Source organism: Chitinophagales bacterium (assembly GCA_020636535.1).
Taxonomy (GTDB): Bacteria; Bacteroidota; Bacteroidia; order Chitinophagales; family JADIYW01; genus JADJSS01.
The window spans coordinates 1,095,757-1,153,427 of record JACJXT010000011.1; the positions used below are offsets into that span (position 1 = coordinate 1,095,757).

Annotated in this window: 51 protein-coding genes and 1 tRNA gene (1 of these 52 running past the window's edge); 29 read left to right on the forward strand and 23 right to left on the reverse strand. The window is 29.5% G+C overall.

Features of this window, described 5'->3' with window-relative positions; genetic code table 11:
• Positions 1-343: the 5' end (the start) of a bifunctional aspartate kinase/homoserine dehydrogenase I gene (gene thrA / locus H6553_05035; protein ID MCB9033180.1), read on the reverse strand. The gene continues 2,120 nt to the left of window position 1, outside the view; 343 of the gene's 2,463 nt are visible here — the first part of the coding sequence; its start codon is at positions 341-343; the stop codon falls past the left edge of the window.
• Positions 344-571: 228 nt separating this feature from the next.
• Here thrA and H6553_05040 point away from each other — a divergent pair, with 228 nt between their 5' ends.
• From H6553_05040 to H6553_05050, 3 genes are read left to right on the forward strand one after another with little or no spacing between them, the layout of a single operon-like run.
• Positions 572-1,348 (forward strand): 1-acyl-sn-glycerol-3-phosphate acyltransferase, encoded by a 777-nt coding sequence (locus H6553_05040; protein ID MCB9033181.1) that lies wholly within the window; start codon positions 572-574, stop codon positions 1,346-1,348.
• On the forward strand, positions 1,345-2,049 hold the full coding sequence (locus H6553_05045; protein MCB9033182.1) for a C40 family peptidase: 705 nt from the start codon (positions 1,345-1,347) through the stop codon (positions 2,047-2,049). Before H6553_05040 ends, H6553_05045 begins: the two co-directional genes overlap by 4 nt.
• Positions 2,042-3,532, forward strand: coding sequence for an NAD(P)H-hydrate dehydratase (locus H6553_05050; protein ID MCB9033183.1), 1,491 nt, complete (start codon positions 2,042-2,044; stop codon positions 3,530-3,532). The genes H6553_05045 and H6553_05050 overlap by 8 nt, the downstream gene beginning before the upstream one ends.
• Before the next feature lie 198 nt (positions 3,533-3,730).
• On the opposite strand, the gene H6553_05055 is transcribed toward H6553_05050, so the two are convergent.
• Complete coding sequence (locus H6553_05055; protein MCB9033184.1) at positions 3,731-4,153, reverse strand: hypothetical protein; 423 nt, start codon at positions 4,151-4,153, stop codon at positions 3,731-3,733.
• 206 nt (positions 4,154-4,359) lie between these two features.
• Here H6553_05055 and H6553_05060 point away from each other — a divergent pair, with 206 nt between their 5' ends.
• Genes H6553_05060 through H6553_05095 form a run of 8 tightly spaced genes read left to right on the forward strand, consistent with a single transcriptional unit; the run spans position 4,360 to position 11,439 of the window.
• A complete protein-coding gene (locus H6553_05060) occupies positions 4,360-4,926 on the forward strand; it encodes a thioredoxin family protein (GenBank protein MCB9033185.1) in 567 nt (188 codons plus the stop codon).
• Positions 4,927-5,829 (forward strand): hypothetical protein, encoded by a 903-nt coding sequence (locus H6553_05065; GenBank protein MCB9033186.1) that lies wholly within the window; start codon positions 4,927-4,929, stop codon positions 5,827-5,829.
• Between the two features lie 44 nt (positions 5,830-5,873).
• On the forward strand, positions 5,874-6,749 hold the full coding sequence (locus H6553_05070) for a hypothetical protein (protein ID MCB9033187.1): 876 nt from the start codon (positions 5,874-5,876) through the stop codon (positions 6,747-6,749).
• Between the two features lie 46 nt (positions 6,750-6,795).
• Positions 6,796-7,428 carry a DUF4294 domain-containing protein gene (locus H6553_05075; protein ID MCB9033188.1) on the forward strand — a complete coding sequence of 211 codons (633 nt, stop codon included), beginning with the start codon at positions 6,796-6,798 and terminating at the stop codon, positions 7,426-7,428.
• A complete protein-coding gene (locus H6553_05080; GenBank protein MCB9033189.1) occupies positions 7,364-7,855 on the forward strand; it encodes a glutathione peroxidase in 492 nt (163 codons plus the stop codon). The genes H6553_05075 and H6553_05080 overlap by 65 nt, the downstream gene beginning before the upstream one ends.
• Complete coding sequence (locus H6553_05085; GenBank protein MCB9033190.1) at positions 7,855-8,217, forward strand: hypothetical protein; 363 nt, start codon at positions 7,855-7,857, stop codon at positions 8,215-8,217. The genes H6553_05080 and H6553_05085 overlap by 1 nt, the downstream gene beginning before the upstream one ends.
• Positions 8,218-8,227: 10 nt before the next feature.
• A complete protein-coding gene (locus tag H6553_05090) occupies positions 8,228-9,967 on the forward strand; it encodes a ubiquinone-dependent pyruvate dehydrogenase (protein MCB9033191.1) in 1,740 nt (579 codons plus the stop codon).
• Entirely contained in the window at positions 9,964-11,439 is a 1,476-nt protein-coding gene (locus H6553_05095) for an FMN-binding glutamate synthase family protein (protein MCB9033192.1), read from the forward strand. Before H6553_05090 ends, H6553_05095 begins: the two co-directional genes overlap by 4 nt.
• Before the next feature lie 327 nt (positions 11,440-11,766).
• Here H6553_05095 and H6553_05100 read toward each other — a convergent pair whose 3' ends face one another.
• On the reverse strand, positions 11,767-14,190 hold the full coding sequence (locus H6553_05100) for a putative DNA binding domain-containing protein (protein ID MCB9033193.1): 2,424 nt from the start codon (positions 14,188-14,190) through the stop codon (positions 11,767-11,769).
• Between the two features lie 677 nt (positions 14,191-14,867).
• On the opposite strand from H6553_05100, the gene thrC reads away from it, so the two are divergent.
• Both thrC and H6553_05110 read left to right on the forward strand, forming a co-directional pair.
• The gene (thrC, locus tag H6553_05105; protein MCB9033194.1) at positions 14,868-16,169 is read left to right on the forward strand and encodes a threonine synthase; all 1,302 of its coding nucleotides are present in this window, start codon (positions 14,868-14,870) and stop codon (positions 16,167-16,169) included.
• 17 nt (positions 16,170-16,186) lie between these two features.
• Entirely contained in the window at positions 16,187-17,467 is a 1,281-nt protein-coding gene (locus H6553_05110; protein MCB9033195.1) for a carboxylesterase family protein, read from the forward strand.
• Here the strand turns inward: H6553_05110 and H6553_05115 are convergent, their stop codons facing one another.
• Positions 17,468-17,716: a GlsB/YeaQ/YmgE family stress response membrane protein gene (locus tag H6553_05115; protein MCB9033196.1), complete on the reverse strand. Its 249-nt coding sequence runs from the start codon at positions 17,714-17,716 to the stop codon at positions 17,468-17,470.
• A 341-nt stretch (positions 17,717-18,057) separates the two neighbouring features.
• Between H6553_05115 and H6553_05120 the strand changes: the two genes are divergently transcribed.
• The 6 genes from H6553_05120 to hisB are packed head-to-tail and all read left to right on the forward strand — an operon-like array spanning position 18,058 to position 22,932.
• Entirely contained in the window at positions 18,058-18,918 is an 861-nt protein-coding gene (locus H6553_05120) for an ATP phosphoribosyltransferase (protein MCB9033197.1), read from the forward strand.
• 1 nt (position 18,919) lies between these two features.
• Positions 18,920-20,215 (forward strand): histidinol dehydrogenase, encoded by a 1,296-nt coding sequence (gene hisD, locus H6553_05125; GenBank protein MCB9033198.1) that lies wholly within the window; start codon positions 18,920-18,922, stop codon positions 20,213-20,215.
• On the forward strand, positions 20,202-21,263 hold the full coding sequence (gene hisC, locus H6553_05130; GenBank protein ID MCB9033199.1) for a histidinol-phosphate transaminase: 1,062 nt from the start codon (positions 20,202-20,204) through the stop codon (positions 21,261-21,263). The genes hisD and hisC overlap by 14 nt, the downstream gene beginning before the upstream one ends.
• 24 nt (positions 21,264-21,287) lie before the next feature.
• On the forward strand, positions 21,288-21,512 hold the full coding sequence (locus H6553_05135) for a hypothetical protein (GenBank protein MCB9033200.1): 225 nt from the start codon (positions 21,288-21,290) through the stop codon (positions 21,510-21,512).
• Positions 21,497-21,796, forward strand: coding sequence for a type II toxin-antitoxin system RelE/ParE family toxin (locus H6553_05140; protein MCB9033201.1), 300 nt, complete (start codon positions 21,497-21,499; stop codon positions 21,794-21,796). The genes H6553_05135 and H6553_05140 overlap by 16 nt, the downstream gene beginning before the upstream one ends.
• A 2-nt stretch (positions 21,797-21,798) precedes the next feature.
• Positions 21,799-22,932, forward strand: coding sequence for a bifunctional histidinol-phosphatase/imidazoleglycerol-phosphate dehydratase HisB (gene hisB, locus H6553_05145; GenBank protein MCB9033202.1), 1,134 nt, complete (start codon positions 21,799-21,801; stop codon positions 22,930-22,932).
• A 125-nt stretch (positions 22,933-23,057) separates the two neighbouring features.
• Here hisB and H6553_05150 read toward each other — a convergent pair whose 3' ends face one another.
• Complete coding sequence (locus H6553_05150; protein ID MCB9033203.1) at positions 23,058-23,282, reverse strand: hypothetical protein; 225 nt, start codon at positions 23,280-23,282, stop codon at positions 23,058-23,060.
• Between the two features lie 150 nt (positions 23,283-23,432).
• A complete protein-coding gene (locus H6553_05155) occupies positions 23,433-23,927 on the reverse strand; it encodes a hypothetical protein (protein MCB9033204.1) in 495 nt (164 codons plus the stop codon).
• Between the two features lie 78 nt (positions 23,928-24,005).
• Here H6553_05155 and smc point away from each other — a divergent pair, with 78 nt between their 5' ends.
• From smc to H6553_05185, 6 genes are all read left to right on the forward strand, one after another.
• Positions 24,006-27,548: a chromosome segregation protein SMC gene (smc, locus tag H6553_05160; GenBank protein MCB9033205.1), complete on the forward strand. Its 3,543-nt coding sequence runs from the start codon at positions 24,006-24,008 to the stop codon at positions 27,546-27,548.
• Positions 27,549-27,682: 134 nt separating this feature from the next.
• Positions 27,683-28,063 carry a cytochrome c maturation protein CcmE gene (locus H6553_05165; protein MCB9033206.1) on the forward strand — a complete coding sequence of 127 codons (381 nt, stop codon included), beginning with the start codon at positions 27,683-27,685 and terminating at the stop codon, positions 28,061-28,063.
• A 3-nt stretch (positions 28,064-28,066) separates the two neighbouring features.
• Entirely contained in the window at positions 28,067-30,490 is a 2,424-nt protein-coding gene (gene ccsA / locus H6553_05170; protein MCB9033207.1) for a cytochrome c biogenesis protein CcsA, read from the forward strand.
• On the forward strand, positions 30,477-31,277 hold the full coding sequence (locus H6553_05175; GenBank protein ID MCB9033208.1) for a DUF2520 domain-containing protein: 801 nt from the start codon (positions 30,477-30,479) through the stop codon (positions 31,275-31,277). Before ccsA ends, H6553_05175 begins: the two co-directional genes overlap by 14 nt.
• Before the next feature lie 11 nt (positions 31,278-31,288).
• On the forward strand, positions 31,289-33,691 hold the full coding sequence (locus H6553_05180) for a Smr/MutS family protein (protein MCB9033209.1): 2,403 nt from the start codon (positions 31,289-31,291) through the stop codon (positions 33,689-33,691).
• 120 nt (positions 33,692-33,811) lie between these two features.
• Positions 33,812-34,408, forward strand: a complete 597-nt coding sequence (locus H6553_05185; protein ID MCB9033210.1) for a plasmid pRiA4b ORF-3 family protein — start codon at positions 33,812-33,814, stop codon at positions 34,406-34,408.
• Positions 34,409-34,527: 119 nt separating this feature from the next.
• Here the strand turns inward: H6553_05185 and H6553_05190 are convergent, their stop codons facing one another.
• The 3 genes from H6553_05190 to H6553_05200 all read right to left on the reverse strand — a co-directional run bounded on the left by H6553_05190 (position 34,528) and on the right by H6553_05200 (position 36,975).
• The gene (locus H6553_05190; GenBank protein ID MCB9033211.1) at positions 34,528-35,016 is read right to left on the reverse strand and encodes a dihydrofolate reductase; all 489 of its coding nucleotides are present in this window, start codon (positions 35,014-35,016) and stop codon (positions 34,528-34,530) included.
• A 129-nt stretch (positions 35,017-35,145) separates the two neighbouring features.
• Positions 35,146-36,027 (reverse strand): thymidylate synthase, encoded by an 882-nt coding sequence (gene thyA, locus H6553_05195; GenBank protein ID MCB9033212.1) that lies wholly within the window; start codon positions 36,025-36,027, stop codon positions 35,146-35,148.
• A gap of 117 nt (positions 36,028-36,144) precedes the next feature.
• Positions 36,145-36,975 carry a hypothetical protein gene (locus H6553_05200; GenBank protein MCB9033213.1) on the reverse strand — a complete coding sequence of 277 codons (831 nt, stop codon included), beginning with the start codon at positions 36,973-36,975 and terminating at the stop codon, positions 36,145-36,147.
• Positions 36,976-37,358: 383 nt separating this feature from the next.
• On the opposite strand from H6553_05200, the gene H6553_05205 reads away from it, so the two are divergent.
• Together H6553_05205 and H6553_05210 are read left to right on the forward strand one after the other, a co-directional pair.
• Complete coding sequence (locus H6553_05205) at positions 37,359-38,240, forward strand: hypothetical protein (protein ID MCB9033214.1); 882 nt, start codon at positions 37,359-37,361, stop codon at positions 38,238-38,240.
• Positions 38,231-39,001, forward strand: coding sequence for an aminotransferase class IV (locus H6553_05210; GenBank protein MCB9033215.1), 771 nt, complete (start codon positions 38,231-38,233; stop codon positions 38,999-39,001). The genes H6553_05205 and H6553_05210 overlap by 10 nt, the downstream gene beginning before the upstream one ends.
• Before the next feature lie 237 nt (positions 39,002-39,238).
• Here H6553_05210 and H6553_05215 read toward each other — a convergent pair whose 3' ends face one another.
• From H6553_05215 to ung, 6 genes are all read right to left on the reverse strand, one after another.
• Positions 39,239-42,436 (reverse strand): caspase family protein, encoded by a 3,198-nt coding sequence (locus tag H6553_05215; protein ID MCB9033216.1) that lies wholly within the window; start codon positions 42,434-42,436, stop codon positions 39,239-39,241.
• A 165-nt stretch (positions 42,437-42,601) separates the two neighbouring features.
• Positions 42,602-43,045, reverse strand: a complete 444-nt coding sequence (locus tag H6553_05220) for an ASCH domain-containing protein (GenBank protein MCB9033217.1) — start codon at positions 43,043-43,045, stop codon at positions 42,602-42,604.
• A gap of 24 nt (positions 43,046-43,069) precedes the next feature.
• On the reverse strand, positions 43,070-43,684 hold the full coding sequence (locus H6553_05225; protein MCB9033218.1) for a radical SAM protein: 615 nt from the start codon (positions 43,682-43,684) through the stop codon (positions 43,070-43,072).
• A 298-nt stretch (positions 43,685-43,982) separates the two neighbouring features.
• Positions 43,983-46,469: a TonB-dependent receptor gene (locus H6553_05230; protein ID MCB9033219.1), complete on the reverse strand. Its 2,487-nt coding sequence runs from the start codon at positions 46,467-46,469 to the stop codon at positions 43,983-43,985.
• Positions 46,470-46,482: 13 nt separating this feature from the next.
• Positions 46,483-46,869 carry a DUF423 domain-containing protein gene (locus H6553_05235; GenBank protein ID MCB9033220.1) on the reverse strand — a complete coding sequence of 129 codons (387 nt, stop codon included), beginning with the start codon at positions 46,867-46,869 and terminating at the stop codon, positions 46,483-46,485.
• A 55-nt stretch (positions 46,870-46,924) separates the two neighbouring features.
• Positions 46,925-47,626: a uracil-DNA glycosylase gene (gene ung / locus H6553_05240; GenBank protein MCB9033221.1), complete on the reverse strand. Its 702-nt coding sequence runs from the start codon at positions 47,624-47,626 to the stop codon at positions 46,925-46,927.
• Between the two features lie 138 nt (positions 47,627-47,764).
• Here ung and H6553_05245 point away from each other — a divergent pair, with 138 nt between their 5' ends.
• Positions 47,765-48,022 carry a GIY-YIG nuclease family protein gene (locus H6553_05245; GenBank protein MCB9033222.1) on the forward strand — a complete coding sequence of 86 codons (258 nt, stop codon included), beginning with the start codon at positions 47,765-47,767 and terminating at the stop codon, positions 48,020-48,022.
• Positions 48,000-48,073 (forward strand) — tRNA-Arg (locus H6553_05250). Before H6553_05245 ends, H6553_05250 begins: the two co-directional genes overlap by 23 nt.
• Before the next feature lie 72 nt (positions 48,074-48,145).
• Here H6553_05250 and H6553_05255 read toward each other — a convergent pair.
• From H6553_05255 to H6553_05290, 8 genes are all read right to left on the reverse strand, one after another.
• The gene (locus H6553_05255) at positions 48,146-49,210 is read right to left on the reverse strand and encodes a protein rep (protein ID MCB9033223.1); all 1,065 of its coding nucleotides are present in this window, start codon (positions 49,208-49,210) and stop codon (positions 48,146-48,148) included.
• Complete coding sequence (locus H6553_05260; protein MCB9033224.1) at positions 49,210-49,536, reverse strand: helix-turn-helix domain-containing protein; 327 nt, start codon at positions 49,534-49,536, stop codon at positions 49,210-49,212. The genes H6553_05255 and H6553_05260 overlap by 1 nt, the downstream gene beginning before the upstream one ends.
• Positions 49,537-50,153: 617 nt before the next feature.
• Positions 50,154-50,591, reverse strand: coding sequence for a hypothetical protein (locus H6553_05265; GenBank protein ID MCB9033225.1), 438 nt, complete (start codon positions 50,589-50,591; stop codon positions 50,154-50,156).
• 2 nt (positions 50,592-50,593) lie between these two features.
• Positions 50,594-51,988 carry a hypothetical protein gene (locus H6553_05270; GenBank protein ID MCB9033226.1) on the reverse strand — a complete coding sequence of 465 codons (1,395 nt, stop codon included), beginning with the start codon at positions 51,986-51,988 and terminating at the stop codon, positions 50,594-50,596.
• A complete protein-coding gene (locus H6553_05275; protein ID MCB9033227.1) occupies positions 51,988-53,271 on the reverse strand; it encodes a DNA methyltransferase in 1,284 nt (427 codons plus the stop codon). Before H6553_05275 ends, H6553_05270 begins: the two co-directional genes overlap by 1 nt.
• Before the next feature lie 8 nt (positions 53,272-53,279).
• A complete protein-coding gene (locus H6553_05280; GenBank protein MCB9033228.1) occupies positions 53,280-54,299 on the reverse strand; it encodes a DUF1016 domain-containing protein in 1,020 nt (339 codons plus the stop codon).
• Between the two features lie 136 nt (positions 54,300-54,435).
• Positions 54,436-56,187, reverse strand: a complete 1,752-nt coding sequence (locus tag H6553_05285) for an N-6 DNA methylase (protein MCB9033229.1) — start codon at positions 56,185-56,187, stop codon at positions 54,436-54,438.
• Positions 56,188-56,264: 77 nt separating this feature from the next.
• Entirely contained in the window at positions 56,265-57,518 is a 1,254-nt protein-coding gene (locus H6553_05290; GenBank protein ID MCB9033230.1) for a site-specific integrase, read from the reverse strand.
• Positions 57,519-57,671 lie beyond the last annotated feature (153 nt).

Genomic DNA, 57,671 nt, shown 5'->3' on the forward strand with positions numbered 1-57,671 from the left:
AAAGTTCGCCTAAAAGATGAATGCCACCTAAAATATTTTCAACTCTTTGTAAACCTTCTTCTAATTCGTCTAATAAATCTGGTTTAATCGTTTTTTTAGTAACTAAACTATGAATAGCATCTAAGTGTCGGTCTTTAATATTTCTTAGAATTTCTAAGTAAGTATCATCTCTTTTTTCAGCGAGTTTTCCTGCATTAATTAATTGGTCAGTAATTTTGCTAAATGCAGAACAAACCAATAATACATTATTTCCAGCTTTTTTTTCGTTAGAAACAATATCAATAATTCTCCTTATGTTTTCTATTGAACCAACAGATGTGCCACCAAACTTTAATACCTTCATACAATTGCTTTACAGTAGTGCTTACTTTTTTAAACAAACATCAAAAATAAAGAAACCAATAGGATTATTATACTATAACGCAAATAATTAAATTAATTTACAATTAAATGTTATTAGATTTTTTTCACTAGCAACAAAATATTTTTTTGTTCTATTACGATATTATCTTAGTACAATCTGTTTACTCAAAAAATTTCTTTAATTTGCTACAATAAACTTTTTAGATAAATGCTACTAAAATTTTTAAAATTAATATATAGTACATGGGTAATTATTACTTTTTTTTTATTGGTTATTCCAATGATGATTGCTTATGTATTTATTTATTTTTTACCTAAGCATAAAAAAATAGATGCTGTTTATCGTATTAATAGAACATTTTTGTTTGTTTGGTCGATATTTTCATTTTTTACCTATAAAGTAACTGGACTAAACCTATACAATACCAATCAAAGTTATGTTGTAGTTCTCAATCACAATAATGCAGCCGATATGTTTGCCGCAGCTTATGGTTTGAGAATTCCTGCTAAACCATTAATAAAGAAAGAATTATTAAGAATACCATTATTAGGTCAATTGTTTATGATGGCATGTACGCCTGTAGATAGAAGTAGTGCTGAAGGAAGAAAACAAAGCAAAGAATTGATTTATAGCGAATTAGCACAAGGCGTTTCTCCTTTAATTTTTCCAGAAGGTACTCGCAATAGAACTACATTTCCGTTAAAAGATTTTTATAATGGTGCTTTTGAAATTGCTATTGATACGCAAACGCCAATTTTACCTGTAGTTTTAACCAATATAAGAAAACTAAATAAAGTAGACACATGGTTAGCAGAACCTGGTGTTATAGAAATTAATCATTTGCAACCTATTGAAACTAAAGGAATGACGATTGATGATTTAGATAAACTAAAATTATATACACACGCAATTATGTGGAATTATTTAGTAAAACACGATGACGATTTTAAACACAACGAACTTAAATCTATATCTACTATATGAAATATGCTGTTTGTAGATTAAGTGCTATTCCTATGCGTGAAAAACCGAGCGATAAAGCAGAAATGACCAATCAGATGTTGTTTGGTGAAACAGCTATTGTATTAGAAACAGTAGAAAATTGGTCTAAAATTCAATTGACACATGATAATTATATTGCTTGGGTAGATGCGTTTCAATTAACTATGTTAGAAGAACTAACAGCATCGAAAAACTATACAATTAATAATTTATATGATACTTACTCTTATAATAATGATAGTTTAATTTTGACTTGTGGTGCGTTAATAGATGAAGATAGTACGCAAAATAATTTTACATTACTTGAAACAGCAAAACACTTTTTAAACACACCATATCTTTGGGGCGGAAGATCGTTTATGGGAATTGATTGCTCTGGTTTTACACAAATCGTTTTTCGTGTTCATGGCATTTCTTTACTACGAGATGCTTATCAACAAATAACTCAAGGAATAAATGTTGATTTTAATGAAGCACAAACAAACGACCTAGCTTTTTTTCATAATAAAGATGGAAGAATTACACATGTAGGTATTGTAATTAAGGAAGATAATCAACTAAAAATTATACATGCTTCTAAAAAAGTTCGCATCGATTTGTTAGATGAAAAAGGTATTTATAATGAAGAACGACAATGCTATACACATCAATTTCACAGTATAAAAAGAATTATCAATGATTAAAATATTAAGTTCAGAACAGATTAAAAAAGCAGATGAATATACTATTCAACACGAACCAATTGCTTCGATTGATTTAATGGAAAGAGCTGCTAACGCATTTGTTACACAGTTTGAAAAAGATTTTCCAGATTTTAAAAATATCATTCACATTTTTTGTGGCAATGGCAATAATGGTGGCGATGGTTTTGCTATCGCAAGAATTTTAAAAGAAAAAAATTATACTATTATTTGCTACGGATTTGAAGGTGATAAGTCTAATGATTGTAACATCAATTTCAATCTGATTGAAAATGTAATAACTATAAACAAAAGTACTATAATAAATATAGATAAAAAGGATATTGTTTTTGATGCCTTGTTTGGTATTGGATTAAATAAAGCTGTAGAAGGAATTTATTTAGAGACTATCAATACCATTAATCAAACCAATGCTACAACAATTTCAGTAGATGTTCCAAGTGGGATGATGGTTGATGTTGCTACGAATGGAACAATGATTAAAGCTAATAAAACCTATTCGTTTCAATCACCTAAGTTGGCTTTTTATTTGCCACATACTGCAAATCATGTTGGCGATTTAACAATATTAGATATTCAGTTAGATAAGAAATATATACAAGAACTTAAGTCAACCTATTTTGAAATTGATGATGACTTCATCTTTTCGCACTATAAAAAAAGAAATCGGTTTTCGCACAAAGGCACATACGGTCATGCATTAATATCTTGTGGCAGTTTCGGAAAAATTGGTGCTGCTATACTTTCAGCCAAAGCGTGTTTAAAAACAGGTGCTGGTTTGCTTACTGTTAATCTACCACAAAAAAGTATAAGTATTATACATAAAAGTATTCCAGAAGCGATGTGTTTAACACATAACGAATCAAAATATATCGAGTTTATTCCTTACGAAAACCAATATAATGCTTATGCAATTGGTTGTGGAATTGGCACACATCAAAAAACATATATTGCACTAAGTAAATTTTTAGAACATTGCAAACAAGCAATTGTGTTAGATGCAGATGCGTTGAATATTATAGCAGAACACCAGAGTTTACTAGAAAAAATTCCAGTAAGTTCTATACTTACACCACATCCTAAAGAATTTGAACGATTGGTTGGTGCTTGGCAAAACGATTTTGAACGCTTAGAAAAAGCAAAGCAATTTGCCAAACAATATCAACTCAATTTAATATTAAAAGATGCTATAACAGCAATTATCGATAAGAATGGAATGGTTTGTTTCAATACATTTGGCAATGCAGGAATGGCAACTGCAGGTAGTGGCGATGTGCTTACAGGTATTATTACAAGTCTGTTAGCACAAGAATATTCGCCATTAACTGCTGCAATTTTTGGTGTATATATACATGCTAAAGCAGGAGACTTTGCTAAAGAAAAATTAGGAGAGGAGAGTATGCTTGCTTCAGATATTATTGAAAATATTTACGAAGTATTTAAGTGTATAAATAGTAATATTTAATTTATATATTGTTATATTATGAAATTTTATAGTACAACAAAGAAATTTACATTCCTACCGTAGGCAGGTCAAGAATCTGTCATAAAAATCGTAAAAAAGATTCCCAATCAAACCTGCCTGTCAGCAGACAGGTTGCGAAGGACGAGTTTTTACTTTATTTTGTTTCTAAATGCACACAACAGGTATAACTATAAACAATTATTTTTTTGCATAATATTCTTTCTGTAAGCCCAAGTGTTCCCAACTTAAAATTAAAGTATCACCTTTTGTAGAAAAAGAATAATAGGCAGGTCGCTCGTCGTTAAACTGTATCGTATTCACATCAGCTTCATTTAATGCAGTTTTCTTTCCTAGTTTCACTGAGCCAACTCTAGGAACTTTATATTTATTAGCTGTTTCCTTAAAGCTCATATCTGGATTAATAGTTAAAGCAATCTCATCACCAAAAGTTTGAGGCGTAGTAATACCTTTCTGTGTACCACAACATTCTGTTTTTACCCAAATCCAATTACCTACAACAGTTTTGGGTTCAATCCAAGTATCAGTTTTTTTCTTCGGAGGTTTTCCAGTACTCCACAAAAAAAATATAGTTCCTAAAATTAGTAGTGTGCTTTTTTTCATTTTATGCTAAGTTAATTACTTTTATAAAATAATACTTACTTATAATCTATCAAAAAGTCTGCCAATTGCCAAATTTCGAATAGAAAGTAGTTCTATTCAAAACTAAAATCATCAATTCTTTAATTAATTGTAGCATAATTAACATTTTGTATAAATTTGTGTTTTAATCCTAGTACAATAAATATCAAATTTGTAAATAAAAGCATATGCCAGCAGTAGAAACAATCAATATTCCATTAGGATACCAAGCACCAAATTTTAATTTGTTAGATACTATTACCAATTCCTTTAAAACATTAGATGCTGTAAAAGGCGAAAAAGCAACAGTCGTTATGTTTATCTGTAATCACTGTCCATATGTAAAGCATATCAACGAACAATTAGTACAGTTGGCTAATGATTATATACCAAAAGGCGTAGCATTTGTAGCTATTAGTAGTAATGATGTAGAAAATTATCCAGACGATGCTCCAGATAAAATGACACAAGTAGCTAAAGAACAAAATTATCCATTTCCTTATTTGTATGATGAAACTCAAGATGTAGCCAAAGCATATCAAGCAGCGTGTACACCAGATTTTAGCATTTTTAATAAAGATATGCGTTGTGTTTATCGTGGACAACTAGATAATTCTAGACCAAAAAGCGATATTCCAGTTACAGGAAACGACATAAGAAAAGCACTAGACAATATTTTACAAGAATTACCATTAAACGAAAAACAAATTCCAAGTTTAGGTTGTAGTATTAAATGGAAATTAGAAAACAATTAAATGGATATTTTTAAGTCAATTAGAGAAAATAAATTAGTCGAAGGAGTTGCTGCCATGCAAAATTTGGTAAAAACTACAGGCAATCTAATGTCTTTAATTTCAGACAATAAAGTATCTAATTCTGTAAGAGAAATGCTAAAAGGTTTACGAACTATTCTTACAGAAAAACCAAATATTACTTCAGTCAATCATTTTATCAATCACTTTTTACTACAAATCGATCCAGAAAATCAACCAATAGTAATAAAAGAGTTGCTAGAAGTTTTTCATGAAAGATGGAAAAATGTAGATAGAAAAACAGCAGAAATTGCTCAACTCAACTACGATTTCAACCAAAAGAAAATTGTACTTTTTGCTCAAGATGAAGCTGTAATTGCTATGATAGAAGCAATGCACATCAAACAAATGAATTTTAACTTAACTCAAATTCTATCAAAAGTAGATAAACTAGGTAAAGAACAAGCAAGAAAAATTGCCAACATTGGAGTTAAGTTAACTGCAATAGACGATAGCAATATGGCAAAATACATTAAAGAAGCAGATATTATTGTAATTGGTTGCGATATAGTAATGCACGATGTATTCATAGCAAAAATTGGTACACAATCATTATGTAGCATCGCTAATTTTTATCAAAAGCCAGTTTTCGTACTAGCAGATACTAGAAAGATACTCAACAAAAAATACTTTCCACAGTCAGTTGTCGATACTTTTATAGGAAGAAATAAAACAGCACAAACCACAATTTGGAAAGATGCACCAGATAATGTTATGGTTATTGATTCATTTTTAGAAGAAATACCCAATAATTTAATTACAAAATTCGTTTTTGAAAAAGAAGCTTATACACCAAATGAATTAACAGAACAAGTAGATAAAGTATTGGTCTCTAAGTTTTTTTAAGATTTAGGTATAGTTTTTGACTATATATTTGTAAAAACCAAAATATGAGTACAGCAACATTACAAAAAGAATCGTCAGCAAAAGGATATATTATATCTGGAACAATTCATATTGCACTATTTTTATTGTTGTTCTTTATAGTGTTAGACCGACCTGTAAGCGATGGTGGATTAAATGGTTTATTGATAGATTTTGGCGATAGCGAAACTGGTTTAGGTGATGATAATACACAGCTAACAGCGAATAATGAAACAACGCCAAATAACTATGTTCCACCAACAAGTGCTTATACACCAACTACTACAAAAACAACAGCAAGTCAAACTATTACTTCAGATAATGCAGAAGCCATTGCTATAGCAAAGTTGAAAAAACAACAAGAATTAGCTAAGCAAAAAGCATTAGAAGAACAAAAAAAGCAAGCAGAAGAGTTAGCTAAACAAAAAGCATTAGAAGAACAAACTAAAAATAGTGTTGCTAGTGCATTCAATAAAAATAAAACAAGTGGTGCTGGTGGTAGTGGTACTGGCGAAGGCAATAACGGAGCTGGTGGAAATCAAGGTGCGACTTGGGGAAAACAAGGTGGCGACAAAAGTGGTACAGGCACAGGAACTGGTGGTACAGGTACTGGTAGTGGTACAAGCGGAAAAAATAGCAATTATTCCTTGCAAGGCAGAACGCTAGTTGCCAATAATGTACCAATTAGTAAAGAAAGTAAAGTTGGTAAAGTTGTAGTACTAATAAAAGTAGATAAAAGTGGAAAAGTAATTTATGCGAAAGCACCTTATCAAGGTTCTACTATTTCAGACAGTTATTATGCTACCATTTCAGAGCAATCTGCTTATAAATTTAAGTTTAGTGCTAGTAGCGATGCAGCTGATGAACAACAAGGTACGATTACTTTTAATTACGGATTTTAAGTTTTGATATTTCGTGAAAAAAATATATTTTATACTAGTATTAGTATTGATTTCGATCAATATAAAAGCACAACAAAGTGAGTACGACACTATTGTTTTGCCAGAAATTATTTTAGCAGATGATACCATTCCATCTATAACGCTGCCACCAGTTTTAATTCAAGCAGATAGATATGGACCATTCAAAATTTCTCAAAGAGATAGAAATTACTTAGATAAAGTGTATCCATATGCATTGAGAATTGCTAGGTTAAGTCAGGTAATTGAAGACAACTTAGACAAGTGCAAAAACAAAAAACAGAAAAAACAATTTTTAAACGATGCCGAAAAACAGTTGCGTGCTGCTTACGAAGAGCAACTAAAAAATATGACGAGAACGCAAGGCAACTTTATGATTAAATTGGTACATCGAGAAACTGGAATAACAGTGTTTGATTTATTGCAAAAATATAGAGGCAACTTTAAAACTTTTTGGTGGAATATGGGTGCGAAGATGTTTAAACTTAACTTAAAAGGCACTTACGACGCAGAAGGTGAAGACAAAGAAATGGAGAAATATGTCAAAAAATTAGACGATATTTACAATAGAAACGGTTTAAAATTTATAATAAACAATGAAAAATTCAATTTATCAGTTCCAAGTTCAAAATCCAGCAAAAAAAACGATAAGTCTAAGTGATTATCAAGGAAAAGTACTATTAATAGTCAATACAGCATCTAAATGCGGACTTACTCCACAGTTCGAAGATTTAGAAAAACTATATCAAACATATAAAGACCAAGGATTTGAAATTATTGGCTTTCCATCAAACGATTTTGCAGGACAAGAACCAAATTCTGCCGAAAAAGCTCAAGAGTTTTGTCAAATCAATTATGGCGTTTCGTTTCCAATAATGGATAAAATTCATGTAAAAAAAGGAGCGGAGCAAAATGAGTTGTTTACATTTTTAGGTAATGAAGCACCAGGACTAAATATGTTAACACATCCAAAATGGAATTTTCAAAAATACCTAATCAATAAACAAGGAGAAGTAGTAGATTATTTTGCACCAACTACAAAGCCAATGTCTACTAAAATTCAAAATGAAATAAAAAAATTGCTTTAGTGAAAGCAATTGCACAAGTAAATGAAGACTGTTTTTCAATTGCAAATAGAGGGCAAGTTGTCTTTTTAAAACATCAACTAGATGGAATAAAAAGAGGTACTATATTAAGTTCTGAAATTAGAAATTTAAGTTGGGTTATAATATCTAGAGTACTTATGGAAATTATTACTAGTGAACATCATTTTTTTGAAAATGAGTCATTTGATTATATTTTATGTAATTTTAAAAATGATATTGAGAAAAAAAATGCAATTAAACGACTAAGAGAACAAGAAGATAATAATATTTATAGATATCTTGTTAAAGGACTAAATCATGATAGCGCAATAGGAAATAATGAAGTCCTAACAATAGAAATGTAAAACATAATCAATGAAAAAAAATGTAGCAGACAAATTAGTAGAAATGCTTGTTGCAGCAGGAGTAAAAAGAGTATATGCCGTTACTGGAGATAGTCTTAATCCTGTTAATGATGCAGTAAGAAGAGATGGTAGAATACAGTGGATACATGTGAGACATGAAGAAGCAGGTGCTTATGCAGCATCTATGGAAGCAGAACTAAATGGTATAGGTTGTTGTATGGGAAGTAGTGGACCAGGTCATGTACACTTAGTCAATGGTCTTTATGATGCCAATAGGTCAGAAAATCCAGTAATTGCTATTGCTTCTACTATTTTTACAGAAAAACTAGGACTCGATAATTTTCAAGAAACAAGACCAGAATATCTATTCCAAGATTGCTCAAAGTATGTTTTTATGGCAAATACAGCGAAACAAGCTCTCAACGGAATGCAAACAGCTATACAACATGCACTGAGTAAAAAAGGAGTAGCAGTGCTAGGACTTCCAGGTGATGTTGCAGCTGCCGAAATAGAAAATGTATATGCTGCCAATAAAAATTTTTATACCACGCCAAGAGTAATTCCAAATCAAACAGAAATACAAGAACTTAGCCAAATTATCAATGAAAAAGATAAAGTAATGCTTTACTGCGGACATGGTTGCAGAAATGCAGTAGAAGAAGTAATGCAATTAGCTGAAAAATTAAATGCACCTTTAGGATATAGTTTTAGAGGAAAAATATTTTTTGAAAAAAGTGATAATCCATATGCCGTTGGTCTAAACGGATTACTAGGCAATAAGTCTGGATTTGAAGCAATGCATAAAGCAGAGGTACTATTAATGTTGGGTACAGATTTTCCGTATAGCGAGTTTTTACCTGAAAATTGTACTATTGTTCAAATTGATACAAAACCTGAAAAATTAGGTAGAAGAGCCAAAGTAGATTTTGGTTATTGCGGAGATATAAAGTCTACCATACAAGAGTTATTGCCACAATTAAATACAAAAGAAAATAAAGATTATTTAAATCAAATGCGTCAGTTACATATAGAAGTCGAAGAAAACTACGATGCTTATGTAAAAAATAAAGGAACTGAAGATTTAATACATCCAGAGTATGTTGCTTATACAATAGACAGACTAGCAGATGACGATGCTATTTTTACAGTAGATACAGGAATGAGTGCTGTTTGGGCTGCACGATATCTAAAAGCAGGAAAAAACAGATATTTAACAGGTTCATTTAATCATGGCTCTATGGCAAATGCTATGCCAATGGCTATGGGTGCAGGTTTAGCCAATCCAAATCGCCAAGTAATAGCTTTTTGTGGCGATGGAGGAATCTCTATGTTGCTAGGAGATTTAATGACCATAAGTCAATATAAAGTTCCAGTAAAAATTATTGTATTTAATAATCGTGCATTAGGAATGGTTAAGCTTGAAATGCGTGTACAAGGATATATGGATTGGCAAACAGATATGGTTAATCCAGATTTTGTAAAACTTGCAGAAGCTATGAATATTGCGGCTTGGGAAGCAAGTCAACCAAGCGAAGTAGAACAAGCCATATCAAATGCACTAAAACACGACGGACCAGCTTTAGTTAATGTATTAACCGATCCAAATGCTTTAGCAATGCCACCTACTATAAAGTTCGATCAAGTAAAGGGTTTTGTAGAATCAATGTCTAAAATGATGATGAATGGCAATTTTGCAGAAATAGTAGATACAGGAAAAAGTGATATCAAATATTTAAGAGAATTATTATGAAAGAAGCAATTAAATTCACAGTCGTTATTTTAATAATTACTTTACTTATAATTGCTACAGTAATATGGACAGTGCCAGGACTTATTATTACTGCAGTACTATTGCTATTGATTGGATTTTATGATTTTTTTCAAACGAAACATACCATACTAAGAAATTTTCCAGTCATAGGTCACATGCGATATCTTTTAGAGTTATTAGCACCAGAAATACATCAATATTTTATAGAGTCAGGTACCGATGGAAAACCTATTGATAGAAATCACCGAGCTTATATTTATGAGCGAGCTAAAGAGCAAAACCAAACACATCCTTTTGGTACAGAGTTAGATGTAACCAAAGAAAACTATAGATGGATGCAACACAGCATTTATCCAGCAAAAAAGCTAGAAATAGCTCCTAGAGTAACTGTAGGTGGAAAAGAGTGTAAACAACCATATAGTGCTAGTATATTTAATATCTCTGCAATGAGTTTTGGTGCTTTAAGTAAAAATGCAATTGAAGCATTAAATATTGGAGCAAGAGAAGGTAATTTTTTTCATGATACAGGCGAAGGCGGTATTTCTAAATATCACTTACAAGGTGGCGATTTAGTTTGGGAAATAGGAACTGGATATTTTGGATGTAGAACTCAAGATGGTGGATTTGATGCTCAAAAATTTAAAGAAAAAGCCAATTGGGAAACAGTCAAGATGATTGAAATTAAAATTTCCCAAGGTGCAAAACCAGGACATGGTGGTGTATTACCAGCAGCTAAGAATGACGAAGAAATTGCAGCAATAAGAGGTGTGCAACCACATACTACCGTACTTTCTCCACCAGGACACGCTACTTTTCACAATGCAGAAGGACTGTTGAATTTTGTTCAACAATTACGAGAACTGGCTAATGGAAAACCAGTTGGGTTTAAGCTAGCAATTGGAAGTAAAAAAGAATTTATTGAAATTTGTGAAAAGATGAATGCAACAGGCATTAAACCAGATTTTATTACTGTAGATGGAGCAGAAGGAGGAACTGGTGCTGCACCAATAGATTTTTCTAACTATGTTGGCATGCCTTGGGAAGATGCTTTAATTTTTGTAGTAGATACATTAAATAAATACAATTTAAAAGAAGAAATTAAAGTAATTACAGCTACTAAAATTTTTACCGCTTTTGATATTTTTAAAGCAATGTGTATAGGAGCAGATATTTGTAATTCAGCTAGAGGAATGATGTTGGCTTTAGGTTGTATACAAGCATTAAAATGCAATACCAATGAATGTCCTACAGGCGTTGCAACTAATAATCCAAAGTTTGTAAGAGGATTAGTAGTTTCAGAAAAATGGAAACGAGTTAAAAATTATCATAAAAACACAGTAGAAGATTTTTTAGAGTTATTAGCAGCATCAGGTTGTAATTCTACTACAGCATTAAATAGGTCATTTATTTATAAAAAAATAGACGATAAATGGCATACTTATGAAGAATGATATTTTACTATACACTAATTGGGACAGTATGAGCCAACAAACATGTATTACTAGCAGCCATGACCTACAACTTACAGAAGTACTTAAAGTTTATTACCCAAACCAGAAAAACAGCCATAAAAGCATAGAAATAAACAAAAAAGGACTAAAAAACACTATAAAAAGCTTAATTTTTTACATTTTGACACCAGTAAGCTACTAAAAGTACCACACAAAAATATTAAACCCAAAATATAATTTATATAAATAAGTATATGTAATAGTGTATACTTATAGTTTTTAGCATTTTTTATCCAGTTGTGCAACGGTCACTGCTGTTATGCACAGTTATTTTTTTACCCATCCTTTTTCTTTGAGTTGTTGAATTGCATAATTAGAAGGGTCTATCTTGAATTCAAGCTCTCTTTTTAATTCTAGAAGCATATTATTGTCGGGTTCATATTCTAATCCTTTTTTACACCATTTGAGAGCATCATTGTCGTTTCTAATATTGTTTTTAAAGTTTAAAGCACAACCACAGGCGGATATTGCATTTGAATGCTTTTCTGTGTAAGTTAAACTGTCTCCGTTATAAAATGCTTTTTCAAAAAAGAAATTAGCCTTTACAGCAATTTCCTTTTTCATTTCTTTATTATGATAGTAGCTAATTCCTGAAGCCTTTTTTGAATATCCTTGTGCTAGTCCTAGACAAACCCTTTGGTCATTAGGTTCAATTTTGTAAGCTTTTTCGAAGTAACTAATACTTGATTGTATAAATTCTTTGGCTTTTTCCTTATTACCAACTCTACTTTTATATTCAATATATCCTAATTCAATTAATGCTTCTAAATAATTTTCATTGAGTTGAATTGCAAAAAGAAATTCTTTTTTAGCTCTTTCTAATGAATCTCGATAAAAACTATTTTCTTCAATTTTACCTTTAATCAAATAAAGAAAAGGAAATTTGTTGTTCTGAAGTATTAATTCATCAATTAATTTGATAGCCAGTTCATAATCATAAGATGCTATCGACAATATTTTAAGTGCCGTATCAGCAAGGACTTTTTCATTATGATTTTTTGCTTGAGATCTATAAAAAAGATTGATAACGGAATTGTCTGATGAGCTGAATTTTAGTTTTTCTTGAATAAAATTCTCATACTTAGCAATGATTTCTTCCTCATTGTCTAATGCAAGATATTGCTTTGAATAAATCTTTGCTAGATAAGGAATTGAGTACCCAATTATACCTGTATCGGATTTTTTCTTATAACACAATGAAATAGTGGTAAGTCTTGGTATGGCTTGAAGCCCAATTTCATCATTTGTAAAACCACTTATATAAATCAAATCATCTATTGTTAATAGTGATTCTTTTTCAGATAATGAAAAAATGAATAAAACTGTTTTTTCAATAATTGATAATTTTTCTATAGAGCCTTTAAAACAAAACGTCAAAATATCTTCATAAGCTTTGCCACTTTTTAAGTTTTCTAATACAATTTCTATTGGAGTGCCTTGTGATAATTGATGAGTAATCAATTGACCTGCTAATGGCATACCTTTGGTGTAGGCATACAAGTCATCGAGATTTTTTTCATATAATTCTAAAAAGTTACCTTCTCCATTAAAATTAGAATATTGTGATAATAAAAACTCAGGAAATTCTTTTTCACGATTAAAGCCATTCAAATTTATTCGCGACATATAAAAATCTCCAAGAGTTTCTCTTGTCGTTAATATAGCTTTCGATTTTAAAGGAAAGTGTTCTAAAAAACTAATCAAATCGGTATCGTTAAGTGTCTCAAGATTATCAACGATTAGCAATACTTTGTTTTCTGATAGAAATTTTAATACAAGTTCTATATTATCCTGTTCAACCTCATTTTCAATACTTAAAAGTTGATTTTTTACAATGAATTCATAAATTTCATTTATCAAATCAGAATAATTTGATATAAATTCAGTCAATACTTTAATTCCACCTGGTGTATACTTATTTCTTTTGGAGCTAGTCCATATTACAAAATCAAAATTGTTTTTATAGTCTTTATTATGAATTAATTGTGAAACAAAATAATGAACAAAACTTGTTTTGCCAATTCCGCCAATCCCATCAATTTGTATAATTCTGTTGTTTTGGTTAGCTAATTTCTTATTTAAATCAATTAAATACTCATTTCTTCCTATGAACTCGGAATACATAATTGGTTGCTGTGAAACATTTTCAATAATTCCAAAATTATTGCTTTTGAGTTTGTAAAAAAGATTATCAGCTTTAATTGAACGACTACCTCTTCTGCAATAAACATCCCCACTTTTAAAAACTACGACATTGGTGTTTTTACCATTTTTCCAATTATTTTTTTGATACTGACCATCTTTTTTAAATGGTATTATTGGGATTGATGGAAAAATATAAATCACAAAAAAATAATTGCCTTCTAATTCGATAGTATTAGTGACATAATTTATTTCACCATCACAATAAGAGTCTAGGATGTTTGCAATGTTCGCTTCATCTACGTCTGAATCACTTCTATCATCTAAACCAATCCATTCATAAGATTTATTTACCCCAAAGACAATATGTCCGCCTTTAGAGTTTGCAAAAGCTAAAAAATCTTTAATAAATTCAACTTTACTTGATGTGTCAGATATTTTAAAGATTTCTTTAAAGTCAAGTTCTTCTGTTTCAGATTTTATATCAGAGTTTTTTAAACCTTCTAAAAAGTCCTTCGTAACAAATTTTACTTTTTCTAATGTATTCATTTTTCTAGTTCTTCAGGGTCTTTTATAATTGTGCATAACGGAGGGCGGATTTGCGAAGTCCTGAAGCGTGTAACGAAGTTACACAAAGCGAAAGGATTTTGCAAATCCGCTGATGTGTTGAAGGTCGTAGCGACAGCGAAGACCGTTCGACGCATCAGCGGATGTAATCCGCCCTCCGATGTGCAAAAGACGCAGCGGTAGCGGAGACTTTTGCACATCACCCAAATATACGCAATAAATTGAATTGCGTATATTTTTTTGCTAAAAATAATTTTTATTTATAATGGTTTTATTTTCAATACTATACAAAAGATATGTTTTTGCGTATTTTAAATATCCTTGTAATTTATAACTTGCGTATTTTTCATTAAAATACTTAAAATACGCAATATGCTTTGGTGAAAATATAGCATGAAGATGACTTCATACTATACTGAAGACTGCTTTATCATTTTAGATTCTGTATATTTTTTGTTCCTCAAAATTACGGAAGGATGGCAGTTTTTTTTATTTTTCGTCTTAGTAATGAAATATTTTGTTCGCACCTCACTCAGTATAGATGGAAAATTATAAGCATCTACTCTTAACTTATTTAATTACACATATCAACAATAAAATAACATCACAAACTTTTAACTATCCTAGTATTTTTTCATCTTTAAGCATTAATTATAAAAATGAAACTATACTCAACAAAACACCAATCGCAAGATGTAGATTTAAGTACAGCAGTACTTAAAGGTTTACCACCAGATAATGGTTTGTATATGCCATACAATATTCCAAAACTAAGTGATGATTTTTGGAAAAACTTAGATAGTTATACCTATAATGAAATGGCATTTCGTATTGCTAAGAATTTAATTGGTGATGTTGTTACAGATGTAGATTTATTGAAAATTATAGAACAAGCGTATAATTTTGATGCTCCTTTAGTGCATTTAAAAAATCAAGAGATACTAGAATTGTTTCATGGACCAACTTTAGCTTTTAAAGATTTTGGTGCAAGATTTATGGGACGACTAATGGGGCATTTCCTACGAAACGAAAATAATAAAGTCAATATTTTAGTAGCTACAAGTGGCGATACTGGAAGTGCAGTTGCTCATGGTTTTCTAAATGTTGAAGGAATTGATGTAACTATTTTGTATCCAAAAGGAAAGGTGAGTGATATACAAGAAAAACAATTTACTACACTTGGTGCCAATATTACCGCTATTGAAATTGATGGTGTTTTCGATGATTGTCAAGCTTTGGTAAAGCAAGCATTTTTAGATGAAGATTTAAATAATGCGATGACTTTATCTTCAGCTAACTCAATAAATATAGCACGATTAATTCCTCAATCATTTTATTATATTTATGCTTACAAACAATTGGAAAATAAAAATCTAGATTTATATTTTTCCGTTCCAAGTGGAAATTTTGGCAATCTTACTGCTGGTTTATTTGCAAAAAAAATGGGTTTGCCTATTAAAAAAATGATAGCTAGTACTAATGATAATGACATTTTTACGCAGTACTATAATAGTGGAAATTTTGAACCAAAACCAAGTGTGCAAACCATTTCTAATGCAATGGATGTTGGTAATCCTAGCAATTTTGTTAGAATGATGGATATCTATAACAATAATCTAAGTGAACTAAAACAAGATATTGTTGCGTATAGTTTTAATGATGAACAAACTAAAGCATGTATTAAAAAAATATATAAAACAGAAGATTATTTAATGTGTCCGCATACAGCAGTTGCATATTTAGGCATGCAACAATTTCAACAAGAAAATGATATTCAAAATGCTAACAGTATTGCATTGTCAACAGCACATCCTGTGAAATTTGGCGAAGTCATTACACCAATTATAGAAGAAGTCGTAGCAGTTCCAGAAAGATTACAACATATCATCGATGGAAAAAAACAAAGCATTTCACTAAACAAAGACTTTGCTGGTTTTAAATCTTGGTTGTTAAATAAATAGTGTGTAACTTTATTTGTATGAATAAAATCTTTACATTATTTACTTTGTTATTTGTTTTTGTGTCTTATATTTTTGCTGATTGTGGCAATCGATATATAGATACTACTTTTCCAGTTAAAAAGTACACTGATATTCAGTACGGTTTCAATTTCGATAGTAAAAATAACCCAACCAATTTATTGTTAGATGTATATACGCCAGATCCAACAATAGATAACGAAAATAAAAAACCACTCATTATTTTTGTTCATGGTGGTTCTTTTATTGGTGGCGATAGAAATGACCAAGGCATCAATCAAACAGCAGCTTATTTTGCAAGTTTAGGTTATGCTACGGCAAACATAGAATATAGAGTTCAACAAACTACCATTTTTAATCCAATTTTAGATTTTGCCGATTATAACAATTTCTATCAAGCAATAATTCGTGGTATGCACGATGTAAAAGCAGCTATTCGTTTTTTCAAAAAAGATGTAGTAGAAAATGGAAATTCGTATGGAATTGATACGAATAATATTATTTTATATGGATCTTCTGCTGGAGCTATTATTTCTTTACATACTATTTTTTTAGATGATACTTCAGAAATGGATTTTCGTTTTAAACCAAATTTTGATGTATTAGGTGGATTAGAAGGCAATAGTGGTAATGCTGGTTATTCATCTAATAATGTAAAAACAGTTATAAGTTGTAGTGGAGCATTACACGATCCTAATTATTTGAATAATAATGCTGATATTAATTATATCGGATTTCATAATACAATAGATTTTACTGTACCATACGAATTAGGTTGTTTTGTTACCGCAGCTTGTTTCCTTGGATATTTTTATGGCGATAAACCAATTTATAATAATACAGTAAGATTAAATATGAATTCCGAGTTCTATCCAGTAGAAGGTTACGGACATCCAGTGGATCAATATGCAGACACAGCTACTTTTAGAATGATAAGAGAAAAATCTAAACAGTTTTTGTATAATATATTTTGTGAAGAAGCTATAAATGATACAACAACAGTTACTGCAATTAATAAGAATACAATAAAACCACTATCGGTTTATCCAAACCCAATAGTAGATAAGGTAAATATTCAGCTACCTAATGAGTTGTTGCAAAAAGAAGTAACACTATCATATACAGATATAACAGGACGAGTATTAAATACAACAACTCGAACAATTAATAGTAATATTATAGCACTGAATGTAGATTTTCTAGCAAAAGGAATGTACTTATTACAAGTATCTACTCAAGATGACAATACTATCTATACAACAAAATTGCTTAAGCAGTAATTAACCTTTTAGCTTTCTATAGCCAACTAAAATAATTAAAGCACCACCAATTGCCATTAAGAATGATTTGATGTCAAACGAGTTAACATCTCCAAAACCTAGTAAACTACCAATAAAACCACCTACAAAAGCACCAGCAATTCCTAGTAAAATAGTGATAATCCAACCACCTGGATCTTTGCCTGGCATAATCATTTTAGCTATTGCACCTGCAATCAATCCGAATAAAATCCATGATAAAATTCCCATGTTAATTAATTTTTAACAAGTTTAATTAAATTACTTGTAAAAGTCAAAAAAAATGTCCACCAAATTAATGATGGACACTTGAACTAAACTGTTATTGTATAAATCAACTTTTGAATTATACTACAAGTTGTGCTATTTTTTTTATAATGTCAATATTTTTATTGTTTATTATCAAAAATTAATATCTTTGCACCACAATGAAAACATTGTCTTTCATACTACAACATCATTTTCATCACGCTTAGGCGTGATATTTTACATTTCATTGATATACGATATCGTATTTTTACTTTTTCAATTATTAATTTCAAAATCTTAATCCAAAATAGGATAAATTTAAAATCATGCAAAGAATAAAATTAGCTATTCAAAAAAAAGGGCGACTCAGCGAAAAATCAATACAACTGATTAATGAATGTGATATTTCTTTTCCAAATAGTTCTGGTAAGTTAACTACAGCTTGCTACGATTTCCCAATGGATATTCTCTTTTTAAGAGATGATGATATTCCAGGTTATGTAGAAGATGGTGTAGCAGACATTGGCATCGTAGGAGAAAATGTGATAGCAGAATTAGGCAGTCAAGTAGATAATAGATTAGATATGGGCTTTGGTAAATGCAGATTGTCATTAGCCATTCCAAAAAATGATGCTTATAATGGTGTACAGTCTTTTCATGGTAAATCAATAGCTACTTCTTATCCAAATATATTGAACAATTATTTGTCTAAAAATAATGTTACTGCCGATATTCACGAAATAAGTGGTTCGGTAGAAATTGCACCAAGTATTGGATTAGCAAGTGCTATATGTGATATTGTAAGTACTGGTTCTACTTTATTGAGTAATGGATTAAAAGAAGTAGAAACAGTGTTTAAATCGCAAGCAGTATTAATTGCTAATAAAAATTTATCTGTAGAAAAAAATAAAATATTAGAACAATTAATATTTAGATTTGTAGCAGTTCAAAAAGCAAAGAATAACAAATACATTTTATTAAATGCACCAAATGAATGTGTAGATAAAATTGTAGCTATTCTTCCAGGTATGAATAGTCCAACGGTTTTACCATTAGCAAAATCTGGTTGGAGTTCTGTACATTCTGTAATTACCGTTAAAGATTTTTGGACGATTATTCAGCAATTAAAGGATGCTGGAGCAGAAGGAATTTTAGTTACACCTATTGAAAAATTAATTTATTAAAATGAATATTGTTAAGTATCCAGAAAAAGGTTTAGAGTGGATGAGCTTAATGCAAAGACCATTTTCAGATGATGAAGATATATATAGAATTGTGAATGATATTTTATATGATGTTTCTTCTAATGGAGATGAAGCTTTAAAAGCATATGCACTTAAATTCGATAAGGTAGAGTTAGATGACTTTTTAGTAACTAAAGAAGAAATTGAAACTGCAATAACATTAGTCGATGATGAATTAAAACAAGCCATTCAACAAGCAAAATCAAACATAGAAAAATATCATCAAGCTCAAGTAAAAATAGAAGATAAAATTACTACAATGCAAGGTGTTGAATGTTGGCGTAAATCGTTGCCAATAGAAAGAGTAGGTTTATACATTCCTGGTGGCACAGCTCCTTTATTCTCTACAGTATTGATGTTGGCAATTCCTGCAAACATTGCACAATGTAAGTCTATTATTTTGTGTTCGCCACCAAATCAACAAGGCAAAATTCATCCTGCAATTTTATACACAGCACAGCTTTGTGGTGTACATCAAATTTATAAAGTTGGTGGAGCTCAAGCTATTGCTGCTATGGCTTTTGGTACAGAAACTATTCCAAATGTCTATAAAATTTTTGGTCCTGGAAATGCTTTTGTTACTAAAGCTAAAGAATTAATTAGCACACATGGTATTGCAATTGATATGCCAGCTGGACCAAGTGAAGTTTTAGTGATTGGTGATAAAAATGCCAATGCTAATTTTATTGCAGCCGATTTATTATCTCAAGCAGAACATGGTATAGACAGTCAAGTTATTTTTTTAACCGATGATGAAGAGAAGTTGTTCGCAGTAGAACAAGCCGTTAATCAACAATTACAACAATTGCCACGAAAAGAAATTGCTACACAAGCATTAGAAAATAGTCAGTTGATTTTATTGCATTCTTTAGATGAAGCAATGCAATTTAGCAATGCTTATGCACCAGAACATTTGATTTTACAAACCGAAAATGCAACTGAATTAGCAGAAAAAGTGAGCAATGCTGGTTCTGTATTTATTGGTGCTTATACACCAGAAAGTGCTGGCGATTATGCAAGTGGTACTAACCATACTTTACCTACACATGGTTATGCTTTGTCTTATAGTGGTGTTTCGGTTGATAGCTTTATGAAAAAAATATCTTTTCAACATATATCTGAAATTGGATTACAAAATATAGGTAACACCATAGAAATAATGGCAGCAAATGAACAATTACAAGCACATAAAAATGCAGTGAGCATTCGTTTAAAATCTATTTATGAAAAAAATTAACCTTAATAATATTATTAGAAATCACATTCTACAAATGCAAGCTTATTCTGCTGCACGATTAGAATTTGATGGTAGCAACGCTATTTTTATTGATGCTAATGAAAATCCTTTCGGCTCTGTTTCCGACTATTCTTGTAATCGTTATCCAGATCCTTTGCAAACAGATATTAAAAATGCATTAGCTATTTTAGAAGATATATCACCAAAACAAATATTTATTGGAAATGGAAGTGATGAATGTATTGATTTATTGATTAGAGCTTATTGTGAGCCAAAGCAAGATGCTATACTATATTTTCCACCAGTTTTTTCAATGTATCAACACTGTGCAGATGTTCATCATATTCACAAACAAGAAATTTTATTGTTAGAAGGCAGCTATCAATTAGATATTGATAAAATATTAAATAGAATAAGTAATGATGATAGTATAAAAATAATATTTATTTGTAATCCAAATAATCCTACAGGAAATTTAATTCACACCGATGATATCCTATCTATTTTAGATGCCTTTAATGGACTAGTTGTTATTGATGAAGCTTATATTGATTTTTCTGATGCTACTTCATTTGTAAGTCATTTGCATCAGTTTAATAATTTAGTAGTACTCAAAACATTTTCAAAATCTTGGGGAATGGCAAGTATTCGTCTAGGTTATCTAATGGCAGATGAACAAATTATACAAGCATTAAATACCATTAAAATGCCATATAATATTGGTCAGCATACACAAGAAACGGTTTTAAATGCACTACAACATCATCAAACAAAAACAGATTATATCAACGAAATTATAGAACAAAAAAATATATTATTAGAAGCACTCAAACAATTTTCTTTTATCGAGAAAATTTATCCAACAGCTGCCAATTATGTATTGATAAAGGTAGATGATGCCAATAAACTCTATCAACATCTAATTAAAGATAATATTGTAGTCCGAAACAGATCTAAATTACCTTTGTGCGAAAATTCATTGAGAATCACTTTTGGCACTGCAAATGAGAATCAACAATTATTGACAAGTTTGAAAAATTATCAATAACTTTATTAAACTAAATATTTTAGGATGACTTTAGAACAGAGAAAACAAGCAGTAAAAAAAATGATTGATGATGCAGATGAAGATAGTTTTGCTAATTTTGAAGAATTAGTTAATTTAAAAGGACACTTATTTGTTTTGACTGAAGAACAAATTGCAGAAATAGATAAAGGCATAGAAGAAGCTAAAAATAATCAATTTGTTAGTAAGGAAGTAGTACAACAAAAGTTTGGTTCATGGCTTATACTATAGAGTTTACACCTACAGCTGTTAATTCATTAGAACAGATTTTAAATTTTATTGAGAAAACTTGGACTAAAAAAAGTATTGATGAACTTAAGAAGAATATCAATAAGACTATTAAAATGTTGAAAAAATTTCCCAAAGCATCTCCAATTTATCATATAGATAATACGGTTAGAATGAGTGTGGTTAAAAATTATATTCTATTACTTTATATTATAGATGAAATAAATAAAAAAGTTATTATATCAGCTTTTATTGATGCAAGACAACAATACAAACAACTAAAATAAACATGAAAAAAATATTATTTATAGATAGAGATGGTACACTAATTACTGAACCAAAAGATGATTTTCAAGTAGATAGTTTTGAAAAATTAAACTTCTTACCAAATGTATTGTATTATCTCAAAAAAATTGTAGAAGAAACCAATTACGATTTAGTCATGGTTACCAATCAAGATGGATTAGGTACTGCTAGTTTTCCTGAAGATACATTTTGGAAGGTACACAACTTAATGCTTCGTGTGTTTGAAAGTGAAGGCGTACATTTTAAAGAAGTATTAATAGATAGAACTTTTGCTAAAGACAATGCTCCAACAAGAAAACCAAATACTGGATTGCTTACACAATATATGAATAATTCAAATGTTGATTTATTAAATTCATTTGTAATTGGCGATCGATTAACAGACATTCAATTAGCTAAAAATTTAAATAGCAAAGGTATTTTAATTGGTAGAAGTGCCGATACTTCAGATGATGATTTACTCAATCAAACAGCACTAAAAGAAACTATCGTTTTGCAAACCGAAAATTGGAAAGAGATATATCAATTTTTAACGCAACCAAAACGAATAGCACACATAGAACGCAATACCAACGAAACTAAAATAAAAATAGATTTGGCTTTAGATGGTACTGGGAAATATAACATCAACACTGGATTAGAGTTTTTTAATCACATGTTAGAGCAATTAGCTAAGCACTCTAATTGCGATATTAATATAGATGTAAAAGGAGATTTGCAAATAGACGAACACCATACTATCGAAGATACAGCAATTGCATTAGGTGAAGCATTTAAACAAGCACTAGGTAATAAAAAAGGTATCAATAGATATGGTTTCTTATTACCAATGGACGATGTTCTAGCACAAGCAGCTATAGATTTTTCTGGAAGACCTTGGCTCGTTTGGAATGCTAAATTTAAAAGAGAAAAAGTAGGAGATATGCCTACCGAAATGTTTTATCATTTTTGGAAATCATTTAGCGATGCAGCTCAATGTAATTTAAACATCAAAGCCAAAGGCAATAACGAACATCATAAAATAGAAGCTATTTTTAAAGCTGTCGCCAAATCAATCAAAATGGCAATAGCAGATAATGGCAGCAACGAAATTCCAAGTACCAAAGGTGTGTTGTAAGAACAAGTATACTAAAGTATATTGCTAGTAGAAAAGATTAGATGTTACAGTTTCTTGTAATTATTATTATAAAAAAAGCTCCAACGATATCGTTGGAGCTTTTAATTTCACTGATTTGCTCAGAATTACTCAGCGTGAGTTTCTTCAGCAACTTGCTCAGTAGCATCAGTAGCAGCGTCAGCAACTTCGTCAGTAGCTTCAGATACATCTTCAGCAACTTCTTCAACTACATCACCAGCATCATCTGCTGTTACTTCAACATCAACATCGCTAGTTTCTTGTTTTTCTTTACATGCTTCCATACCTACAAATAATGTAGCAGCAGCGAATAATACAAATAATTTTTTCATTTTAATTTGATTTGGTTGATACAAATGTAGTATTAATTTTTATTTGTTATTTAAAATTATCGTTAAAAAATACTAACATGTTTTTCACACTTGGTGATAAAAAGGATGCTAATTATCAAATTTTCTTTCAATTAAAATGGAAATTGTCTTCTAATACTTCCTATCAAAAATTAAACTGTACACAAAAGCATCTTTTGCTTTTATTTTCTTGCCATTAATAGCTAGTACTTTAGTTTTTTTACGATGCTTATCACTGTGTCCACTATCATAGTCATCTATTTCTTCAAAATCATAAATATTATCACTATCAGTAGTATCCATAATCGACTCATACTTATCTTCTAGCTTAACAATCTTAGATTCATCTGCAAAAACATCGTCATAATTAAGTGTATCAATTTCACTAACTGGTTCGTTAACCACTTTCTTTTTTGGTTGAACCATTTGCTTTGGCTTAGGAGGTTCTTGTTGTGGATTTGATTTCTGTTCTAATTCTTTCAACAAATCTTCAATAGACTGCATTGCGGTCTTTTTCTTAGGTTTATTCGTATTAGTAGGCGTAGATTGCTGATTGCGTTTCTGCGTTTCCTGATATACTTTGTAGATATAATAAGCAATTGCTCCAAGGACAAATAAAAATTCCATCAACCAAATGTAAAAAATGAGCATAACTTAAACAAATTAATTAGAGCAAATATTTCATTTTAGCTATATTTGTGGGCTATGCGATTGAGAAGTATTGAGATAAAAGGATTTAAGAGTTTCGCGGATAAGACACTCATTAATTTTGATCAAAATATTACAGGTATTGTCGGACCAAATGGTTGTGGCAAATCTAATGTAGTAGATTCTATTCGTTGGGTTTTGGGTGAACAGAAAAACAAAGCACTTCGTTTAGAAAAAATGGAGAATATTATTTTTAATGGTTCTGCCGATAAAGCTCAAGCTAATGTTTGTGAAGTTTCTATTACACTAGATAATACTAAAAATATATTACCGACTGAATTTCAAAGCGTTACCATTACCAGAACTTTAACAAGAGATGGCGATAGCAATTATAAACTCAATGGTGTTAATTGTAGATTGAAAGATATTCGTACGCTGTTCATGGATACAGGAATTAGTACAGATTCTTATGCTATTATTGAGTTAAAGATGATTGACCAAATTCTGAATGATGTTGATGGTGCAAGAAGAACACTAATAGAACAAGCTGCTGGTGTTTCTAAATTTAAAACTAGAAAAAGAGAAACCATTCTTAAATTAAATGCTACCGAAGCAGATTTAGATAGAGTAAAAGATTTATTATACGAGATAGAAAAAAATCTAAAAACACTAGAAACACAAGCTAAAAAAGCACAACAATACAAAGCATTTAAAGAAGAATACAAAGTTTTAAGTATCGATTTAGCCAAGCATGAATTATTTGCTATTAACGAAGATTTTGCTAAAGCCAAAAAAGTTATTCAAGATAGTGAAGATGAGAAATTAGCTGTAATTACCAAGCTAGAATCGTTTGAAGCAGAATTAGAGAAACAAAAATTAGTTGTTTTAGAGAAAGAGAAACACCTTTCTGAACAGCAAAAAGAACTCAACTCGTTTTTAGCAACCATTCAACAAAAAGAAAGTGACAAAAAAATTGCTGAACAAAAAGTAAGTTTTCTAAACGATAAAATCAATCAATTACAAAAACAAACTACGCAAACCAAAGAAATTATTGATAATTTGTTTACTGCAATTGAAGATTTAGAAAAACTACACATTCAAGATCAATCTAAACTAGATACGATTAAGGTTGATTACGACAGTGCTAAAGAAAAGTTAGAAACTCAAAGAGAACAAAATTTAGCTATGCGTACCAATGTAGAAGCTGCGAAAGAACGATCTTCTGTTGCTCAACAAAAAATTACTTCGCTCGAAAAAAATATTGCAATTAAAGAAACAGAATTGTTGACTTTAGAAAAAAATGCACAACAATCAGTTTTTGAAAACGAAGAAAGACAAAAGCAAATTGCTACGATAGAAGACAATTTAAAGCAAACGCAACAAAAAGTAGACAAACAAAAAGATTTAGTCGATAAATTAATAGCTAAGGAAGAACAAAACGATTTGGCGATTCAAGAGAAAGAAGCACTTACAGAGCAAACCAGACAAGACTTAACGCTTAAGAATAGAACACTTGATGCAAAAAACAACGAGTTTAAGTTAACCAAAAACATGGTTGATAACTTAGAAGGTTTTCCAGAATCTATTAAGTTTTTAAAGAAAAATGTCAATTGGTTAAAAGACACACCATTGTTATCTGATATTATTTATACAGATGAAAATAATCGTGTTGCTATTGAAGCAGTTTTAGCACCATATCTCAGTAATTTCATAGTACAAAACGAAACCGAAGCATATAATGCCATCGATATTTTGTCTAAAAGTTCTTCAGGTAAAGCAAGTTTCTTAGTATTAGATTATTTTAATAATTATAAAATTAATTCATCAGCTAAAAAAGTCGATGATGCCAACTTAGCAATAGATTTAATTAAGGTTGATGACCAATATAAGAATTTATTACAAATATTATTAGACAATATTTATATTGCTAACGAAAATGCGAATATCCAACAAGTATATAAAACATTAAATGATGAACAAGCTGTTGTTGTAAGTGCAAACGGACAAATACAAAAATCTGCACAACAATTAAGTGGTGGTGCTGTTGGTTTGTTTGAAGGAAAAAGATTAGGTCGTTTAAAAAACTTAGAAATTCTTGAAAAAGACATTAAAAAGTTAGATACAGAAACACTTAAACTAAAAGAAAAATTACAAACAGTTCAAAACGAACTCAATCACCTAAAAGTCAATTCGTATAAAAATACCATTCAAAGAGAAAACTTTACGCTACAAAATTTAGAAAAAGAATTAGTTGGTTTAAAAAGTAAACTAGATAGCGAATTAAATTCGGTAGAAAAATATACGAATACAGCTCAATTGTTGGCAGAAAGTATTACGCAAATTAAGACAGAAATTGAGCCATTAAAAACCGATTTAGAACAAAGTATTGCTGTTGCTAGTTCAGAACAAGAAAGTTATACAAGTTTAGATAACGATTTTAAGAAAGCCAATGAATTGTATTCAGAATTATCACAACAATATAATAATGTAAATATTTTATATATACAACAAGAAAATAAATTAAAATCTAATCAACAGAATTTACAGTACAAGCAAAATCAGCTAGAAGACAATAAAAATAGATTAGCAAGTGCAGACGAAGAAATTAATCAATCTAATCAAGAAGTTGAACAAATTACACAACAAGTAAAAGAACTAGAGAATCAGTTAATTACAGATTATAACAACAAAGAAGAAAAAATGGAATTGCTTTCATCACAAGAAGGTAATTACTACGAAATAAAAGAAGGCATTAGTACAACTGAAGACAATATCAGAAATCAACAAAAACAAAGACAACAAGTAGAACAAAACATTCAAAATAGAAAAGAAGAAATTAGCGATTTAAAATTAAATTTAAATCTATTAAAAGAAAGACTATCTATTGAGTTTAATATCGAAATGGCTTCTTTTGAAGAAAACTTAGAGTTACCAGAAGATTCTAAAGACGATATTAAAGATAGATTAGACAAAGTCAAAAGAAAAATAGATTATTTTGGAGATGTCAATCCAATGGCAGAAGAAGCATATAATGAAATGAAAGAACGATTTGATTTCATTACAGCACAAAGAGCAGACTTGGAACAAGCCAAAACCGATTTACTCGACACGATGGAAGAAATTGAAACTACTGCCAAAGAACAATTTTTACAAACATTTCATGCAGTAAGAGAAAATTTCATAGAAGTATTTAGAAGCATGTTTACACAAGATGACTCTTGCGATTTAGTACTCATCAATCCAGATGATCCATTAGAATCAGAAATTGATATTATGGCAAAACCCAAAGGCAAACGACCACAATCTATCAATCAATTGTCTGGTGGAGAAAAAACACTAACAGCTTTATCACTCTTATTCGGATTATACTTATATAAACCAGCACCATTTTGTATTTTAGATGAGGTTGATGCACCATTAGACGATGCTAACATCAAAAAATTCAATGATGCGATAAAGAATTTCTCTAATAATTCGCAGTTTATCATAGTAACACACAATAAAATGACTATGGCAGCTGTAGATGCAATCTATGGCGTTACAATGGTAAAAAAAGGAATCTCAAGAGTAGTTCCAGTAGATTTCAGTAGCTTGAATTAATTTTAACTAAACAGCAACAAAAATGCAAAAGAATAAAGCTGTTTTGAATACTAATTAGTATTAGCATTTCACTAATCATTGTTACATAATATTAATTTCACCAAACATGAATGCTTTTTTACTAATTTTGCATCATGAAAAAAACGCATATCATTGCTTTAGTACTTATAGCAGTAATGGTTGTAGTACTTATATCGCTTCTAGGCAATTTCAGTCGATACGAAACATTTGAATCTGCTTACGCTAAAAAAGGAAAAGAAATTAATGTAGTAGGTGTTTTAAACCTAAAGAAACCAATAGTCTATGAACCAACAGTTAATCCAAATGAGTTTTCTATGTATATCATCGACCAAAAAGGCGTAGAAAAGAAAGTAATAGTAAAAAAAGCAAAACCTAGAGATGTAGAACGAAGTGAAAAAATTGTAGTCATTGGAAATATGGAAAATGATGTTTTTGTAGCAAAAGACATACTCATGAAGTGTCCAAGTAAATATGTAGAAAAAACTCAAGGATAATTTATGAATATACACGCTCAAGGTGCAGAATTTTTCTATGGTAAATTAGGTCATTTCTTTATAATTCTTAGTTTTTGCTTTGCATTATTATCAGCAGTAAGTTATTTTTTAGCAGCTTCAACTAAAGATATTTTACAACAACAAAACTGGATAAAACTCGGACGCACAAGTTTCATCATTCATGTATTTGGTATTATCAGCGTATTTGTAGTGTTCTATTTTATATTACTACAACACCAATTTCAATATAAATATGTATGGCAACACTCATCAAAAGAATTGCCTTTTTATTTTGTGTTTTCGGCAATGTGGGCAGGACAAGAAGGTAGTACACTACTATGGATGTTTTGGCATGCTATCTTAGGATTAGTACTCATCTTTAAAGCCAAAGAATACGAATCGCCAGTGTTGAGTTTTATGGCTTTAGCACAAGTATTACTAGGTTCAATGTTGCTTGGAGTGTATATTTTCAACTACAAAATGGGTTCAAGTCCATTTGCTTTGTTAAAAGATACGATGGATATTCCAATCTTCAAAATGAATCCAAATTACATTCCAGAAGACGGAACAGGACTAAATCCATCACTACAAAATTATTGGATGGTCATACATCCACCAACACTATTTTTAGGATTTGCATCAACAGCAATTCCAGCAGCTTATGCCTTTGCTTCACTTTGGAAAAAAGATTTCAAAAATTGGTTAACAGCAGTATCGCCTTGGGCTTTATTTTCTTTAATGATTTTAGGTGCTGGAATTTTAATGGGAGGTGCTTGGGCTTACGAAGCACTTAATTTTGGTGGATTTTGGGCTTGGGATCCAGTCGAAAACGCATCATTAGTACCTTGGTTATTACTAGCAGCAGCAATTCATACATTAATGGCAGCTAAAAAAACAGGATATTCACTAACTGCTACCTATATTTTGTTTTTCGCTTCTTTTATATTGGTGATGTATTCTTCATTTCTAACAAAAAGTGGTGTTTTAGGCGATGCATCAGTACATTCTTTTACAGATATGGGAATGAGTGGACAATTACTATTGTGCATCTTTGCATTTTTATTTCCTTTATTTGGCTTGTTGATTTATAGATTGACAAAAAAAGAAATTCCTACACCAGAAAAAGAAGAAGCTACAAGCTCTAGAGAGTTTTGGTTGTTTATTGGTAGTTTAATTTTTGCATTGTCAGCGATGCATATTATAGTACTAACTTCATTTCCTGTAATTAATAAGTTGCCTTTTTTAACGAAAGATTTAGCACCACCATCAAACATAAAAGCACACTACAACAATGTACAAATTTGGTTAGCCATTTTTGTAGCAATAGGTTCTGCTGTAACACAATTCTTTAAATATAAACATAGTGATTATAAACAGATATTTAAAAAATTATTATTAAGTTTCATAATGGCTGTTGTAGTAAGTACTATATTTATAATTATCTATAAATTATATAAATTCGATTATATTTTATTGTTAGTTGCTGCTTGGTTTAGTGTAATTGCTAACGCAGATTACATCCTTAATGTACTAAAAAGAAAAATTAAATTTTCTGGTGGTTCAGTTACACATATTGGTTTTGCTTTGATGTTGATTGGTATATTAATTTCTAATGGCAAACAAGAAGTTATTTCTATTAATAAATATGGAATTGATTATGGTTCTGGTTTTTCTACGGATGAAATTGCAGAAAATGTGTTGCTCTACAAAGATGAACCAGAATTAATGGGAAAATATAGAGTTACTTATTTAGGTGATTCATCTGCTGATAACAATATATATTTTAATGTTAGATACGAAGAGTTAAACAAACAAGGAAAAGTAAAAAAATCTTTTGTACTACATCCTAATATTTTAATGAATTCAAAAATGGGTAACAATCCAGTACCATCTACAAGAAAAACATTGTTGAGCGATTTATATACACATGTTACAGCAGTTCCTTTAAAAGAAGATGGTTCACCAAGCGATTCTATCTCTAAAAAAACATATACAGTTGCAGTTGGCGATACTATTGCTTTGTCTAATGCAATGGCAGTTATTGCTGGTGTAAATCCACATGCTACAATAGATAGTTTTGAAATGCTTGCTGATGATATTGCACTAGGTTTAGACATTCAGTATGTACGATTAGATACAGTTGCTATGTTAGAACCAATCTATTTTATTAGAGATTTAATGGCGACTTCAATTGCTGATGAATATCCTAAAGATGACATTAAATTTGCAGTAACTAAACTATTACCAGAAACCAAACAGTTTGAGTTAGTAGTAGAACAAAAAATAAGAAAATATATTATTATGAAAGCTATTAAATTTCCACTAATTAATTTTTTGTGGTTTGGAATAGTTATTATGATGATAGGTATTTTTATTAGTTTGAGAAAAGCAATTCAGGATAGAAAATTACGCCATGCAAGGAATTAAAACAATTTCTTTTATTGGAAGTGGTAATGTGGCAACACATTTGGCAAAAGAACTCTATTTAAAAGGTTATACTATTCAACAAATTTGTAGCAGATATTTAGAAAATGCTAATATTTTAGCTAATCAAGTTGAAGCACAAGGAATTGACCATTTAGATGCATTAGATACTACTGTCGATTTAATTTTTTGTTGTACTAAAGATGATTTAATTAAAAAGATTATTAATCGAATTGTTGATACTAATAACATTCATGCTATTGTACATACTTCAGGAACAGTTGGTTTAGAAGTGTTTAATGATTTTGAAGATAAAATAATTAATAAAGGAATTTTTTATCCATTGCAATCGTTTTCTAAAACAGTGCCAGTTAATTTTAAAACTATTCCAATTGGTATTACAACGACCAATAATTTATTTGAAGCACAGTTACTACAAATTGCCAATACTATTTCAGAAAAAGCATTTGTTATTACAGATAACGACAGAAAACATTTGCATTTGTCTGCTGTTTTGGTCAATAATTTTACCAATCATTTGTTTGCATTAGGTCAACAATATTGCGAACAACATCAGTTAGATTTTAAATTGCTATTGCCATTAATTCAACAAACTATACAAAGAATTGAAACCATTGCTCCAATTAATGCACAAACTGGACCAGCTAAACGAAAAGATTTTGAAATTATTAATAATCATATCAATATGTTAAATAATAATGAGTTGGTTCAAGCTATTTATATTTCGCTAACTAATAGTATCTTAGATTTCTATAAAGATTCAGAATAAACTAACAAGCAATGAATGTTAAAGGAATACATATTTATCCAAATAAATTGTTAGAACAACTTAATTTCGATTTTATTCTACAACAACTAATGTCTAATTGTATAGGTAGTTTAGGACGAAGTTATTTAGCTACACAAGATTTCTTTACGAATGAAGATAAATTAAAAGAAGCACTACAAGCAACTCACGAAGTACAACAATTAATTATACTCAATAAAAAATTACCTTTTTCTGGTTTCGATGAATTGCCTTTTTTAAATCAAGCAACAATAGAAAACTATGTATTAGATATTGAACAAATTATTCAGTTGTATTATGCATCATTGAGTTTTCAACAGCTATATAAATTATTACATCAAAAAGAATTACAAACACAATGCGAAGTATTATATGATAGTATAAAAAATATTAATTTAGTTGATGATGTGATTTTGTCTATTCAAAAGACTATACACATCGACCAAAAAATTATTAATGAAAGTGTTTCACCAAAGCTCAATAGTATTAGAAGTGAAATTAGACAAACACAACATAAAATTCAGTCAGTTTTTAATAAAGCATTACTACATTACAAGCAACAAGATTTTTTGGCAGACACTCAAGAAACGGTACGAAATTCAAGACGAGTTTTAGCAGTGCGTAGTGAGTTTAAACGACAAATTAAAGGCATTATTGTTGATGAAAGTAATAACGGAACCATTACTTTTATTGAACCAGAACAAACTGTAGCACTGAATAATGAATTGTTAGTTTTATTTAGCGAAGAAAAAAGAGAAATCTATAAAATTTTAGCTACACTTACTAAAAATATTCAACCATTTATTAGTGATATTCATATACAATTAATTTTTTTAGCTTATTGGGATAGCTTGCAAGCCAAAGCAAATTATGCACTACAAAATCAACTGACAATTGCTAGTGTAAGTAAAGAAAAATCAATATATTTAAAAAACTTTATTCATCCAGTACTACAATATCATCATCAAAAAAATAAAAAACCTATTGTAGCCAACACGCTTTGGTTAGATAAAACAAATAATTTTTTGGTGATAAGTGGACCAAATGCTGGTGGAAAATCTATCGTATTAAAATCAGTAGGTTTAATTCAGTTGATGTTCCAATTCGGTATGGCAATTCCAGTAGAAGAAGGCAGTCATTTACCTTGTTTACAGCATTTTTTTATAGATATTGGCGACGAACAATCTATCGAAAATGATGTGAGTACTTATAGTGCACATCTACAAAAAATGAAATACTTTCTACAACATGCTAATGGTAAAACACTTATTTTGTTAGATGAATTAGGTGTAGGTACTGATCCAAGTTTAGGTGGTGCAATGGCCGAAGCAATTATTCAGTTGCTACAACAAAAACATTGCTTGGCTGTTATTACAACACATTTTAATAATATTAAATTGTTTGCAGCACAAACCAACGGATTTCAAAGTGCAGCTATGGCTTTCGATAAACAAAATCTAAAACCATTGTATCAATTGCAAATAGGACAACCAGGAAGTTCTTTTACTTTTGAAATTGCCAAACAATCTAATTTACCAAATGATGTGATTCAGTTAGCAAAAGAAAAAACAGGCATTAATAATAAAGTTTTAGATGAAACTTTGTCTGATGTTCAAATAGAAAAACAATATATAAAAGGTTTACGAAAGAATGTTCAAAAAAAAGAACAACAACTAACTGATTTAGTAGCTAACTACGAACAATTAAAAAAAGATTTAGAAAAAGAAAAAAAGAAATTGATTAAGAGTCATCAGCAGAAATTGTTAGAAGCATTTAACGAACAAAGCAGAGCTCTAGAAAAAATGATGCGTGATTGGAAAGAAAGCGAAAACAAAAAAGAACAGTTTACAAACATCAGACAGTTTATTGACGATAAACGAATAGATATTGAAAAGAATATCACTCAAGAAGAACAACAAGCGTTTAAAGCTACAAAAGGTACTATTGAAGTTGGTAATAAAGTAAAATTAGAAGATGGAATTGAAGTAGGTGAGGTGCTACAAATCAATGGTAAAAAAGCGACGGTTTTATTTGGACAAATGAAAACAACAGTTAAATTAAGTCAGTTGCAAAAAATAACAGAAACTACAAAAAAACAAAATAACAATACGAATACTTCATATACTTCTAAAAATATTACTGAAAAAAGTATCTTCGACTACGAATTAGACATTAGAGGTTTAATGAAAGACGAAGCATTTACAGCATTAGATAATTTCTTCGATAAAGCATTAATGTATGGCATTTCTAAAGTAAAAATTGTACACGGAAGAGGCAGTGGTGCATTGCGAACAGCAGTACAAAATTATCTTAAAAATTATCCATTTATAGCACAATACTACTACGAAAAAGAACAATTTGGTGGCAACGGAGCAACCATAGCAGAGTTAAAGTAGATTAACAATCAATTTTTATCAACTAATTTAAATTTATTGTTGATGTTTATTTTTTAATATTGTATCAAGATAAGTTGAATTATATTTAAATTTGATACAGTAGTTTTAAAATAATTTTATATGCCAAAACAAATTTATCAAATACAAATAGCATTAGTAGGTTTTAAACCTAAAATTTGGAGAAGAATTTTAGTGCCATCAGATTTACTATTATCAGATTTTCATTTAATTATACAAACTACTATGGGATGGTATAATTGTCACTTACATCATTTTATAAAAAATAAAACATTCTATTCTATAAAAGTGCCAGAAGATGATTTCTTTTGGAATGATTCAGAGGATATTGATTATAAAGCAAAAAAGCTTAAAATAGCTGATTTATTAAAAACTATAAAAGACAAAATTAAATACGAGTATGATTTTGGTGATAGTTGGGAACATGATATAATTTTAGAAAATATATTACCTTTTGATGATAAAGTAAAATATCCAGTCTGTATAAAAGGCAAAATGAATTGTCCACCAGAAGACTGTGGCGGTGTTTGGGGCTATTATGATTTTCTCGAAATTATAAAAAATCCAAAGCATCCAGATTATAAAGAAATAATGGAATGGATGGGAGATGAAGCATTTGATCCAGAATTTTTTAATATAGATGAAGTTAATGAATTATTGCAAGAGAAGGATTATGGCTCTTTTGAATTATTTGATTGATTTATAGTTAGATAAATAGTACCAAAAGTGTACTACGAAAAAGAACAATTTGGTGGCAACGGAGCAACCATAGCAGAGTTAAAGTAGTAACTGTAAGCATATAAATAATTTTCAAAAATTTACTTTCGTACTAAATGCAAATAAGTACTATCGTATTCATTTTTGGCATCTTTGGCTACAAATATTTTTTCCTGAACTATCCATTGTGCATCATCAAATTCAAAAAAAGCATCAGCTTCAATTTCGGTATGCACTAAGGTTAAATGCAAATCAGTACAATAGGGCATGGTTAAAGTATAAATTGTAGCACCACCAATTACATAAAGTGTTTCTTCTTTTTGTTCAACAGCGTAATACAGAGCTGCTTCTAAATCATTAAATAAAACGCAATCTTTAGGTGCTTCTTTTAAAGTATTAGATAAAATAATATTGGTTCTGTTAGGCAATGCTTTTCCAATCGACTCGTAAGTTTTTCGTCCCATTAAAATACAATGACCACTGGTTAATTGTTTAAATCGCTTTAAATCATCAGACAAATGCCATAACAACTGATTGTCTTTACCAATAGCTCCATTTTCTGCTGCTGCTACTATTAATGCAATTTTCATACAAATGCAAATTACACATTACTTGCTGTAATAAAAGAGATTTGTACAAAATTTTTCTAAAGCACTGCAATCTTCTGCGAATGTCTGCGTTGTCTGCGGGAAAATATTTGCAAACTATTCCGAATGTAATTATACAGCCACTACTGCTTTTATACTTGGATGATGAACATAGTTTTCTAATGTAAAATCATCATATGTAAAATCAAATATATTTTTTACTGCTGGATTGATTTTCATTTGTGGCAAATCGTAAGGTGTTCTACTCAATTGTAAATTAACTTGTTCTATATGATTGGTATATATATGAGCATCACCAAAAGAATGAACAAAATCACCTAATTGTAAATCACATACTTGAGCCAACATCATGGTTAATAAAGCATAAGAAGCAATATTAAACGGAACACCTAAAAAGGCATCAGCACTTCTTTGATACAATTGGCAACTTAGCTTACCATCAACTACATAAAACTGAAACAAAGAATGACAAGGTGGTAAAGTCATTTGTTCTATGTCGGCAACATTCCAAGCAGAAATAATATGTCTTCTAGAATCTGGATTATTTTTTAGTTGATGTACTAAATTAGCAATTTGGTCTATTTCACCACCATTACCATCAGGCCAATGTCGCCATTGATAACCATACACAGGACCTAATTCGCCAAATGCCAAAGCAAAATCATCATCTTCGGCAATTTTACTAGCAAATTCTTTCATGCTTTCGCCATTAAATGCCAAGCTTTTTTTATACTTTTCATAAGGCCAATCGTTCCAAATACCAACACCATGCTTACACAAATACTGAATATTGGTATCGCCAGCCAAAAACCACAACAATTCGTGAATGATAGATTTTAAATGCACTGACTTAGTGGTTAAAAGAGGAAATCCTTGGTTTAAATCAAATCGCATTTGATAGCCAAAAACGCTAATAGTGCCAGTGCCAGTTCTATCTTCTTTTTTCGTGCCATTATCTAAAATGTGTTGTAGAAAATTTTGATAAGTTTTCATGTGGTTAAAATAGACATTCTAGTTTGAAAAACTAAAAAGGAATAGAAAATATTATTAACAACTAGTAGTATTTGGGTTTTAAAGAAAATATTATTCTTTGATAAAGATTGATTGTATTTAATGAATTACCTCAAATGTTAAAATATCATCAGTAGTAACATATTGTTTAATTATATGAGTGAAGTCAAGCGGTGTATTGTTCTTTATTTCTGTCCAAAACTCAACAATGCTCCAATCTTTTACATAATTATCTTGTAGTTGAAACAGAATCTCTAATCGTTTGTCAATTCCTGCATCATTTCTAAATAATTGTAAATATATCAAATCTGGATGTACTATTTCAAATCGCAAAGTATCTGAAGTAATAGAATTTCCTAACAAAGTTTTAAGATTTTCTAAACTAATATTATATAAGTTTATAAATCTCAGATTTTTGTATAGAAAAGCTACTTTTTTATTTTCATCAATTTTAAGTAACTTTTCTTTATACTTCTGCGAAAGTTTAGGTGGAAAATCAATCATTAATGAATTTATTATTTTTGAATTAGAGCTTTCAGTATTAAAATAAATGTTTAATTCTACGGTGTCATTATCTCTTATAGAATCACTTAGTAATGTAAAATCTTGCCAAAAATTAGTAGTGTCAAAATTGTAAGAATGTTTATATATATTGAGTAATTGTCTATTAGCACTTCTAAGTTTAAAATCAGTAGTATCTAACCTATTTGTATATTTTAATATTGGGAATATAGGTATTTTTGCAATGTAATTTCCTTTACTATCTGTATGTACAAGGTTATATAAACTAGTATTGCTTATCACAAATGAATCATTAGACATAACATAACTATTGAAATAAACTTTTCCTTTTAAATAATAAGTATCTTTTCCAAAAGATGTCTTAAGGCATATTATTAATGGAATTAATATTAACAACAGTTTTTTCATCAAGGCGTCTTTTAAAGAAAACGACTATTTTCTAATATTTATTATCTATAACTAGTTTCGTATCATGTATAAATATAAAATATTGGCATTGATTCTTTTTAGCCAGAAATAACAGGAATTAAAACACCTACACTTCTTTACTTTCTTTAACTATAAAGCCATTAGCTTTGTATTCTTAATAAATAGCCATATGTTTGCCAACATTTTATGAGGAAAACCTTTATCATATTATTGTATTGTCTTTATCACTATTTGCTTGTAACAAGAGCTATCAACAAGCATTAAAATCCAATGCAGTAACTTACTCACTAGAAAGGAATACATACAAGCTACTAAACAATAACAATGTTTTACATAATCCATTATTTTTGGTATACTTGTAAGTGCTTATTTTAAGAGTACTCATACAAACCAACTTATTTATTGCTATTGCTGCAGTCTGTTTTTTATTGAGTAATGCTTACTTATTAGAATTGCCAATTAACCATTTAAAAGAAGTCATTCTACTCGTGTTTAGTTCTACTTGGCTAGTCTATCAATTTAGCAGATGGTTTTACTTCAAAAAAGATGCTTATACACATAAAAACGATAGTGTTTTTCACTACATGGAAAAATATCCAATTATCAATAATATACTACTTATTGTAGCAGCAATACTCGTATTTATTAGTGTATTTTTTATTCATAAAAATGTATTGTATTTTTTATTTATTGTAGGATGCATTTCGTTTTTATATCCAATTCCAATTATAAAATACCAAAGCAAATGGATAAAACTCAGAGAAATTCCATTTATAAAATTGTTTTTAATAGCAGGAGTGTGGTCGGTTGCTTGTATTATTTTACCAATTGTAGAGCTCAATATATGGCAAGATTTTCCTACGAGAAATGTATTGCTTTTTATAACGCAATTTGTATTTATTTTATTTATAACACTACCGTTTGATATGAACGATTTTCCATACGATAAAGCAGTTGGTGTTAAAACTATTCCTACAGTTTTCGGAATCAAAACAAGTCAAATGATATTATTGATACTTTGGCTAATTCAACTAGTGCTTTGGATACTTTTCTTTAGTACTTTTTCAAGTATCACTATACAACACATTACCATAGGAATAGCTTATATGTTGTTGAATACTTTTTTGCTAGTATATACCAAAAAGAAAATCACGACAATCAATAAAGAACAAGTAAAATACATTTACGATGGTTCTATGATAGTACAATTTTTAATCACTTTTTTAGTATTTCGATGGATGTAAACTATATTGGATTTATAGAAACGATGTTTGTGCAACACAATAAAATTCCTTTGCTTTCTTTGCATGCAAAACGACTACAAGAGAGTTTCTTGAAAATCAACTGTATTCTCTCTATTGATGATATTGTACTGAAAATCAATAAACTATTAGAAAGTACTTCAGGTATTAGTCAAGAAGCAAATAAATGTAGATTATTGGTAGAGTTTTTTCCATTAAAAGCCAATATTGAAGAAAAATGGACGATGGAATTAAGTACTGTTCCTTATAATATTTATACACTCAATGAAAAAGGCATTCGACTAACACATTATAGCGAAGAAAAAATTAGTACTAATATTTTTACCAATTGCAAAACCAACGACAGAAAAATATACGACAATGCACGCAATTTTGCTCAACAAAACAATTTTGATGATGCAATTATTGAAAACGAAAATGGATTTGTTGCAGATTGTAGTATTTATAATCTTTTCTTGATAAAAGGAGAGCAGTTGTTTACACCAAAACTCAGCGATAATATTGTAGCAGGTGTAGCACGACAATGCTTTTTACAGTACAATACAAAGTATACAATCATAGAAAAATCACTTAGTATTCAAAATTTTTACGATGCAGATGCTGTTTTTGTAAGCAATGCTTTGCGTGGCATTCAATCAGTACAACAATTTGGTAATCATATTTATAATGACAATATAGTTAAACTAATACATCAATACTGGAAAAATATTTTACGAGAACATTTTTCAATAGAAATGGTTTGAGATATGTAGTAAAACTTAGTACTGTTTATTTATATTGTCTATTTCGAAAATTTTGATGACATGTCTATTATACTAATTAGTATTAGACTACTTCTTAACAAGTAATGATATTATACCATGAGTTACACCACATGGTTACTTAAGTTAAAATTAGGTTAGTATAAAAAAGAGTGTATTTTTTAATACACTCTTTTTAGATTAAATGGTCATAGGTTTAAACTATGACTATGTTTTTTATTATGGTCTAAAGTAAAAATCGCCTGTAATTGATGAGCTATACCATGGCATTTGTCCTGGCATAGTTGTTTTTAATTCTAAGGCAATATTTTTTAGTACTTTTTCTATGGTTAAACCAGATTTTTGTAAGTTACCTAAGAATGCTGTTGTATATGGTGAGTTATAACCACTTCCATCTGATGCTACATTACCTGGATTAGTAGAATAGGCAATGATTGTTCCTTCCGGTGCATTCATACTTGCTAGTCCATTTCCGTTGGCATTTCTAGACCAAGATCTTTCAAATGGATTATTTCTACAAGCATCTAGTACTATGATGTTCATTTGGTTTTTGGCTGCATCCATTTTAGATAGGATTTTTCCAACATTCACACATTCGTACTCTAAGTCGCCTTCTACCATAAGTTGTGCATCTATAGGAATTAAATAATTTTCTCCTTTAGCTTGTATACCATGTCCTGCGTAAAATATCATTCCAATAGCATCTTTATTGCTAATAATAGATTGCCCAAATTGATTGATGGCTTCGTTAAGTTGTTTTTTTGATGTGTTGATTAGTAAAATAACTTCAAAACCACATGCTTTTAATGATTTTGCCATTTCTTCTGCATCGTGTACTGGATTTGGCAATTGACCTGCATATGCATAGTTTCCGTTTCCTACTACTAGTGCAAAGCGTTTGCCTTTGTCGCTTGTTTTATAGCTTTGTTCTTGTTTATAACTATTAGAATTGTTATAATTTACATTATTATTACTATTGTTAGTATAAGAACTTTGCTCTTTTGAAACTGTAAATATTGCTAAGTTCATAAAAGTTTCGTCTTCGTTATAAACAGAAACTTTATATTTTCCTGCATCTTTAAAGTTGTACTCAAAGTTAAAATTCTTTTGGTCTGGATTAAGCAACATGGTTTTTGTTTCTACTAAGTTGCTATAATTGTCACCATTAAAAATTTTAATAGTAGCTTTTATTGCTTTGCAAGCTTTGTCATCTTTATACTGAAAATACAATGTTTTTCCTGAACTTGGTATAGTAAAATCTGTAGCAATTCCACCAAGACTTCCGCTAGAATATTTGCTAGTACCAACTAATATATCAGAGCCATCGTAGTACCAAGTATCTACTTTGTCTGCATATTTATTTTCGGTTTTAGTACTAGTAGTTTTGTATTTAATAGTGGCTTCTGTAGTAGCTATTATTTTTCCATCTTTTGCAGCACTAATTTTATAATCTCCTGCATCTTTAAAGTTGTAATCGTATACCGACCAATTATTGCCTTTTCCATTAAAATATTTGGTATCAAAAATATCATACTTACCTGTAGATGTATTTTTTTTATCGATGTATAAAGCGTAGTCTTCATTGCCTACTTTTCCACTTCCATTATCAAATAAAATATATACCCAACCACCATCATTTGGAATAAGCCAAGTATTATTAATACCAACTGCGTTTCCGTAATCATCGTAAGATTCGCAAAGTGCTATGGTTTTCTTTTCTTCAACTTTAACACCATCTGTAAATTTTATAGTTGCTTCTACAGATGCTTGTTCTCCAAATGAGTTAACAGCAGAGATTTTATAATTGCCTGGTTCTTTGAAATTGTAGTCGTACATTGCCCATGACTTGCCATCTGTATTGTCGAAAGTTTTGGTATCGTATGCAATATAGTTTCCACTAGTATTTTCTTTATCTACATACAACCACAATTTATCGTTGATTTTTTTACCACCATTTTCATAGACTACATATACATAACCTCCATCTTCTTTTATATTCCAAGTGGTATAAATACCAGATGGTTTTCCTGTAGTTTTGTTATAATCTTCGCAAAGAGATATTGTTTTATCGCTGTTGTTTGATGAGTAGTTATTGTTGCTTCCTTTTTTAGAAACGGTAGCATAAGTTGTAGCCAAATATTTTAATTCTTTTACAGCAGAGATTTTGTAATCGCCAGCATCTTTAAAGTTAAAATCGTACACCGACCATGTATTTCCGTTTTCAAATTCTTCAGTTCCGTATGGTACATAATCTCCTTTTTCATTTTTTTTATCAATATACAACCAAGTAGTACCAGTCATTTTGCTTCCTGCATTATCATAGTAAACATAAATGTAAGATGCATCGTCTGTAATATTCCAAGCAGAAGCTTCGTCAGTATAATCGCCTGTATTGTTATTGTAAGTAGCCACTAATTTTATACTTTCTTTTCCGTTGTTGTTATAAGTATATTTAGTTTCATTATTTGAGTTGTTGTTAGAGCTAGTTTTATTCAGATCATTAATTTGTGCATAAGTAGTAGCTAAGTACTTTCCATCTTGATAGACCATAATTTTATAGATACCAGCTTCTTTGAATTCGTAGTCGTACATTGCCCAAGATTTTCCGCTTTTAACATCAAAAGATTCTGTGTCGTAAATTTTATATTCGCCAGAACCATCCTCTTTTGCTTTATCTATAAATAGAGAAAGATTGTTTTTTGTATCAATTGCAGCACTTCCATTATTATAAACGATATATACAAAACCTAAACTATTCCAATTATTACTAATATCATTATTATCTATTTCTCCAGTAGATTGGTTGTAATCGTTACATAAGTATACATTTTTTTTGTATTTTGAATACTTTAAATCTGCTTTTAGTAAATCGTTTGCTGCATCAGAGTTGCTAGTGTAATTATTATTACTAGAATAATTATTGCTTGCTGCATCTTCCCGTTTTCCTTCAACTGTAATTATAGTATATGTAGTTGCTAAGTATTTTCCATCTTGATAAACTGCTATTTTATAAAAACCAGCTTCTTTAAAGATGTAATTATATGTAGCAAAAGAACTACCACTTTTTACATCAAAATGTTCAGTATCGTAAATTTTATAGTTTTTAGTTCCATCATTTTTCAATTTATCAATAAATAATGAAAGTGTTTTATCGGTTTTTATTGCACTGCCTCCATTATTATACACCATATAAACAGAGCCACCACCTTGTTTAATATCCCAAGATTGAAATAATTTACTAGTAGGTTCTCCTGTACTTGAATTATAAGATGCACATAAGTAAACATTTTTCTTGTACTTACTATATGTAAAATCGGCTTTATCTAATTCTGCAGTTTCAATACTGTTTAGAGCAGTTTGGGCTTGAATATTACTGACTAAAAATAAACTAAACAATAAAAAAAGTAAGTTCTTCATAATTAATAATTTTTTTCTTGCTAAAATATAGTAAAAATTTCAGATATGTTGTTAAAAATTTTTAAAGCATACTATCATTTCTACTGTAAGTGTTAATTTTATTGATTACAGAATAGTTAAAATTATGCATTTTATTGCATTTGACTTTCAATCATAGTGGTTTATTTATTCAACTTTATAAATAGTTTTAAATGTTTCGCAGACCAATATCATATTTTCATCAAATGGTAAATCATAACTTTGCATTTCTCTTGTGAAAAATGCTTTGTGTACTCTTTTCCAATAAGCAAGAGATTTGTCTCCTTCGCCTTCTAATGCTGCAAATGTTGCAGTTATTTTATTATATGGTGTAAGTGTTACATTTGTTGTTTCAATAATTGCTTTAGCATTTCCATTCCAGTCGGTAACAATAAATTGTTCTCCAACTTTTGGTAATGCTTCATTATTAATTTCATAGGAAAATAAAGCACCAACAGTAGCTTGTTTTATTCCTTTTACAACTAATTCGGCACATTCATTCGCACTTTTTTCATTATCGCAGAAATAAAAAGCAGTAGGTAAGTCTTTGGTTTTATTACTAGGATTTTGCTTTAAGAAGTCATTCCATATTTGTGCTAAAGATAGTGTTGTATTTTATGGAATATTTAAATATTTATGTGTTTGTAATGATAGTTGCCACTTTGGATTTTCTTTGATGTAAGTAATAATACTAGGTAAAACTTTTTCTTGTTTACTTTCTTCTGGTTGAAGTAATAATTGACAATTAGAATTTATAAGTAATGCATTGTCTTCTGCAAATTTAAAATCAGATTGATTATACACAATGACTTTAAGTTCATTGGCAATTTCAAGCATTGATTTTAAACAAGGTTTGAATTTTTTTGGCGAGACGCAAATCCAATCAAAATTACCAGATAAAGCATAAGCACCAGAAGTTTCTAAATGAATACGATAATTTTGTAGATGTAATGCATTACACAATGCAGTTAAATTATACAGTAAAGGTTCGCCACCAGTAATAACTACAATTTGAGTTGGCGTTTGTCGTATTGTTTTAACTAAATCATCAATTTTTACAAGTTGATTTTTAGTTACCGTCCAAGAATCTTTTACATCACACCAATGACAACCAACATCACAACCAGCCAAACGAATAAAATAAGCAGCAGTACCACTATATTTTCCTTCGCCTTGCAAAGTGTAAAAATGTTCCATTACAGGAATTTGCGTATTGGTATTAAAATTCATTGCTCAAAAATAAAAAAACGCTTATAAATATTACAAGCGTTTTTAAGTAGTAGCATAAGTTTGGTTTAAAAATATAATAACTAATTGAGAGTCGTTTTTACTAGGAATGAAAGTAGCGAAATCTAACAGGTAATCTACTTTATAACAGTTCATAGTTTAAGATTGCCTGTCTCTACCTGTCGGCAGACATGGTATCGACAGGTAGACCACAATTTTATTTGTTTTTCTCAAAAATTCTACAATAGATATATTGATTATTCATTTTTAAACTAAAAATAAACCAAACCCAGCTTATTTCCTACATTCCACCAGCATCTGAATTGTCTTCATCTATGAAGTGGTCTTTTTTCTTCTTGTTATAGGTACTATTTGGCTTCTTTCCGAAGTTATAAGTAAAAGTTACATTTAATCTTAAACTTTCCCAATCTCTTTCTACAAAACCACTAAAGTTATCAGAAACACTACTTACTCTAAACTTCATGGTGTTAAATATATCAGAAATATTAAGAGCAATCGTCGCTTTATTGTCTTTTAAGAAATCTTTTTTGAATCCAATATTTACAAAAGTAAACGGTTTTAATTCGCCTTGTAAGAATTTTCGTTTGCCTCTATAAAACCACATTACTTGAATACTTGCTGTCTTTTTCCAAACAGTCATATTACTTATCATTCTTATATTCCACTGAAAACTATTGATGTTTTGATTAGAAACCTCGCCAGTGCTAGGAACAGAACCACTAATAATATTGCCAAACAAGTTAGCATTGGTCATAATATTCCACCATTTTGTAATTTGAGTTCTTAATATCAACTCTAAACCAACATCTTTACTATTGTCTAAGTTGCCAAAATCTAGTGTCGCCACACCATTGCTGTCTAGCGTTCTATACCTTGTATACGGATTTTTAGAATATTTAAAAAACACAGAACTTGTTAAAAACACATTTTTAAAATTTTTCACATAGCTAAATTCTAAAGATTCTGTAAAAACTGGTTTTAAGTTTGGATTTCCTACTCTTATATTGTATGGATCTGAATATTCTCCAAATGGATTTAACATTCTACTTCTGGGTCTATTGATGCTTCTTCTATATTGTAGTGAAATCTCATGACCTTTTTCAAACTTTTGAGCCAAATAAGCGGAAGGGAAAAAGCTAATATATTTATTGGTGAAGTTGACATTTCCAACCGACTGATTGCCTTTTATGATAGAATGCTCCATTCTTACACCACCTTTATAGGAAAAGTTTTTATACGAACCACCATAGATAACATATGATGCATTGATTATTTCTTTATATCTGAATTGATTGCTTAAACCATTATTTTGTTCAAAACTAAGCGTTGTTCTATTTAGACTGTCTGATGTAAAGTCGTTTAAAATATTTCTATAAGCACTTTTTGCACCAACTTCTAGTAAACCATTGGCTTTTTCAAATGGCTGAGCATAGTCAATTTGTCCGTAAGTAGTGTGATTAATATCTTTAGAAACATTGTGTTCTTGAGTAGCTAAAATAGTTTCATTAATTGATTGATCTAAAAAATAACTTGGTTGATAATATTCTGGATTTTCTTGTTGTTTAAAAAAAGAATAATTACCAGTTACAATTAAATTCTGACCTTTTTTATCGAATGTCTTAGTATAAGTTAGAGTATTATCTGTATTGTAGTCATTTTGATGATCAGTATAATTTCTTTTGTAATAGTTATACAATATTGCTGCCGAATCTAAAAACTCTGTTTCAACATCACCTTCATCATTACTAATACCTGTATTGAAAGTTGTATTAAAAGTTAATGCATTTTTATCATTAATTTGAATATCTAAGTTATTGGATAATGTATTATTTATTTTATGACTAGTAGAATAATCATTAGAATTTAAATAATTGGTTAAAGTTGGCAATGTGTTTTTTCTATCGTTAAAACCTTTCCAAAAAGTTTCAATAAAATTAAAACCATAATTAGCAGAATAATTTATTTTATCTTTCTTTACATTGATAAAAAAACCAGCATTAGCATCGTATTTAGTACCATAACCAATACTAAAATTACCATTAACACCTTTTTGCTTTACATCTTTTTTCAATATAATATTAATGATACCACCTTCGCCTTCTGCATCATATTTTGCAGATGGATTATTGATAATTTCTACACTTTCTATGGTATTAGCTGGAATAGATTGTAATATAGCTTGCGTATTTGCACCAGTAATTCCAGAAGGTCTACCATTAATAAATACTTGTAAATTAGAAGAACCTCTTATAGAAATACCACCATCATAATCTACATCTACAGTAGGAATTTGTTTTAGAACATCTGTAGCAGTTCCACCACTTGCTAAAGCACTTTTTTCTACATTAAATACTTTTTTATCAGCTTTTAATTCCATTACAGCTTTTTCAGCAGTAATTTGTACTTCTTGTAATACTTGTTCGTCTGGTTTCATTTCAATAGTACCTAAGTTTACTTCTACATTATCTGGCGGAATAATCATTAACTTTTCTACAATATAATCTTGATAACCTAAAAAACTAAGTACTGCTTTATAAGCACCAAGTTGTATTGCATCAATAGAAAAAACACCATTGTCGTCGGTAAGCGAACCATATTGTAGTGTACTATCTTTTAAGTTAGTTAGTACAACAGAAGCATAAGCCAATGGTTCTTTATTTTCATCTACCATTTTTCCTTTAGCAATGCCAATAGCAGGTATATTTTGAGCGTTTAATTGAATACTTGTAATACAAATACTCATTAGTAGAAATAAATATTTTTTCATTTAATTTGGGTTTTTACGATTTTAAGATGGTTAAAAATAACATAATCCAACCAATTATAAAAAGCAATCCACCGATTGGTGTAATTGGTCCAATAATTTTAGTCAGATTTCCTAGATGTAATAAATCTTTACAAGCTAATAAATATAAAGAACCAGAAAAGAATAAAATTCCGAAAGCAAAACAATATGCACTTATTTGTAAATATTGATTTTTTATATGTTGTGCTAACAAAAAAACAACTAGTAGAACCAATGCATGCACAAATTGATAAAATACAGCTTTTTCAAAAATAATATGCTGATAATCATTTAGCTTTTCCTTTAAAGCATGTGCTCCAAACGCACCTAAAGCAACACCTAGCATACCATAAGCAGATGCAATTAGTCCAAAAATTTTCATTGATGCAAAGTTACGCTTCTAGCATAAACTTATTATTAATTTTTTATAATGAATGTTAAAAAAGCGTTGGACTAGTATTTGTAATTTGCCAATTAATTATATTTTTATTTTGCTGTTTTAATAATTTATTAGTCGTAGAAAAGTGTTTGCAACCAAAAAATCCGTTGTGAGCCGAAAAAGGAGATGGATGTGCTGCTTGTAAAATATGGTGTTTGTTAGCATCAATTAACGAAGCTTTATTTTGAGCATGTTTTCCCCATAATAAAAATACTATGCCACTATTATGTGTAGATATTGCTTGAATAACTGCATCTATAAAATTTTCCCAACCTTTTTTTTGATGAGATGCTGGTTTACTTGCTTCTACGGTTAAAATAGTATTTAATAAGAACACACCTTGCTCAGCCCATTCTGTTAAATTACCATGATTAGGAATAGTGCAATGTAAATCTTGTTGTAACTCTTTATATATATTTACCAAAGATGGTGGTGGTTTAATGCCATGTTGTACTGAAAAACACAAACCATGTGCTTGATTTTTTCCATGATATGGATCTTGACCAAGAATAACGACTTTTACATTATTAAATGGTGTAAGTGCAAAAGCATTAAAAATATCGTTGCCTTTTGGATAGATGATTTTACCTTGTTGTTTTTCTGAAATTAAAAAGTTTTTGAGTGCTAAAAAGTAAGCTTGTTCAAATTCGTTATGCAGTATTTCTTTCCAGCTTTCTTCAATTTGAATGATATTTGACATTATTTTAAACTATTTTTTTTGAAATATAAGGAAATAAAAATATCTTTGCAATCGCTTTTAGCAAAATGGTCGCGTAGCTCAGCTGCCTGTCTACCGACAGGTAGAGATAGAGCAACAACCAAAGTTATTTGAAAAAATATGGGATATTATGTATATGTTTTGAAAAGTGTTAATTTTAATCGTTTTTATATTGGAATGAGCGGTGATGTAGAAAAAAGGTTAAAAGAACATAATGCTGGATATACAAAATCAACAAAAGCATATATACCTTGGATACTCTTTTTTAAAGAAGTTCATTCAGATAGAATTGAAGCAAGAAAGAGAGAAAAATACTTAAAAAGTGGTGTAGGAAGGGAATATATAAAAGCAAAATGGTCGCGTAGCTCAGCTGGATAGAGCAACTGCCTTCTAAGCAGTCGGTCACACGTTCGAATCGTGTCGCGATCACTTGAAAATCAAAGGGTTATGTGATATAAATGCATGACCCTTTTTTTATTTGCATACAATTTGCATTTAAAACTACTCTAAAACTAAATCGATGTTGTTATTGAGCAATTGCTTTAGCTCATTAGGTAAGCTATAATTTGATAGTATTATTCCATCGTGTATATCTATCCAATCATTACAATCTGCATTGTATCTTAATATATCGTAGTCTTTAATACATTGCATATTTTCTTCATTATGTTGTTTAGGTAAGTTAAAACCAAAGCGTTCAAATATTCTAAGTCCTTTCATAGCTCTTAAAATATTGTGTAGTGCATTGACATATATTTTAGCTGGAATCTCCTCATTATTTTTAGGTTTTGTAATAATTTTACTACCATATTTAATTACCTCCACTAAGCAAATTTCGTTATCAAAGATTTTCACCTTGTGTTGTGCTTTTTTACTTGCCCAAAATGTGCCTTTCTTTCTGTTGCAATAATATAGCCATTCTTTTATTAATATATCTGCTGTTAATTCGTTTGGTACTATGATGTGAAAATGTGGATTATATATTTTATCTTTTGGATTAAAATTGCATTCTAAAGATTTTATGCCTTGTAATTTTATATCATTGCCACGCAAGTTTCTTTTCTTGTATTTATTTATGATTAGTCGGAAACCACGCATTACTGCTTTCATCATAGCATTTAATTTTGTAGCAGAAACACTTTTTATAGTTAGCGTTACAAAGTAAGGCGTTTCCCATTTATTGATAACTGGTAGGTACTTATTAATTAGTTCTGCTTTTCTATTTCCACTACACACTGTACAAATTCTATTTTTGCAGTAATTACCATAAACTCGATTGCCATCACTTATTAATTCATTCAAACAATAATAGGTATTCCAATATTCTTTTAAGCAATCTTTATGTCCTTTTTTCGCAGCAACATCAATTAAGCAAAGTGCTAACTTTTGTGTGATTAACTTTCTTTTGTTTCTTGCAAAAACTAATTCATTGTTTGAAATATCTGAACCTTTACCATTTACTATAATCATTGGCTTTGTGGAGGTTTTTACAATTTTACTTGTCTTGCTTTGTGCTAATGTATGTACACCTCTACCCAAAAGCAATTTATTGTTGCTTTCGTTCATTACTTAGTATTTTTTACAAAATGATTTTCTGCTTTAGCTTTAATTTCTGCTTTCGTTTTTTTACGACCTGCTTTTAAGTATGCTACTAATTCTGTTTTATCGAAATAGCATCTTTTGCCTCGCTTCATTACTGGTAGTTCTTTTTTAGAAATTAAACCATAAATTGTAGGAATAGATAAAGACAAAAATTCGGCTGTTTGTTCTACAGTTAGAAATTCAGTAATATCATTTTGAGATTTACCATTAGTTGATTGATTGGTAAGTATTGCTAAAAAATTTTCTATTCTTTCTAACCTTTCGTCTATTACATCAAATGGATTATACATGACAAATTATTTTTGCCAAATATGAAAAGTGGATTTGGTGGATAAAAAGGTGAATTTGGTGGATTTGGTGGACACCCTTATTTTATTATAGTTTTGGTGCGTTATTTTTTGTAAAACTTAGCGAATAGATAACAATAAAAACAGAAATTATATCTTAAAATGAAAAAGGAGCTATTAAAATAATAACTCCAATAGGTGGTAATTGGTATTATAAATATCGCTTACACATTAAAAATAGGCGAATACTCAAAAAGATGCATCCACCTGTATAAAGGCGTCAACTTAATGGTACAACCCCTACATTACAAATATACGCAAACTTTAATTAAAAAGTTTACAAGAAATTTTTATAAAGATTTCCATAAATAAAAATGGAGGTAAAGACTATGCCGTACCTCCTAACCTTTGGGATTGTGCTTAACTGTTAGGTTTAGCATCTCGCTCCTAATACAAATATATGCAAAATTAATTAAAAAGTTTACAAGAAATTTTTATATAGATTTCCATAAATAAAAAATGAGGTAAGGTGCTATGTCCTTACCTCTTAGTCTCTGGGATTGTGCTTAACTGTTAAGCTTAGCGTCTCGCTCCACACTACAAATATATGCAAACTTTAATTAAAAAGTTTCATCATAATCATCGTTTATGTTTAATGCATCATAATCACAACTATCGCAACAAAAACCTAAATTATATTTTTGATATTCAAACTCATTAGCATTTATTGTTGGGCTTACATATTCTGTAAATAAATAATGATTGCCTATAAAATCATTACAGTTAGGACAAGTATTAGCATAATATGAATTATTAATTGAATTACTATAATTATCTTTAATAATAACACCTTTTGATTGTGCTAATTTTAATTCATTTTCTTTAAAAAAAGCTGGTGCAATAGCAGTAGATTGCTTTCTAATAATATCAAGTTCTACACCTTTAATAAAAGCAAGTTTCATACTTTCGTTACATTTCCAACATGGAGCAATAGCAATGTACAATTCTAATTCTTTCATTTCTAAGCCACACTTTTGACAAAAAATATTATTTTCCATATCTATTGTTTTGTAGTAAAATATTTATATAAAGTAGTTTTTTTATAATCTTTATTATTAAAGGAAACGGATTTGAATATAGATATATTGTTTTTTGCAAATAGCAAATATTCATAAGGCAAAGTGCCATTTTTTTCGCTACGATATAGTTGGTTTAAAGCCCAGCCAAATTTTTTAATATTTACTTTGCCTTTTATTTTTATTATTGAACATTTTGTAGGAAATTGTCCTGTTGTAAAATAAGTTTTTAATGACGATACTAATAAAGTATAATCTGTTTCTAACATTCGTTCTTTAAAGTCAAACAAATAATCTTCAATAGTAGATTCTAAAACATCATTTTCGGTTTCAGTTTCTTTTGGTGCTTCTGTATTTTTATCATTTTGTGGAGGCAAGTCGTTTAGTAGTGGTATTAATTCGCTAATAAATTGCTTTTCATCATTAAACCATGATTTTAGTATTTTCCTATATTGTTGTTCATCGTCTATTGGTTTGTTGATATATCCTTTTTTTATTTTAAGTTCTCTGCTTTGTAGTATAAGTTCTAATTTAATTTTGTTAGGTTCTGTTAGTTTACCTTGCTCATAAAGTGTTTTTGTATTTATATTAGTTAAAATTTGATTAGTTAAATTAAGTAAAAAATCTATCAATTCATTTTTCGTAAATGGTTTTATAGAAGTTGCCTCTAAATATTTGTTGTAATGAGGTTTGCCTATACCTATTGGAATTTTACTAAAATCTTGCTTTAAATGTTTAAAGAAACTCAATTCAAAAGGAAATATTTTATACCATTTTTCGTAAGTCTGTACTAATACATTTAAACTTACTTTTGGTCTGTCTTTATCAACTTTTCCATAATTATTTATAAAATGTAATATTCTTTTTTTTCGTTCTATAAGTTTTTTATCTACTTTAAGATTATTAATTATTTGTTTGATATAATGAAAAAAATGATTTGCATACGGAACACTTCCACATTCTACTGGAATACTACCAAAACTATGAACAACAAAGGTAAAATAGTCAGTTATTTCGTTGTACCAATCATCGGTTGGTAAACAATTCATATAGTGGTTTTTAGTAAAAATGACTTTGTCTGCTACTAAAGTAGAAGTATCTTCATAGAGTTTTCTATCAAAGCCATGCATCTTGTATAATAATTTATGCTTTTCACAACAATTAGGAAATTTATCATAAAATTTTAATGCGTCTAATTTAATTTTTTCATGATTAGATTGGCAACCTTTGCATTCTAAATAATTATGATATTCTCCTTTAGTTGGTATTATTGCAAAAGGTGGTTGGTAAATACCTCCAATAACTTCAAATCCAATATTTCTATCGCAAAAGTTTAATGCTTCTATATTGTTTGACTGAAAATAAAATTTACTTTCCATTATTCTGCATTTTCCATTTCATCAATTATTTTCATAGTTTTTACACTAACTGTACATACTCTTTTTAATAGTTCTATTACTTGTGTTTTATAGTCGGCAAATTTGTAGTTATTAAATTTTTCGGCAATAGTTGGGTCTTTTGGCTTTTTTTCTTTGTACTGGTCTAAAATCCATTCTAAAGCAGAGCGATTGCCTAATTTATATTGCCATGCTAAAGTTGGTATATTTTGTAGTGTAGTATTTTCATCTAAAATAATTAGGTTGTTTTCTTTGTCTGCTTTTAATTTGGCTTTTGGTTTTTCTTTGGTGTCTGTAATAATTTCTGTAAGATTGTAAAGTGCTATGGTTTCGTAGTTTAAGTGTAATTCCATTAATTGCTTTCCCCAATTGCTCCATTGCTGAAAGTTGCTATACAATGGTATGCGTGGAAACGCTCTTTTTAGATTGAGTTCGTATTTTTTGCGATATGCTGGACTGTGTAATACACCATATACATAATGAAAAATGCTTTCTTTGGTAATGCCTTTTTTGCCATATTGTTTAGTAAATTGGTTAAAACCCCAATCGGTTATATTTTCTATTTGGTTTCCGTTGGCATCGTAACGATAGAATGGTAAGCATTGCGTTTTTTCTATTAAATCATAACAGTAAGGTGTATCTGTAACCAATACTGAAAATGGCTTTGATGACGACCCTCCTGAAATGCTTATTACATAATTTTTATTTGAAAATAAAATAGGTAATTGATATTGCATCTCATTTAGTTCTTTGCTGAAATACAATTTCTTTTTAATAAAAGGTCTGTATAAACTATCAATAATTAGTTTGTCATCATAAAAATATTTCTTGCCTTTTGATAAATCATTTTTTACTGCTCTTGTCCATTTTATAGAGTAATCTACTAAATTCTTAATATCGTCTTTATCTTTTCCTTTGTGTTTTTCTAAACCTTGGTTATATACATCTATTAAAAAATTTACTTTGTCTATTATATTTTCTTCTTTAAAATCATAAACCCACTCATCTCTTGCTGTTACCACACCTAAAGAAAATAACTCAAACAATGCTTTTTTGCTTTTGCCTTGTTTTACTGCTTTGTCTGCTAAAGGTAACAATGTATCAAAGTCGTTATCGGCAATATTTATCCAATTGTTGTTTTTGTCAGGTTGTATGTGTGTAAAAGGTATGTCTTTAAACTGCGTTTGTGCAAACCATTGTAGCTTTTCTTCTTTTAGCATATCGTCGGTTAGTGTATAGTATTGTATATTACATTGTTTAGCCATAGTTGTTGTTATTTTAGTTTTTTGCGTTCTAATCGTTCTCTTGCTTCTATTATTATAGCGTGTAGTTTTTGTTCTAATTTCTTTTTTGGAGGTAGCTCTGTCCAATATTCGGCAACCATAATGCCGTCTTTGTGCATTTCTAATAGTTCTATTTGCTCTCTGCTACTTTCGGCACAAAGTATTAAACCAACTGGAGCTAATTCGTCTTGTTTTCTTTCGTATTTATCTAGCCATTTTAAGTATAGTTCCATTTGTCCTTTATGTTTGGCTTCAAACTTTCCTATTTTTAACTCAATGGCAACTAATCGTTTTAGGTTTCTGTTATAAAACAATAAATCTAAATAAAAATCATCACCATCAATAATTATTCTTTTTTGTCTTTCTACAAAAGCAAAACCTTTACCTAATTCTAATATAAAATTTTCTAATTCTTGTAAAATTGCCTGTTCTAAGTCGTTTTCTAAATAAGTATTTTGTAATCCTAAAAAATCTAATAAATATGGGTCTTTAAATGTGTTTGATGTTAGTTGTTCACTATCTATAATTTGCAAGTTGGCAATCTGAGTGCGTTCGTAAGTTTTGGTAGCAATTTGTTTTCGTAAATCTCTTACACTTAATAACTCCATTGCTGTTTTTTGAGCGTAAAATAGTTTTGCTTCCATTTCTTTTAATGGTAATAGTGTTAAGAAATGCGACCAACTTAATTGTCGTGACAGTGTAACGACAATTTGAAAATCGTTGAATTGATTGGCAAACTGTATCATTCTACGCAAGTTTTTCAACTCAAAATTATTGCCATATTTGTTTTGTAATTGTATAGAAAGATTAGCTACAATAGCTTTTGCATAATCGGCTCGTTTATTATCTAATATATCTTGATTAATTCTATTGCCAACTTGCCAAAAGAGTAAGGTAAGTGTACTATTAACTTGTTTAATTACTTGCTGTTGGTTTTTTTCTATAAGTTGTGATAACTCATTAAAAAGCAGAATTTCGGTAGATTGTATATTAGTTTTTTCTTTTGCCATTTATTTTTATAATTTTGTATTGATTAAGAAGTTCGGCAACAATTGAAATATAACTTCATGTTATTGTAGGGTATCCTACTTAGGTTGATTGAGGAGCTTCTTTTTTATTTTTATCATATTGATAAGTTTCCAAATATTATTTTTTTTGTTTGTTATTTACTTTTACTAAAAACATAATGGCAACACCTGTTTGTATGCCAAATACATTGTGTGTAGTACCTGCAATTTTTGGATTGGCTCTTACATCGCTTTTGGTATCTACAATATAAGCAAAATCAAAATCGTTTTGTATAGATTTTCTAAATCCATCAAAAGTTCTGCTATCAATAAAACTTCGGTTGGTAATAAAAGCTATAATTCCATTATTGTCTAATCTATCCATAGCCCAACGATAAAAACGAGCGTACATATCATAGACTTTAGTTTTTTGTGCTGTACTATAATGTATAAAAGTATCTTTAATGCGTTTATCTATTTTAGGATACTCGCGATTTTTGTTATTATCGTTTTCGTTTAATTGGTTGGCGTTGTATGGTGGATTGCCAATAACGACAGCAATTTTTCTACCATTTTGTTTTCTTATTCGTTTGCTGTTTTCTTCTGTAAAAGGAGCAAACATATCAATTTGTTTTCCTGTATAGGTAAAACCCAAATTATCTAAAGTATCTACAAAGCAATGGTTTTCAAATTCTGCATAAGTTCCCATTTTTTGCGTATAAGTAAATTCGATATTTAAGTTGCTAATATAGTATGGTAGTATTGCCACTTCGTTAGAATGTAATTCGTTTTTGTATTTATATTCTAATTTATCCTTTGGAATATAGTCTATTATATCGCAAATAAAAGTTCCTGTTCCTGTAGCAGGGTCAAGTATCTCTACATTTTTATCCTCTAAAAAAGTATTGAAGTGCTTGTACAGTAAGTAACCGGTTGTTTTAATCATAAACTGTACAATTTCGTTTGGTGTATAAACAACACCTAATCTATCTGCGGCTTTTGGATTGTAGCTTTTATAGAAAGTTTCATATATAATTTTTAAGAACTTTTGCTTTTCGTGATGGTCTGCAATACCAGCGGCTGTAGCATTAATTGTTTGATAATAATGTTGTATGCTACCAAGAGCTGTTTTTCTTAAAGCACCTGTAAAAAATGTATGTATTACTTTTTCTAATTCTCGAGCAATATTATTTTCACGATGAAATTGGTTTTCATCAAAAATGGTATTAAAAACATCTTCTGTTAAAATGTGTTGAATAATCATTTCATGCACATCATCTTGTGTAATATCAGGATTGATACTATCATGACATAGTTTTAGAAATACTTTACTTGCTTTTACAAATTCTTGATTTTCAATTTCAGCAGTATCAATAATAGTGCGTAATGTTTCAGTTACTTTTGGAATATCTTGTTTAAAAAGTTCAATTGCATTGCGAAAGTTTTTAATTTCTGGTCTTTCAAAATTTACAAATTCAGTTATTAAATTGTGGAGGTCTTCGGTATTTTTCATATCAATACGCATTACCTCCACACCATTCTGAATTAAAATTGCAGTTTGGCTGTCTTCAAATAAAATATTGTCTTTAGGATAACCTTTATCGAATTTCTTTTGAATTTCATCATCTAAAATGTCGCTTTCATCTTTACTTTCCCAATAACCCCAATCTTGTCTTAATACATCTTTTAGCGTTCCGTCTGGTGTTACATTTTTATTAGAATTAGTTGCTTTAATGGTAACTTCGGTTACAATCATTAAACCTTTCTGTTTAGCATAATCGTTTAGTAGGTTGTAAAAAGCATTGCGAATAGCAGTTTCTTTTTTAGTACCTCCAAAATGAATTATCTTTTCAACTTCGTTATGGTATTGTTTTATGGAAAATAAGCTCATGGTCTATAAAACTAAATATATTTTTTGAATGGCTAAATATTACAAAACAAATAAATAATAACGGTGTTAGTAACTTATTAAAAGTCCATAAGTTTGTTAGCCAAATCTTTTTTCTTGTCGTCTTCAAATCCAGCAAAATAATTCATAGTCGTTTTAGTATTGCTGTGTGAAAGTGCTTCTCCAATCATTTCGTAGGTTGCACCATTACGAATAGCATTAGTAGCAAAACTGTGTCTTGCCCAAATGGTAGAAATATTTTCATTAATACCTATACTCAATAAGAACTTTTTAAATTGCTTATTAGTAGCATTAGTAAAATTCTTTACTTGTTTGTGTTGTTTTTCATCAGATAAGTTTACATCTTTAATAGGAAAGATTAAAGTTTCTTTGTTTATCATAGTATTTCCATATTTTTTTATAATATTTGATGAGAATTCATTTAAAAATACAGTTACTGGTTTAAGGTCATCTTTTTTTGTGTTTTTAATTTTTTCACGATAAAAAATAATTTTGTCATTATCTAAATTTTTATACTTTAGGTTAGCAATGTCTTTCATGTTCATTCCATTACACGCATAAGTAAAAAACCAAAAGTCTTTAGCTCTCTGTTGTGCTTCTGTTTTTGGCGTTGAATTAAAAATAAAACTCAATTGTTCTTTATTGAGTGCTTTTTTTACTTTTCTTGAATTTGGTACTTGGTATTTGTATTTTCCAAATGGATAAATGTCTTTATCTATGTCTTTGTTTCTTATAGCATCATTGAAAATAGTTCTTAAAGCTCTCAAATACATTGAAACTGTGGTTTTACTCCTATTGAGCGTTTCGGTCATGTATCTTTCATAATTAGCAAGAAATTCAGGTGTTATATCATTAAAGATTAATTTTTTAGGAATTGTTTTTTTACTATGTTCTATAAATCTTAAAATAGAATGTTTACTAAGTTTGTAATTGTCAGCAGTACCAATTTGTCCATTGGCTAATAATTTTTTAATAGTTATATCGTAATGATATAGTACATTAATATTTTCAGACTTGTGTCTAAACAGTTTCTTTTCAAATTCTGTAATGCTAAAAGGTTTAATTTTATCTGCAATTTTTTCAGTATTAATTAAAACTTCATTCATTTCTAATTTGATGCTTTTATACTCATTTCTTGTTTTAATGGTATTCCAAATCGAATTAAATTCAGTTTGAGTAAACTCAAATTTTGTAGCAAATAGTTTTTGCTTTTTAATGATTAAATCAAACACTCTTAATTTAACTGGATACTTGTTATTTTCTTTAATACGACGAGTATCTAAGTAGAATGAAATTGAATACAATTTTTCCATTTGCATACGATTTGCATACAAAAGTACTAAATTTGCATTTAATATTACAAAACAAACAAATAGTGTTTTTGATTAAAACATTGATAATCAATAAAATAAATAAATATCACAAAATAAAAAAATAGTAAAGATACTGCCTTCTAAGCAGTCGGT

What these genes read in the sequence shown, in the direction of transcription:
- ung (MCB9033221.1), bottom strand. Translation starts at nt 47,626, where the DNA reads ATGTCAAATATCATTCAAATTGAAGAAAGCTGGAAAGAAATACTGCAT.
- H6553_05200 (MCB9033213.1), bottom strand. Translation starts at nt 36,975, where the DNA reads ATGAAAAAACTGTTGTTAATATTAATTCCATTAATAATATGCCTTAAG.
- H6553_05110 (MCB9033195.1), top strand. Translation starts at nt 16,187, where the DNA reads ATGAATAAAATCTTTACATTATTTACTTTGTTATTTGTTTTTGTGTCT.
- H6553_05100 (MCB9033193.1), bottom strand. Translation starts at nt 14,190, where the DNA reads ATGAATACATTAGAAAAAGTAAAATTTGTTACGAAGGACTTTTTAGAA.
- hisC (MCB9033199.1), top strand. Translation starts at nt 20,202, where the DNA reads ATGAAAAAAATTAACCTTAATAATATTATTAGAAATCACATTCTACAA.
- H6553_05135 (MCB9033200.1), top strand. Translation starts at nt 21,288, where the DNA reads ATGACTTTAGAACAGAGAAAACAAGCAGTAAAAAAAATGATTGATGAT.
- H6553_05070 (MCB9033187.1), top strand. Translation starts at nt 5,874, where the DNA reads ATGAGTACAGCAACATTACAAAAAGAATCGTCAGCAAAAGGATATATT.
- ccsA (MCB9033207.1), top strand. Translation starts at nt 28,067, where the DNA reads ATGAATATACACGCTCAAGGTGCAGAATTTTTCTATGGTAAATTAGGT.
- H6553_05155 (MCB9033204.1), bottom strand. Translation starts at nt 23,927, where the DNA reads ATGGAATTTTTATTTGTCCTTGGAGCAATTGCTTATTATATCTACAAA.
- H6553_05115 (MCB9033196.1), bottom strand. Translation starts at nt 17,716, where the DNA reads ATGGGAATTTTATCATGGATTTTATTCGGATTGATTGCAGGTGCAATA.
- H6553_05060 (MCB9033185.1), top strand. Translation starts at nt 4,360, where the DNA reads ATGCCAGCAGTAGAAACAATCAATATTCCATTAGGATACCAAGCACCA.
- H6553_05185 (MCB9033210.1), top strand. Translation starts at nt 33,812, where the DNA reads ATGCCAAAACAAATTTATCAAATACAAATAGCATTAGTAGGTTTTAAA.
- H6553_05260 (MCB9033224.1), bottom strand. Translation starts at nt 49,536, where the DNA reads ATGTATAATCCATTTGATGTAATAGACGAAAGGTTAGAAAGAATAGAA.
- H6553_05255 (MCB9033223.1), bottom strand. Translation starts at nt 49,210, where the DNA reads ATGAACGAAAGCAACAATAAATTGCTTTTGGGTAGAGGTGTACATACA.
- thyA (MCB9033212.1), bottom strand. Translation starts at nt 36,027, where the DNA reads ATGAAAACTTATCAAAATTTTCTACAACACATTTTAGATAATGGCACG.
- H6553_05235 (MCB9033220.1), bottom strand. Translation starts at nt 46,869, where the DNA reads ATGAAAATTTTTGGACTAATTGCATCTGCTTATGGTATGCTAGGTGTT.
- smc (MCB9033205.1), top strand. Translation starts at nt 24,006, where the DNA reads ATGCGATTGAGAAGTATTGAGATAAAAGGATTTAAGAGTTTCGCGGAT.
- H6553_05095 (MCB9033192.1), top strand. Translation starts at nt 9,964, where the DNA reads ATGAAAGAAGCAATTAAATTCACAGTCGTTATTTTAATAATTACTTTA.
- H6553_05180 (MCB9033209.1), top strand. Translation starts at nt 31,289, where the DNA reads ATGAATGTTAAAGGAATACATATTTATCCAAATAAATTGTTAGAACAA.
- H6553_05190 (MCB9033211.1), bottom strand. Translation starts at nt 35,016, where the DNA reads ATGAAAATTGCATTAATAGTAGCAGCAGCAGAAAATGGAGCTATTGGT.
- H6553_05090 (MCB9033191.1), top strand. Translation starts at nt 8,228, where the DNA reads ATGAAAAAAAATGTAGCAGACAAATTAGTAGAAATGCTTGTTGCAGCA.
- H6553_05290 (MCB9033230.1), bottom strand. Translation starts at nt 57,518, where the DNA reads ATGGAAAAATTGTATTCAATTTCATTCTACTTAGATACTCGTCGTATT.
- H6553_05215 (MCB9033216.1), bottom strand. Translation starts at nt 42,436, where the DNA reads ATGAAGAACTTACTTTTTTTATTGTTTAGTTTATTTTTAGTCAGTAAT.
- H6553_05210 (MCB9033215.1), top strand. Translation starts at nt 38,231, where the DNA reads ATGGATGTAAACTATATTGGATTTATAGAAACGATGTTTGTGCAACAC.
- thrC (MCB9033194.1), top strand. Translation starts at nt 14,868, where the DNA reads ATGAAACTATACTCAACAAAACACCAATCGCAAGATGTAGATTTAAGT.
- H6553_05175 (MCB9033208.1), top strand. Translation starts at nt 30,477, where the DNA reads ATGCAAGGAATTAAAACAATTTCTTTTATTGGAAGTGGTAATGTGGCA.
- H6553_05225 (MCB9033218.1), bottom strand. Translation starts at nt 43,684, where the DNA reads ATGAATTTTAATACCAATACGCAAATTCCTGTAATGGAACATTTTTAC.
- H6553_05230 (MCB9033219.1), bottom strand. Translation starts at nt 46,469, where the DNA reads ATGAAAAAATATTTATTTCTACTAATGAGTATTTGTATTACAAGTATT.
- H6553_05055 (MCB9033184.1), bottom strand. Translation starts at nt 4,153, where the DNA reads ATGAAAAAAAGCACACTACTAATTTTAGGAACTATATTTTTTTTGTGG.
- H6553_05150 (MCB9033203.1), bottom strand. Translation starts at nt 23,282, where the DNA reads ATGAAAAAATTATTTGTATTATTCGCTGCTGCTACATTATTTGTAGGT.
- hisD (MCB9033198.1), top strand. Translation starts at nt 18,920, where the DNA reads ATGAATATTGTTAAGTATCCAGAAAAAGGTTTAGAGTGGATGAGCTTA.
- H6553_05065 (MCB9033186.1), top strand. Translation starts at nt 4,927, where the DNA reads ATGGATATTTTTAAGTCAATTAGAGAAAATAAATTAGTCGAAGGAGTT.
- H6553_05275 (MCB9033227.1), bottom strand. Translation starts at nt 53,271, where the DNA reads ATGGCTAAACAATGTAATATACAATACTATACACTAACCGACGATATG.
- H6553_05280 (MCB9033228.1), bottom strand. Translation starts at nt 54,299, where the DNA reads ATGGCAAAAGAAAAAACTAATATACAATCTACCGAAATTCTGCTTTTT.
- H6553_05285 (MCB9033229.1), bottom strand. Translation starts at nt 56,187, where the DNA reads ATGAGCTTATTTTCCATAAAACAATACCATAACGAAGTTGAAAAGATA.
- H6553_05045 (MCB9033182.1), top strand. Translation starts at nt 1,345, where the DNA reads ATGAAATATGCTGTTTGTAGATTAAGTGCTATTCCTATGCGTGAAAAA.
- H6553_05270 (MCB9033226.1), bottom strand. Translation starts at nt 51,988, where the DNA reads ATGGAAAGTAAATTTTATTTTCAGTCAAACAATATAGAAGCATTAAAC.
- H6553_05050 (MCB9033183.1), top strand. Translation starts at nt 2,042, where the DNA reads ATGATTAAAATATTAAGTTCAGAACAGATTAAAAAAGCAGATGAATAT.
- H6553_05040 (MCB9033181.1), top strand. Translation starts at nt 572, where the DNA reads ATGCTACTAAAATTTTTAAAATTAATATATAGTACATGGGTAATTATT.
- H6553_05080 (MCB9033189.1), top strand. Translation starts at nt 7,364, where the DNA reads ATGAAAAATTCAATTTATCAGTTCCAAGTTCAAAATCCAGCAAAAAAA.
- H6553_05265 (MCB9033225.1), bottom strand. Translation starts at nt 50,591, where the DNA reads ATGGAAAATAATATTTTTTGTCAAAAGTGTGGCTTAGAAATGAAAGAA.
- H6553_05165 (MCB9033206.1), top strand. Translation starts at nt 27,683, where the DNA reads ATGAAAAAAACGCATATCATTGCTTTAGTACTTATAGCAGTAATGGTT.
- H6553_05245 (MCB9033222.1), top strand. Translation starts at nt 47,765, where the DNA reads ATGGGATATTATGTATATGTTTTGAAAAGTGTTAATTTTAATCGTTTT.
- hisB (MCB9033202.1), top strand. Translation starts at nt 21,799, where the DNA reads ATGAAAAAAATATTATTTATAGATAGAGATGGTACACTAATTACTGAA.
- H6553_05140 (MCB9033201.1), top strand. Translation starts at nt 21,497, where the DNA reads ATGGCTTATACTATAGAGTTTACACCTACAGCTGTTAATTCATTAGAA.